The following is a 55,458-nucleotide window of genomic DNA, read 5'->3' as shown; positions in this document are numbered from 1 at the left end:
TGCGGCACCGCGCGTTGCGGGTGCTGCGGTTCCTGCAGGCCAACCAGGCGCAACCCGGCCATCTCCAGCGCGTTCAGCCAACTGCCAAGGGTGCGGAAGTACCATGGCATCGCCCGCCAGTGCCCGGCGAATCCGGCAAACGATTCCTCACGCCAGCCGTCCTGATAGTCGCCCTCTGCGGCGCTCCAGGGGTGGAGGGTCTGGATCACCAGTGCACCACCCCGCACCAGCAACTCACCCATCGCGGCCAGCAACGGGATGATGTCTTGGTGCAGCAAGGCGAAGTTGGCGCAGACCAGGTCATAGTCTTCGCCCACCTGCACCTGTGCAGCAGCCAGCTGCGCATAACTGGCCAGGTGCACCTGCGCGGCGCCTTCAGCCCGCGCAGCCGCCACCAGCGCCGGATCACCATCGACACCCACCGCCTCGATACCCCGGGCATGCAGCGCGCGCAGCAACCAGCCTTCTCCGCAGCCAAGGTCGAGTATGCGGCTGGGCTGGCGGCTTAGTATCGCCAGTACGATGGCGGCGTCAGTCACCTCGCGACGGCTCTCGATGGCGCCGCTGCGTACCGCGTCAATCCAGGCCTGGGCATTGTGCTGCCAGCTGTCGAGCAAAGCGTCTTCAGGGTCGCGCCTGTTCATCTGTGTTCAGCCTGCCGCGGTGCGTTGCCGTTTGACCCGGTACATGTGGCCGTCAGCATGGCGCAGCAGCATGTCGGCATCGGTGCCGTCTTCGGGGAAGCGCGCGATGCCGATGCTGCAGGAAGGTGCCTGGAGCCCGGCCAACTCGGCATCCAGCGGCTCGGCCATGACGGCCAGGATATGCTGCACCTGTGCGGCCACGACCTCGGCTGACGGGCAATCGGGCAACAGCACGGTGAACTCGTCACCGCCCATCCGCGCCACCGTCGCGCTGCCCGCTACGCAACTTTCCAGGCGCCGGGCCAGTGTGCACAGTACCCGGTCGCCCACGCTGTGGCCGTGGTTATCATTGATTTGCTTGAAATCGTTGATATCGAGAAACAGCAATGCCAGCGGGCGGTCATGCCGCCGGGCGCTGGCCAGCGCGGCGTCGAGCCGTTGGTTGAACATGGCCCGGTTGGCCAGCCGGGTCAGCGGGTCGTGATGCGCCAGAAAGCGCAGTTCGGCTTCGGCCTGGTGCTGGGCGGTAATGTCCCGCGCCACGCCGATGCGGGCTTGGGCCTCATCTGACCAACAGGCCGCCCAGAGTATATGTACCACGCCACCGTCCTTGCGGATGTAGCGGTTGTGAAAGTCGTAATGCGGTTGGCCGTTCATGACCCGCAGGATCGAAGCGCGGGTGGTTGCCAGGTCTTCGGGGTGCATGTGGTCGGTAATCGCGGTACCGACCAGCTCGCATGCCCGGTAGCCCAGCAGCGCTTCGCAGGCATCGCTGACAAAGATGATCTGGTTGTCCCGGTCGACCACGAAGACCGTGTCGAGCATCAGGTGGATCAGCCTGGGGTACAACGCGTGCAGGTCTACGGGCATGGTTCACGGCGTCCTCGGCGGGATGCCCGATCATAGCTGAAACAGCGCCGGATGTGACCGGGGGGCAAGCCTTTACTGGACAGTTTGGCCGTGCCTGAGCGCCAGCCAGACGTGGGTGGCCACCGCAGCAGTGCAAGCGCGTTATACTCCGCGCTTTTGCCCGTGCCGGAATTCGCCCATGCGCCAGGTGTTGTTAATCGTCGATGTCCAGTCCACCTTCAGCCCGCCCGAGTGGCTGGTCGATGGGCTGCGTCGGTTGTCAGCCAATATTCCTACCGTAGCCTCGGTCGAATTGCACGACGAGCGGGTCACGCCGTTTGCCCGCCAGCTTGGCTGGCACCCGGCGGCAGAGGACGAAAGCCTGGTGGAGGCTGACCAGGTGTTCGTCAAGCATGGTTACGGGCAAAGCGCCGAAGCGATCGCGTACATCCGGCAAATGGGCGTGGAGCGCGTGCTGGTGTGTGGCCTGCAGACCGAAACCTGTGTGCTGGCCGCCGGCTTTGCCCTGTTCGATGCCGGGCTGATGCCTACCCTGGTCACCGACATGACGGTCGGCTCCTCGCTGGACCGTTCCGGCAAGCTTGGCATCGAGCTATGGCAGCACCACTTCCGCCAGGTCACCACGTCGGCTGAAGTCCTGGCTGAACTGGCGGGCTAGGTCACGCGTTGCACCCCGTCATCATCCCCGCGCGTTTTTCGGCCAGCCCGCCAGCGGCTGAGCAGCCAGCGCGTGCTGGTATTCCACGCAACACTCGCGGCCACGCCCCCGGCGATGGCCAAGGCAACCTCGAACAGCAGGTATGGGGCGATACGGTCCGCCACCGACTGGAACTGGAAGTGCGTCAGGTAGATGAACAAGGTGGCCGAAGCAATCACCGCACCCGCACGTGCCAGCCAGGCCGGTACGGGGACTGCGCGCAGCCAGATCAGCGCCAGCATCGCCGGCAAGGCAATATCGACGTAGTGGGTGACGGCCTGCCAACCAATACCGGCCACCGCCATCAGGTCCAGTTCTGCGACCACCAGCACCGCTACCGCGCTGGCCAACGCTTTGCGTGCGGGGGTATCGGCATGGTGCACGGCCATGCCCAGCACCATCACCGCCAGGAAGTGTTGCGGCACCCGGTGCAGCAGGCCACTGGCGTCGAACACCCAGCGGTCGAGCAACACATCCACCGCTACCAGCGTACAGGCAGCCAGGATCAGCCAGCGGAACGGGGCGGCGTTGACGGCCTGGCGCACCCGCTTGCTCGACAGCACCAGGCCAATGATCACGATCATCTGCACCAGCACTTCGATATACCAGTAGTTGAACAGGCCAACCTCGCCGGTCGCAAACCAGTTGGACACTAACAGCAGCGATTGCCAATGCACCCGGTCGAACACCAGTTGCAGCAGGGCGGTATACAGCACGGTTGGCACCACGATTGCGGCCAGGGACGGCAGCAGTGTGCGTGCATCTCCGCGGGTTTCAATGGCCTTGAGCTGGAAACGCGCCAGGCTGATGCCTGAGACCAGGAACAGTACCGACGTTTCGCCCACGATCGGCCAAGGGCTCATGCCGCTGAGGTGGCCGACCACGATCAGGATGATGGCGAGCATACGCACGAACACCGGCATCTCCATGGCCCGCCAGCCGCCTTCATGCGGTGCGCTGAGCTCGGCCAGCCGGTTGACCGGCAGGCTTTCCCAGCGCTCTGGCAGGTGGCCGATCAACCCCTCGAGTACCCTCGAGGCCTGTACGAATGAAAGCGAGTCACCGCCCAGCTCGACAAAGCTCAAGCGCGGGTCCAGGCGCGGCACCCGCAGTATTCGTGCCCACTCGCGGGACAGCTTCTCGGCCAGCGCTGACGAGGGTTGGCTGGTCGGCTCTTGAACCGGGGCGGGCAGGGCGCGTTTGTCGACCTTGCCGTTCGGGGTCAGCGGTATGGCCTGCACGAAGATGAACAGTGCCGGCACCATGTAGTCCGGCAAGTGGCGGGCGACAGCCAGGCGCAGGTCGTCGGCGCTGCCGGGCTGATGCAGGACGCAGTAGGCAATCAGGCGGGGCAAGGGGTGGTCATGGTTGGCCAGTACTACGCACTGCCGGACAACAGGCAGACGGCTGATGGCGTTTTCTATCTCCGCCAGTTCCACGCGGTGCCCCCGCACTTTCACCTGGCCGTCAGCCCGGCCGAGGAAACAGGCACTGCCATCGGCCAGGTAAGTGCCCAGGTCGCCAGTGCGGTAGCAGCGGTCGCTGGCCAGCCCCGTGAACGGGTTGGTGATGAACCTGGCTTCGGTCAGCGCCGGGTCGCCCCAATAGCCAAGGGACAGGTAGGGGCTGCGGATCAGGATTTCGCCGGTTTCACCTTCGCCCACCAGTTGCCCGGCCGCGTTCACGACCAGCAGTTGAGCATCGGCGATGCCTTTGCCCAGGGGCACCCGGGCCTGTTCCGCGGTCGGGTCGAGCGTGTGGTACGCCATGGCTTGCGGGGTTTCGGTGGTGCCATAGAAATTTACGTTGACGGCATTCGGCGCCACGGCACGCATTTGCTGGTACAGCGCCGGGCTGAGTGCATCGCCGCCCCAGAACAGGTAACGCAGTTGCCTGAACAGCTGGCCCTGCAGCTGCGCGCCGGTCTCGATCAGCTTGCCCAGCGGTGGGGTGAGGTGAATGACACTGACGCGGTGCAACGCAATCCAGCTGGCCAGCTGTGCAGGGTCGGTAATGCTGGCCTGGGCCGGGCAGGCAATGCTGGCGCCCAGCGACAGTGGCGTGAACACATCGCGGTAAACCGGGTCGTGGCCGAGGCCGGACAGTAACGAGAACGTGTCGGCTTGGGTCAACCCGTGCTGTTGCACATGCCAGTCGATGAAGTGCACCAGCGGCGCATGATGGGTAACGATCGCCTTGGGCTCGCCGGTGCTGCCCGAGGTGAAGGTGATGTACGCCGCTTGCTCTGCGCTGACCGCGGGCAGTTGCGCCTTTGGCCGGTGAAAGGCGTGCAGTGCCTCGACCGGGTCCTGCGGCACAGACAGCACACTGGCGTTTGCGGCTTCGACGTGTGCCTGGCCACAGCGCAGGACTACCCGAGGTGCCAAGCTGCTGGCGAGCTGCTGCAGGCGGGCGGCAGGGTAGGCCGCATCGGCCACGCTGAACGCCCGCCCGGCGCGCAGGCAGCCAAGCATGGCGTAGACCAGCGCCGCGCCCCGTTCGGCAACAATCAGCACACGGTCGTCGCTATTGGCGGTATTTTCCAGCAAATGCGCAGCGATGCCTTGGCTGATCTGCGCTAGCTGGGCGTATGTGCAAAGCCTGTCCGCTGTGATGATTGCAGGGGCTTCGGGACAACGCTCAGCCTGTTGCAGGAAGGCTTGGTGAATAGGCTGCTCGGCACGGTACTGCAGGCATAGCGTCGGGTTCGGGCGCAGGTCCGGCATGATGGGTTGGGGCTCCGCATGAACGTTTTGCCTGGCTGGTAGCACTACGCTAGTGCAGGCTGGCCCATGGCGCCAATGCGTGCGAAAAACAGCCGCGGTTCAACGTTCGCGCATGAAGAATCCGGCAACGAACTTGCGGAAGGTTTCCGGGCTTTTGAAATCGGCGTAGCGCTTGAAGTTTTCCGCGTCCGGCTCGGGGCCCAGCGGTTGTTCCAGTAGCGATATCGACAATACCCGGTCCTGATCCGAGGTCATGACCAACTCGTCTGCCACCTCGCCACCAATCACCGGCCGGCGCATCTGCACTTTCACACCCTTGCTGGCCATCCAGTCGACCAACGACACCAACGCCTTGAGCGGCTCACGCTCTTCGTCGCGGTACACGGGGAACAGGTGGGCGCGGGACAGCACGGGCACGCTGGCCACATGGATCAGCTCGTAGTAGTGGCTGCCGGCGCTGGTCGGCGAATAAAGCGTCAGCGCCAGCAGCGGTCCGCCGGTGCGGCTGCCGCCCCAGTACAAGTGATGCCCCTGGAAGTCGAAACCGTCTTCGTTGCGGTTGTTGAACAGCTTGCGCCCCTTGATCTGATCGACGCAGTCAAGCAACAGGCCGTGCCGGCGGTGGTTGCCGAACACCTTGGCTTCACGCAACCGAGCCTTGAGCATCATCATGTGCTTCATGTCCAGGCGGGTTTCCAGGTAGTTGCTGGCCGGCACCCGCTCCAGCAGCGGGTAGCGGCTTGCCACGCTGCGCAGTTCGGCAAACTGCCCGGTCAGGTCCTTCTTCAGGTGCGTGACATACAGGTTCAGGCCACTGGTCTCGATCCAGGTCAGCAACAGCGCCAGCAGGCGCTGCTGTGCGCGTCGCTCGCTGCCTTCGCCACCCTCGCCAGCGCCGCCGGCACGGAAGTCGCCAATCAGGCGCAGGGGCGTATCGGGTGGCAGCCAGGCGGCGGGTGGCGCGGGGTTGTTTTCGCGCTCGGCGGCTTCGCGCTCGTCTTTGCTGAAGGGGCAACCGGGCGCATGCTCGGCGGTACCCGGGTTGTTCTTCAGGAACAACGTGCCGGTGTTGCCATTGAGCGTGACATTGAGCACCGGCAAGGCGTCGTTACGGCAATCGCAGGCCAGCCACTGGTTGGCATTGCGCACCTTCATCAGTAGCTGATTGGCCTGCAGCAGGCGCGGGCCGCCCAGGGTGCCTGTGGCAAAGCCGACCAGCAGCTCTTCTTCGGCAGGGGTCAGGCTGCGCACCTGGGTGGCGGTTTTGTCGATGATTCGCATGAAGCAGCTCCAAGCTACGAGCCTCAAGCTTCAAGCAAAGCGCTGCCGCTTTCAACTCGCCGCTCAGTTACGCCGAACATGTCCCCGGGTGCGGGCGCGGCTTTCGTCGGCGCTCAGTCTTGGGTTGGGCTGCCATGTCGATGCGCCTGGGCAAGGGGCACCGGTGCGGTGCCCTGTTGCCTGGAATCGGTCATGCAGGCGCAAAAGCGAGCGGTCAGAAGATGTAGTCCGTGGTCAGGAAGCTGGACTGGCGATTGCGAATGATGTCGCTGATCAGTTCCTTGTTGGCTTCCTGGAAGCGCGTGGCCACCAACGTACGGATCGAGAATACGCGCAAGGCGTCATGCACCGACAAGGTGCCTTCGGCGCTGTTCTTGCGGCCGTTGAACGGGTAGGTGTCAGGGCCACGCTGGCATTGCGCGTTGATGTTGATGCGCCCGACCTGGTTGGCGAATATATCGACCAGGCTGCCGATGGTCTGCGGGTCGTTGCCGAACAGGCTCAGTTGCTGGCCGTAGTCAGAGTCCAGCACATAGTCGATCACCGTTTGCAGGTCGCGGTAGGGCACCACCGGTACCAGCGGGCCGAACTGCTCTTCGTGGTACACACGCATGCTGTGGTTGACCGGGTACAACAGCGCCGGGTAGAAGAACGAGCCGCGGCTGTGGCCGCCGCCTTCGTTGAGCACCTGGGCACCCTTGGCCCTGGCATCGGCGACCAGGCCATCGAGGTAGTCGACTTTGCCGGGCTCGGGCAGGGGTGTCAGGGCCACGCCAGGTTCCCACGGCATGCCGGGCTTGAGCGCGGCCAGCTTGCGCTGGAACTTGTCGAGGAAGGCCTCGACCACGTCCTCGTGCACAAACAGGATCTTCAGGGCCGTGCAGCGCTGCCCGTTGAATGACAACGCCCCGGTCACCGCTTCTTCGACCGCGTTGTCGAGGTCGACCTGCGGCAGCACGATGCCAGGGTTCTTGGCATCCAGGCCCAGGGCCGCGCGCAAGCGGTGCGGGCGTGGGTGCAGTTTTTTCAAATCGCTGGCAGCCTTGTGCGTGCCGATGAAGGCGAACACGTCGACCTTGCCACTGGCCATCAGTGCGCTGACCGTTTCGCGGCCGCGCCCGTAAATGACGTTGATCACCCCAGGGGGGAAGCTGTCGCGGAACGCTTCGAGCAGCGGGCGGATCAGCAGCACGCCGAACTTGGCCGGTTTGAACACCACGGTGTTACCCATGATCAGCGCCGGGATCAGCGTGGTGAAGGTTTCGTTCAGCGGGTAGTTGTAGGGGCCCATGCACAGCGCCACGCCAAGCGGGGCGCGGCGAATCTGGCCCAGCGTGCCTTGTTCCAGTTCGAAGCGGCTGGAACGGCGGTCGAGGTCTTTGAGGGCATTGATCGTATCGACGATGTAGTCGCAGGTACGGTCGAATTCCTTTTCCGAGTCCTTGAGGTTCTTGCCGATCTCCCACATCAGCAACTTGACCACCGCCTGGCGCTGTTCGCGCATACGGGCGAGGAAGGTCTCGACGTGCTGAATACGCTCGGCCACCCGCATGTTCGGCCAGGCGCCGCGGCCCTTGTCGTAGGCCTGCACGGCGGCATCGAGGGCGGTGAGGGCGGTATCCGCATCGAGCAAGGGGGCGCTGCCCAGTATGACCTGCTGCTCCTCGTCACCCTGCTTGAGCCACACTGGGCTGCGCACCGTGGCCAGCGGGCCGTCCCAGGTTCGCAGTTGCCCGTTGACCAGGTATTCGCGTTGTTCCATTGGGCCCCCCAGGCGCCAGGTTTCCGGGATGCTATCAGCGGTGGGGAAGAGTGAATCGAGCAGACGGTCCATGGTTACTGCACCTCACATTTACAGGGCGGATTTCAAGCCAGGTGAATCGCTTCAGCACTGAGCATGCACCGGCGCCGGGAAAAACACCAGTGTGGTACACCCCTGAGCGCAGCGCCTGGCTGATCGACCAGGCGCCGCTTGTTGCCTAAAGCTGCTGGGTGAACAGTTCGTGCGCCGGGGGTCTCGACCCTGCTTGGTTCAGTTCCGGATCGGCCTCGAGCACGGCCAGCCGTCGCCAGAACTCCACACGTGCTTGCTGCGGTTGCGACAGGAATGGCTCCATGTCCAGCAAAGCTCTGAGGTCACGGCGGTACGGCAGTGGCAGGCGCTGCCACAGCGCCGCTTCGTCGGGGCCAGTCTCCTCAAAGAAATCCAGATAGTCGCTTTCGCTGACCAGCAGGTCGACCTGGTGCGCGGCATTGTAGGCGTCGATCTGAGCGCGCAGGGGCGCGCCCAGCCACTCGCTTTCAAGGCGCAAGGCATCGGCGACGGGCCGGGGGACAGCGAAGTTTGCGGGCAGGTGCTGAAACTGGTTGGAGGCCAGGTCCAGCACGAACGGTTCGCTGATCTGGTCCAGGCCTTGCGGCAGCTCGACGAGGCTGCAACCGGTTAGGAACAGGGTTTTCAGTTGCGCAAGATTACGCAGGTCCGGTGCGCTGATCAGCGGGTTGTCCGACAGGTCCAGCTGCACCAGCCGCGTGTAGCGATCCAGTGTTTGCTGGGCATTGGCATCCCAGGTAATCCGGTTGCTGTCCAGGTCCAGCCAGTGCAGTTGCCACGGCTGGGGCAGGCGCGGTACACGGTCGAAGCGGCAATCCGACAGCATCAGGCGCCTGAGGTTGGGGAAGCGCTGCGTGAACGCTGCCGGCAAGTGGCTCAACTCGTTGTTATAAGTGAGCGAAAGGTGCTCGACATGGGCGAAATCATCCGGCAACGCCAGGCTCGCAAGGTCCTCGTCGTTCAGCCCCAGGCCGGAAAGCTCGAGGCTATACATGCGCCCCGTGGCGGCAAACGGCAGGGTTGAAAGGCGCCGCCAGGCGTTGACCAAAGGGCGTACCGCTGGCTGGCGCTGCGCTGCGCGCGCAGGGTCTGCCTGCACCCAGCGTTGCAGGTCGGCACGCAGGTCCTGCAGGCGCTGGTGCAGATCGCGCAGGCGTTGGGTGGTCGAGCTCAGGTCGTCGGCGAGTGGCTCCTCCTCTCCATGGCCCAGCCAGGCCTGGATTTCGGCATCGCTGGCATTGGGGTAGATCCGCCGATAAGCGCCTTCTACCGAGCCGGTTTGCCGGGGCTGAGGCGCAAGCGGCGCCAGCGGGCGACCGCCGCGCAAGCCAGCCGTTGGCCTGGGCCGCACGGCCCGCGGGCCCCATAGGCGCTGTGGCAGGGTCTGCCGGTGTTCGGCAACCCAGCCCAGCAGGTGCTGGCGTAAGGCATTGCCGTCGGCTGCCGTACCCAGGGATTGCCGGGCATGCGCTGGCAGCGCCTGCGCCACTGCACGGCAAAGGTCCCGATCCCGTTTTGCCGGGGCAGGCCGCTGACCCAGGTCTGCTTCGTAGCCTTCTGCCGACTTGATTACCCGGCTTTGCAGGCTGGCGTGCTCAGTGCCAACCCGTGCCAGCAGCGGCCCTTGAGGGCTTACCGCGCGCAGTTGCAGGCCCAGGTCGCGGGGCCAGCCTGGCAGAGCGTCGAGTGCACTGAACACCAACCGTTCACTGTCGTCGCTGGCAAATGCCGGTTGCACCACACCCTCGAGGGCACGGACCAGCGGCAATTCACTGTCCAGCTGTTGCAGCTGCATGCCAAACCACGCAGGGAGCTTGCCATGCGCTTGCCAGACAGCGGTGTCGGCGGCGTTCAAACGCATCAGCATGCGCCGGGCCAGGGGGGACGTTAGCCTTGGGTAGGTGTCGAGTAGCTGCTGCACCGCTGGCGCTACCGCGCCATTGCCCTCGTACAGTTGCTGGAACAGCCCTGGCGGTGCGCTGTCGCCAAGGGCCTGCACCGCGGCTTGCGCATTCAGGCGTTGCAGGGTGTCGAGCAGCAGCGGGGGCGGTGGCAGCCCTTCGACATGCACCTGGCGCAGCTGCTCGTTGTCGATGCCGCAGATGCGGCCGGCTTGTTCGACCTGCGCTGGGGTGAAGGCGGCGTAGGCCTCGCCCAGGCGGCGTACGCTTGTCTCTAACGACCAGTCGCCGGGTTGCTCGTGCTCACCGCGCCAGGCGCCTTGAGTGTTGTGCTCCAGTGGCGGCTGCCAGGCTTCGGCTGCTTGTGGATGAACGATGCGCCATTGTTGCCGGGCGTCATCGAAGCGTTGTTCGTAGAGGTGGCGGTCCATCCGGATGAACAGGCGCCCCTCATGCAGGTACTGGCCCTGGGCATTGGCATGCACGTCGGCCGGAAGTTGCACGTCACTGCGGTAAGGTGCCAGGTCCTGGTTCCAAAGCCGGTAGCGGCCATCATCGCTGCGCACCTCCTGCAAGTTGTTCATCAAAGGGCTGCCGAACAGTTTGGGCAGCACCTGGCCCGCCGCCACGAAGCCACCGAGCAGGGCCAGGTTAAGGCCGATAGCCTCGAGGTGTCGCAGGGCCAGCTGGCGGTCGCCTGCTTGCCAGTCCTCGTAGCCTTCCACCACTTCCCCCAGCAGCTGGCAGGCGGTCACTGCCAGCATCAAGGTGCCGACACCGGGCACGAAGAATGCGGCGGCATTGAGCGCGTCCCAGCCCAGGTTTTCCCACGCTTCGAGCCGCCTGGCCCTGGCGCTGGCGTCCGCGGCTGCGGTGGGCACCGCAAGCAGGCTGGCTTCATGCTTGAGGCGCAGCAGATACTGGTCATGGCAGTAGCCGAACGGTTCGCGCGTGATCGCCTGGCGGGTCAGGCGCAGGTCAGCCTGCGCTGCGCGTGGCCATGGGCGGTCGAAGGCGGTATTGCCGGCCGCATCCAGGTTCTGCTGCAGCACGTCGAAGAAGTGCGCCTGTTCATCCTGCTGGATATAGGCGGCGAATGCCTGACGTTCAGCGGGTTCCACAAGCAGGGTTGCCAGTGTGGCGTGCACCGCCGCCAGGTCACTGCACAGGTACAGGGCCGGTTCGTGGCCCGGCATATGCAGTACCAGCCCGTGCGCGCCGGCATCGATCAGCATGACCTCGTGCAGGGGGATGCCAAACAGCGCCAGCTGCCAACATTGCACGGGGTGACCTTGTAGCAGCCGCTGCACTTCGTCCCGCGAGGCCCCGTCCAGCTGGTGCCGCAGGTAGGCCAGGTCGGCGGCCAGGCGCAAGCGTGCTTGTTGTAAACGCACAGCCAGTGCCCGGGTTTCGGGCCGGGCCAGGTGCTGGTCCAGGTGGGTCTGGTAGGCGCCGCCCAGGTCCAGCTCCCGGCACAGCGCCGCGAATGCCTGGGGGGCCAGAGGCAGGGGCTTCACCTGGTAGCGCTCGGACCGCAGGGTGAAGTGTGCTGCGGGCGTTTGCATGCCAATCGGTACCGTGCCGGGTACTTCAACTGCAAAAACCTGGATATCACCACTTCTGGCGATGGCACTCTCGGGTGTGAACGTTTCATCATCGGCGAAGTTCTGCAGGGCAGTCTGGAGCAGGTTATCGCGACGATGGCTGGAAAGATGGCACAGCCCAAGCCAATGCCAATCGTGCTCGACCCGCAATAGTTGAGTATCGAGCAAGGGCGTATCCAGCCCGTGTTCTGCCAGGCGGCCGTGTAGCAGCGGTTCGGCAAACTCACTGATCTGCTTGAGCCCATTGAGCGCCTTTGCCAACGCCGCTTGCGCATGCAGCAACTGGTTATGGCTGGCGAAAACCGCCTCGCGCAGGTCGGGTGCGGCATTGTTGAACTCGTCCTGCAACTGCCACGGGTCAAGTTGACTGGCCTGTAGAAAGCCCCATTGCCCAGGGGTGGCACGACGCGCCCAATGCGGCAGTTGTGCCGCGAGCAGGGCGTGGTGGGGATTGTTGCCTATCATGATGATGCACCTCTTTATGCAAAGAAGGCATCAAACGCCAGTTATCGATAGCGAAGTGGTAACAGGTTACCGTGATGTCGGCACGCTTATAGCAATTTATTGCCAATAAACGCAGTGGCGGCAGGAAATTTGGCGCCAGAATAATTCAGACAAATACCAGCCAAGTGCCACTTGCCAAAGTGATTTGGGCCACCTTAAATTGTTACTGAATGTGAAGTTTATTTACGGTGTCACCGTTCAATATCAATGCGTTAAGTGTTTTTCGCTGTTTATCTGTTGTTCCGATACACCCCTGGCACTTCAATGGACGTGGAAGCAGAAATGAAAGCGACCTTGACCGCAGCGGCGCGGAAACTCATATCGCCCTCCACCCGTTACGAAATCAGACAGTTGGGTAGCCAAGTGCGTGAGGTCATGGCGCGCGCCTGTTTGTGGCGCTGGGAAGTTGCCAGGTTTCGGCTGCAACAGGAAAGCCCTTACGAGATCCTTTACATCGGCCGCAAGCACCAACGGGAAATGGCCAAGCTGCTGATTGGCGGCAAGGGGCAGGGCAGTGCAGCGATCGTGGAAAGCGCCAGTGCCAGCGCACCTGCCGACCATGTAGTGCTGATCAGCGAAATGCCCACTACCGGCGCGCTGTCGGTGCCGCACTATCTGAGCGCCGTGGTGCCACTGGGGCGCCCCCTGGAAGACATCACCGCGCGTTACGACAGTGAATTGCGGCGTAGCATTCGCAAGAACCGCCCGCTTTATCAGATGCGTCAGGCACTTGCCGATGACGAGATTGCCATGGCCGACCGTGAGCTGTTGCGGCCGTACGCGACTGCCAGGCAAGGCATTCATGCGGCGCAGTTTCCCACCGACGAAGTGTTCCGCATTGCCCAGAGTGTCGGGCGGCTCGACCTGATCACCTGCGGCGATGAGGTTATCGGCTGCCACCTTGGCTGCGAAGTGGTGCGCGATGGCAAGCGTTACTGGAGCACCTTGCGCTTCGGCTATTGCGAAGCGGTGTTTTCAGATGCCAAGAAGTTGCGCGAAGTGAACTCGATCACCACCTTCATGGCCTTGGAATGGGCACTGGAACACGGCTTCGATTATTACGACATCGGCCTGTGCCTGGCGCGCCCGGACGACGGCTTGCTGAAGTGGAAGCGGCGGCGTGGGGGCGACATCGATTCGTTGGGCAACCATGCTTACCTGTTCGTGCGGCTGCCGAAGACCGGCGCGGCGAAGTTTCTCTGGGACACGCCCATGTTTGCCATGGAAGGCGACAAACTGACCCTGCACCTGGGCCTGCCAGCAGGCCCCAGCGATGAGGAAGTTGCCAGCCGCTACCATGAGATGGTGTTCGGCGGCCTGCACAAGATCTACCTCTACGGCGACAACGCCATTGGCGAACCCTTCGTGCAAGCTCTGCGCAACCGCTACGCCAACCAGCAGTCTCCCCCCATCATGCAGCGCGTAGTGTGCAGTTGAAGGGGCGCAAGGATGCGTTGAGTCATCACTTTGCGCCTTGCGCTGAACCTTCGTCATCAAGGGGGGACGCTTCATGAGAAGCGACATCTCGCAGTTCAATGCTTCGCCGGCCGCTGCGCAACGCAGCTGGACCCTCGCTGCCTACCGCTACATCGCCCGCAAACGGTTGGGCAGAACCCCGCCGATCGACGTCAAAAGCCTTGCCAGCAAAAGTTGGGACATCGCCCCGGGCGAGACCACGGTGGCGCCACCGGCCATTTACCTGCCGGGGCAGTTGGAGCGGGTGACTGGATGGGAAGGCAAGCGGTTCTACCCCTACGTGCACCCGGCGCGCACCATGGAGGGTGGCATCAGTGCGTTGCAAGGGCCGACCCGTGGCTACCTGATCAAGGATGTCTGGCTGGTCGACGGGGCGTTGTACAAAGGTAAGGCCAGCCACTGGTTGTCGCAGAAGCCGAACACTTTCCCGCGCATTGTGGTGGACCATGAAATCGACCGCGCTGCCATCTACTGCACGCAGAATGGCAACTCGTGGTTCGGCACCTGGCTGATGGAGGATTGCCCCACGTATGCGCTGGCCTGCAACGAGGGTGTGCCGGTGACTACGGCACCGTCGGCCAGGTACCCGTTGTTCACCCAGGCGCCGGCCTACGAAGCCTGGTTGGACATGCAGCCGCTGCGCCTGCGCAGCGCGTTTTTCCGGGAGCTGGTGCTGTTCGACGATCAGAGCAACAACCGCAGCCGGCATGCCCGCTACCGTGCCATGGGCGACAAGCTGTTGGCGCATGTCGCCCATGCGCCGCACCCGGGTGTGTTCCTGCTGCGCGGCGGTGATGGTGACCTGCGCCTGCTGCGCAACGAGCTGGCGCTTGCCGAGCACCTGCGGGTTACTCGGGGTTTTCGCATCGTCAACCCGCTCAAGTCGGATGTGCCGAGCATCATCGCCGCCTGCGCCGGGGCCAAGGTGGTGATTGGCGTGGAGGGTAGCCAACTGGTGCATGGCGTTAATGTGCTGCAGCCCGGCGGCTGCCTGCTGACGCTGCAGCCGCCGAACCGCTTCGTCAGCTACTACAAGTACCTGACCGACCGTGATCATCAGCACTTCGGCTTCGTGGTCGGTCTGCCGGAGGGCGACGGGTTCAGGGTCGATATCGGTGAAGTGGAACGCACCCTGGACCTGTTCCCGCAATAACTGTGTAGTATCCAGGCACACGGCAACTGGGGATGGCAATGATCGAGGTATCACGGTTCTGGCGCGACCCTGCGCTACCCTTTGTCGAGGCCCGCAAGGTAGGTGACGGGCGCCAGGTGTGCTACGCCGCGCACTCCCACGAAAGTTTTTCCATTGGGGTGATCACCGGTGGGCGTAGCACTTACCTCAATGGCGATCAGCGCCATGAGGTTGCGGCGGGCACTACCGTCCTGATGAACCCTGGGGTCGTGCATACCTGCAACCCGATTGCAGGGGAGCCGTGGTCCTACCTGATGCTGTTCGTCGACTGGCCGTGGCTGCAAGCGCTGGGGTTCACCTTGCCGGTGCAGCCACTCAGCACCTCTGCCGTGCTGTACCAGCGGCTGTTGCAGGTTTTTGCCGAGCTGTTCGATGCCACTGTACCGGACCGCGAGGCGCGCCTGGTCGCGCTGTTCCGCGAATTGCCCGCCCTGCTGCAGGGCAGTGCGCAGGTCGCCGAAGTGCGTAACCCACGGCTGGAGGCCGCAGCCGCGTTCATCCGTGCCCATCGCTGCGATGCACTGCGGCTTGAGGATATCTGTGCTGCCTGTGGCCTTTCGCGTTCCTACCTGATCCGGGCGTTTGGCCAGCACTTCGGGCTGACCCCCCACGGCTATCTGCTTGACCAGCGCGTGCAACTGGCGCGGGCGCAGCTGCGCCAAGGGCGGGCTATCGCCGAGGTGGCACAAGCAGTCGGTTTCGCCGACCAGGCGCACTTGCAGCGCGCCTTCAAGCAGCACCTGGCGGCAACACCGGGGCATTACCGCAATGCTGGCGCCCGCGCGTGCACGCCTGCATAGGCCAGCGTCTGCCGCCAAAGGCGGGCCGGGCCGGCCTCAGATCACCAGGTAAAGCGCACTGCCGCACAGCAGCACGGCCAACCCTCGGTTGAGCAGGCGCATATGCCGCGGGTTGCCCAGGTACTGGCGGATAACGCTCCCAGCCCAGGCCCAGCACGCTACCGAAACGAAACAGATTGGCCCGTAGATCCAGGTGAACAGCCACAGCAGATGCTGCTCGCCGCTCGTGTAGGCGCCAACCCCGGCCACCGCTGCCAACCAGGCCTTGGGGTTGAGCCACTGCATGGCGGCGCCATGCCAGGCCGACGGTGCCTGCTCGGAGTGTGTGCTGCCCAGCTCGCCGCTGTCACTGGCCAGTTTCCATGCCATGTACAGCAGGAACGCCACACCGCCCCAGTGCAACAGCAGGCCCAGCACCGGCCAGCGCACCAGCAGTTGGTGAAGGCCCAGGCCGACCAGCACCAGCAACACACAGAAGCCCAGCGTGGCGCCGGTCACATGGCCCAGGCTGGCCCGCAGGCCATGGCGGGCACCGCTGCCGAGCGCGACGATATTGACCGGACCGGGGGAGATGGAAGCCGCCAGTGCGAAGGCGGCCATGGAGAGGGACAAGCTCATGAAGGAGATCCATTTTGTTGTGAGGCGGCTATGCTGGCCGGTCGCGGGGTGGGGTGTATTGAACAAAAGTACCCGCACCAGGCGACCCGTCGAAATGTGCGCCCAGCGGCCGGCCTCATTCCGCCCGCCGGCCTGTTACAGGTTTTGTAATAGTTTTACGCTGTCGGACAATCCTGATGTCCTTGTAGCATCATTCTCCCTAATTGTTATCAAGGTCCATATGAGCACCTTCGCGGAGCCCCCCAGTTCGTGGCCGTCCTGGCCAAACCTTCCCCGTCCTCGTGACGCTGCCCTCGTGAGTACCCGCTAATGGAATGGCTAGCCGATCCTACGGCCTGGCTAGGCCTGTTGACGCTTATCGTCCTCGAGCTGGTGCTGGGTATCGACAACCTGGTGTTCATCGCCATCCTGGCGGACAAGCTGCCCCCGCAGCAACGCGACCGTGCCCGGGTCATTGGCTTGAGCCTGGCGCTGATCATGCGTCTGGGCCTGCTGGCCAGCATTTCCTGGATGGTCACCCTCACGGCACCGCTGTTCGAGGTGTTCGGCAAGAGCTTCTCTGGCCGTGACCTGATCATGCTGTTCGGTGGTGTGTTCCTGTTGTTCAAGGCCACCATGGAGTTGCATGAACGCCTTGAAGGGCATGTGACCCAAGCCAGCGGCACACTGCGTCATGCTGCGTTCTGGCCCATCGTTGCGCAAATCGTGGTGCTGGATGCGGTGTTCTCGCTGGACGCCGTGATCACTGCGGTAGGGATGGTCGAGCATCTGTCGGTGATGATGATCGCGGTGATCTTCTCGATCGGCATCATGATCGTTGCCAGTAAGCCGCTGACCCGCTTCGTCAATGCCCACCCCACGGTAATCATGCTGTGCCTGGGCTTCCTGATGATGATCGGTTTCAGCCTGACCGCCGAAGGCCTGGGCTTCCACATACCCAAAGGCTATCTGTACGCGGCCATTGGCTTCTCGATCCTGATCGAACTGTTCAACCAGCTGGCCCGTGCCCGGCGCAAGCGCAGCCTGCAGCAGCATAAGCCGCTACGTGAGCGCACTGCGCATGCCGTGCTGCGCCTGCTGGGCGGCCGTCGCGTCGAAGCTGACGAGGTGGGCGAGGAAATCGCCGACCTGGTCGAGGGTGGCGAAGCACAGGTGCTGTTCGACCGGCGCGAGCGGGTGATGATCAGCGGCGTGCTGAACCTGGCCGAGCGGCCGATTCGCACGGTGATGACCGCGCGTACCGAGGTCGACGTGATTGACCTGGCGCAGCCGCCCGAGGCCATTGCCCAGGCCCTGGCCAACTCGCCGTATTCGCGCCTGCCGCTGATACGCGGCGGCCGAATCGACGAGCCTTTGGGCTTCGTGCACAAGAAAGAGCTGCTCAAGGAGCTGCTGTCGGGTAACCAGCCCGACTTGGAAGGCATGGCCCGGGTACCGCTGAACCTGCTGGAAAGCTTCAGTATCCTCAACGCCCTGGAGCAGATGCGCGACCAGTCCACGCACATTGCCTTCGTGGTCAACGAGTTCGGTGACTTCACTGGCCTGCTGACCATGACCGACATCCTGGAGTCGATTGCTGGCGAACTGCCGGATGCCAGCGAAGTTGACGGCCCTGGCATCGTGCAGGAAGGTGAGGGTTTCGTGGTCAGTGGTGCCTTGAACCTCAGCCAGGTGCAGGCGCGTACCGGCTTCAGCGCCCGGGCCACCGAGGACTATCAGACCCTCGCCGGGCTGGTGATGAGCCTGCTCGACCGCCTGCCAATGGTGGGTGATCAGCTGCGTTGCAATGGCTGGACGCTGACCGTGGAGGCGATCGAAGAACGGCGGGTAAGGCAGGTGCGCCTTACACCGAACGGCGACGTTGACGCAGCAGGTGCTTGAAACCTTCGAGCACCAGCACAAGCACGGCGGCCCAGATCGGCAGGTATGTCAACCACTGGTCTGGGCCGATGGTTTCGCCCAGCAGCAACGCCACGCCCACCAGCAGCACGGGTTCGACGTAGCTGAGCAGGCCGAACAGGCTGAACGGCAGCAAGCGGCTGGCCAGCACGTAGGCGATCAGGGCGCAGGCGCTGATCGCCCCCAGCAGCGGAATCAGTGCGTACAACCCTGGGTGCGCCTGCAGGTCGGCGCTGGAAAGCGGCCCCTGGATCACGAAATACAGCGCCCACGGCAGCAGCAGGCACATGTCGCACCACAGGCCACCGAGGTGGTCGGTGCCGCAGCGCCGGCGCAGTACGAAGTAGACGGGGTAACCGGTCACCACCACCAGGGTTTCCCAGGCGAAACTGCCATGCTGGTAGATTTCGTGGCCCACACCCAGTGCGGCGCTGGCCACGGCCACGGCCTGCAGGCGTGACAGGCGCTCGCCATACACCAGTCGCCCGGTCAGGACCATGGCCAGTGGCAGCAGGAAGTAGCCCATCGACACTTCCAGGCTGCGCCCGTGCAGGGGCGCCCACAGGAACAGCCACAATTGCACCCCCATCAGCCACGAAGTGCCGAGCATGCCGAGCAGTAGCACCGGCGTGCGGCGCACTCGCCCCAGCAATTGGCCGACGCGTTTCCAGTCTTTGGAAACCAGCATGAACAAGGTCAGGCAGGGCAGGGTCAGCAGCGTGCGCCAGCCGAATATCTCTTCGCCATCGAGTGGCCTGAGCAACGAAGTATAGAAGTACATCACGGCGAACATGCAGGACGCCACGACGGATGAAACAATGCCTTTTGACACGAATGCCTCGAATACAGGAGTGGAGCGGTTAGGTCAGCCGCCGATGATCTCAGGGGGCGCGGCTTGCGGCAACCGCGAGGCGCCCGGGCGGGTGGCCAGCGCTTCGAGAAACTGATCTGCAGGCATGGGCCTGGCGAACAGGTAGCCTTGCTGATAGTCCACGCCATGGCGAGCCAGGTAATCGCGCTGCGTTTCGGTTTCCACACCTTCGGCGACAATGCCCAGGCCCAGTTTGGCTGACAGTTCGATGATGGTTTCCAGGATATGCACCGACAGCGCATCGGCACCGATCATGGCCACGAAGCGCTGGTCAATCTTCAGGTAATCGACCTTGAACTGAAGCAGGTAGTTGAGGCTGGACTGGCCGGTACCAAAATCGTCGAGTGCGATCTTCACCCCCATGTCATCGAGCTTCTCGAACAGTTCAAGCGCCACGGGGGTGGGTTCGATGAGCTTGCGCTCGGTCAGCTCCAAGGTCAGTACTACCCGGCCTGGGGGGAAGTGCTGCAGGAACGTCCGGCAGTCCTCCAGCAAGGTCAGGTCGCGGCAGTGGTCGGCCGTGATGTTGATGCCCACGTGGAAGCCGTCCTCCAGCAACGTCGCATAGGGCGCCAGCGCTTGCGCAGTGTGCATCATCAGTGCCCGGGTCATGGCCACGATCTGCCCGCTGTGCTCCGCATAGGGGATGAACAGGTCGGGGCGTACCAGCCCCTCTTGAGGGTGGTTCCAGCGCATCAACACTTCGACGCCGGCCCAGCGGTAATCTCCCTTGCGCACCACCGGCTGGAAGTACGGCAGGAATTCGTCGGCCTCCAGCGCCCGCCTCAGCTCGGCGCGGGGTGAGTTGGCACGGCGCACCTGCCAGTGGCATACCAGGCCGGCGACCACGCCCAGGACCAGCAGCATGCCGAGCAGGGCCGGGTAATGGCTGCGCCACAGCCGGCTTTGCTCGGCGGCGCTGTACCCGCCCTGTACGCTTAGCGGATAACGCGTGGAGGCCAGCAGCACATTGGCGTGGTCAGCGACCGGTGGCTGGCCATGGTGCACGATGCCGTCCTTGCCCATCCAGGCGTCGCCGACGCGAATGTACAACGCTTCGTCGGCGCCTATCAAACGCAGCGCCGTCAGCAGGTGATCGCCGTCGACCGTGCTGATTGCGCCGTGGTCCCCTTGGCTGGCCCTGTACACCAACAGTGGGTGGCCGGGGGTGACCGAGTTGCCATCCATCAGCCACAGTTTGCCATCGACATAGTCAGCGGAGTTGACTGGCTCATCGAATGCGCCGAACAGCGACGTGCAATAAATGCTGTTGTGCCTGAACAGGTTGGTGGAGCGCACGAAGGCGTTGCGCGTGACCTGGGTACGCAGCAGCAACTGGGCTTGCTCGCAGGGAACGTCGGTGTGCGCCAGCAAGCTGTCGGCGGCGCTCGACAGGTTGTCAAGGATATGTTCGATATGGCCGAGCACGTGCCGCGTGGTGGCGTGGCTGCTGGCCTGCATTTCCCGTTCGATCTGCCAGCTCATGATCGCCAGGCCGCTCACTACCGGCACCATGCCGACCACCAGCGGTAGCAGGGTGCGCCAACTGAAGACGCTGCGGTGTTTGGCTGTAAGGGGCATGCTGGGTGGCTACGTTGAAGGGCTACGCTGAAGGGTCAACAGAGCATAGCCGTTAGTCGGGCAGAGGCCTTAACAAAAACGCGACAAAGGGATTTACGCAATGTAGAATCGGTTTACGAATAAAACAATAAGGTCCTTCAGTGCCGAAGGATCAAGCCCGCCGAGAATGGGTCCATATGACATACCATGGGTTCAAGCTGATCATAGGTGACTTCCTCGCCCGTAGCGTGCGAGGGATCCCGTGCTCCCCGCCATTTCTGTTCCGCATCCCACGCAATCATTAATTTTTAGCTGCAGATGAGGACACGAACATGGCAGATATCTTTGAAAATCCAATGGGCCTGATGGGCTTCGAATTCATCGAACTGGCGGCCCCGGCCCCAGGCGTGCTGGAGCCGGTATTCCAGATGCTGGGCTTCACCAAGGTCGCGACTCACCGTTCCAAGAATGTGCACCTGTATCGGCAGGGTGGCATAAACCTGATTCTGAACAACGAACCTAAAAGCATCGCGTCGTATTTTGCCGCGGAACATGGCCCATCGGTATGTGGCATGGCCTTCCGTGTGCGCAATGCCCATGAGGCTTATGCCCGTGCGCTGGAACTGGGCGCGCAGCCGGTAGAAATCGAAACCGGCCCGATGGAACTGCGCCTGCCGGCGATCAAGGGCATTGGCGGTGCGCCACTGTACTTGATCGACCGTTTCGAGGAAGGTAGCTCGATCTACGACATCGACTTCAACTTCATCGAGGGTGTCGACCGCCACCCGGTCGGTGCCGGCCTCAAGATCATCGACCACCTCACCCACAACGTCTACCGTGGGCGCATGGCCTACTGGGCGGGCTTCTACGAGAAGCTGTTCAACTTCCGTGAAATTCGCTACTTCGACATCAAGGGTGAGTACACCGGCCTGACCTCCAAGGCGATGACCGCCCCGGATGGCATGATCCGCATTCCGCTCAACGAAGAGTCGTCCAAGGGCGCCGGGCAGATCGAGGAGTTCCTGATGCAGTTCAACGGTGAGGGCATCCAGCATGTTGCCTTCCTGACCGATGACCTGCTCAAGACCTGGGACGCGCTGAAGGGGTTCGGCATGCGCTTCATGACGGCGCCGCCACAAACCTATTACGAAATGCTCGAAGAGCGCCTGCCCGGCCATGGCGAGCCGGTTGATCAGTTGCAGGCGCGGGGTATCCTGCTCGACGGCGCCTCGCAGCCGGAAGACAAGCGCCTGCTGCTACAGATCTTCTCGGAAACCCTGCTCGGGCCGGTGTTCTTCGAGTTCATCCAGCGTAAAGGCGACGACGGCTTTGGTGAAGGTAACTTCAAGGCCCTGTTCGAATCCATCGAGCGTGATCAGGTGCGTCGCGGCGTGCTGAGCACCGACTGATACGCTGGTGGTAGCGCCGCCGTCATGTCCCTTCGGCGGCGCGGCCACGCCTGTTGGCGCGCCCTTTCATCAGCGCCAGGAAAACCACCGAGGCGGTCAGAACCCCCACCAGCATCAGGGAGGGCAGGGTCTGGCGCATCGACTGGCGAATCTCCCGCGCGGTGAAGCCTTCGGCATAGCCGCCTACGACCCGGTATCCATATTTCTGCGAAAGCATGCTGGTCGAAAACTCGTCCTGCGAGGGGCGGGCGCCGGCGCGGCTGTCGCCGCCACTCCACAGGTAGCGGTCGTCGAATTCCAGCAGCAGCGTCAACCCGTCCTGGAAAGCGTCCAGCTCGCTGCGAAGCTGCGAGGCATATGCCGTGACGATGACCCCCTGGTTATTGTCGGCCGTATACAGGTTTACCAGCAGTTTGCGGCGGGTGTCGGCGAGCCCATAGGAAATCTCGACCTGGCGGCCAGATGTGGCAAATGCGGTCAAATCCTCCAGCGGGTCCGGCGTAGTACTGCAATAGGCCTGCTCGTCCTTTACCAGCGTGAGTGACCTGAGCATGGACAGGCTGGTGACTTGATCCTGCAAAGTGTTCATGGCGCTCGCACAAGGCTGCCCGGCCAGCGGTAGTGAACGCAACGCAGTTTCCTGCATGCGGTTGAATGCCTGATCGACACTGTAAACCGCTTCCTTCACGGAAATAGTCGCGTTTTCCGCAAGTTTCGTTTGCAGTTGCAGGATCATCACCAGCAACCCGGAAACCACGGGCACCAGCCCCACCACGATGAGCAACAGCAACTCCAGCATGCTACGCCCGGCGTTGACGATGTACGACATAGACCTATTGCGCTCCGCTGCAACGCTGTTCCAGTTGAACAGCCGAGCCCAAAGCCTAGGTTTTCAACGCTCGTACGGCTGTAGGCCGAAGAAAGCGTGCGTGACAGTAATTGCGCAAACCTGCGTAAGCGTTATCTGCCTGCCAGCTGGGCCAGCACCTTGTCGGCCAGCAACGCTGTTGAGGCTGGGTTCTGCCCGGTGATCAGCCGGTCATCGGCCACCACGAAAGGTTGCCAAGGATCGTCATGTTTGCTGTAACGACCGCCACGGGCGCGCAGCTCGTTCTCCGTCAGGAACGGTACTACCTTGTCCAGCTCGACCAGTTTCTCTTCCGTGTTGGAAAAACCCGTCACCTGACGGTCTTTCAAAAGCAGGCTGTTGTCGCTCAGCTTGACGTTGAGCAAGCCGACCACGCCATGGCACACCGCCGCCACCACGCCGCCGTTCTCGTATATTTGGCGCGCCAGCGCCTGGAGCGGCTGGTTGTCGGGAAAGTCGTACATTACGCCATGCCCGCCGGTGTAATAGATGGCGCTGTACTCGCCGACGACTACTTGCCCAGGGCTCAGCGTGCGGCCCAGGCGTGTCATGAAAGACTTGTTGTCATACCACTGCCAGTCCAGGTCCGGTGCCATCTGCAGACTATGTGGGTCAACCGGGACATAACCGCCCAGAGGGCTGACATAATCGAGGCTATAGCCGGCATCTTCGGCCTTGGCGGCAAAGTGCACGGCTTCACCCAGCCATAGCCCTGTCGCCCGCTTCAGAGCCGGGTACTTGGCGGTGTTGGTTAGCACTACCAGCATTTTTTTGCTCATGACCATACTCCCGTGGGCAGCCAGGGTGGGCCGACGCTCCCTGGCCCGAGGGAAAACCTAATGAGCATAGCTGCCACCTTGAAGTCCGCCATGGTGGGCAGTACGTGCTGTGCTAACTTCAATAGCATTACCCAGAGCCCCTTGGCTATGCTGGAGCCATGACATTGGTCGCCAAAAAATCATCACTTGGCCTTGAGCCACAGATCAGCCTTCATCCGCCTGCTGCCGCAGCCCGCAGGCCGATGGACGACCGGATCGTGCAACTGGACTGGAGCCGCACCTCGCTAGGGCCGCTGCCGCGCTGGCCGGCTTCGTTGCGCATTGCTGTCGATATGATGCACCTGTCGCCGTTCCCCTGTGCCGTGGTCTGGGGGCCAGACCTGACGGTGGTGCACAATGATGCCTACCGTGCATTGCGCGGCGGCGCTGCCGATGGGCTCGGCCAGGCGTTCGATACGCTGTGGCGCGAAGCCTGGCCGGCAGTCGGCCCTTGGGTTTTCAAGGCCTTGGAAGGGCAGTCGAGCTTTGTCGAGGACCCTCCCTTGCGCATCGGCAGTGACGCGCGCGGCGAGCCCCTCTGGTGCGCGTTCGGTTACGCGCCCCTGCACGATGAGCAAGGCGAGGTCGCGGGCTTTCTGCATACGGTGATCGAAACCACTGCCAGCGTCGAGGCCCACCGGCATTGGCGCGAGCAGGCGCAAGACTTCGAGCGGCAGGTCGAGCGCCATGTGCTGGAGCGCGAGCAGATCTGGCAGATGTCTCGGGATGCGATGATGATGGTTACCCCGGAGCTGAAGGTGCACGCCGCCAACCCCGCCTGGCACCGGGTGCTGGGTTGGGACGAGCAACAGGTCCAGGGGTTGTCGGTACTGGAGCTGGTGCACCCGGCAGACCGGACCGAGGTGCAGGTGGTTGTGTCCGCGCTATTGCAAGCCAGCAGCGTCGATCAGATCGAGACCCGCTTGCGGCACCGCGAGGGGCATTACCAGACCTTTCGCTGGAGCGCGCGCTTCGATGGGCGCTTGCTGACTGTCGTTGGCCAGGATATCAGCGAGGACCGCGAAGAGGCCGCGCGCCAGTCTGAAGCGCTGATGCGCAACACTGAACGCATGGAAGTCGTGGGGCAACTGGCCGGGGGCATGGGCCATGAGTTGAATAACCTGCTTTCTGGTATCGGCGGCAGCCTTGAGCTGCTCCAGCGCCGCCTTCAGGAGGGGCGCCCGGAGCGGATCGGTACTTATGTGGATGTTGCGCGCGATTCGGTGATGCGGGCCATGGAGCTGACCCACCGTTTGCTGGCCTTTTCCCGCCATCAACCCTTGGCGCCAAAGCCGCTGGATTTCAACCGGCAGCTGCGCCTGTGCGAGCCGCTTTTGCGCAGGACCCTGGGTGCAGAATTGTGTCTGCACTGGCAACTGGACGTCGCCCCGTGGGTGGTCAACCTGGATGTCGCCCAGCTCGAGAATGCATTGATCAACCTGTGTGCTAACGCCCGCGAGGCGTGCCTGGAACGTGGCAATGTCACGATCCGCAGCGTCAACGAACGCTTGACCGCCGCTTTCCCGGACGAAAACGGGCTGCCACCAGGCGACTATGTGGCCTTGCATGTGGAGGACGACGGCCACGGCATGTCGGCTGCGGAAATCGCCAAGGCGTTCGAGCCGTTTTTCACCACCAAGCCCATCGGCCGTGGCTCCGGCCTGGGGCTGTCGATGGTCTACGGCTTTGTCGGCCAGTCGGGGGGCTATGCGTGGATCGAGTCGGCGCCGAACCAGGGGACCAAGGTGTCGATGCTGTTCCCCAGAACGTTCGAACCGCTTCCTGATGAGTGCAAACCGGTGCAAAGGCCGCAACGCATGGCCCAGGGCGAGCGGCTGCTGCTGGTGGATGACGAGCTCAATTTGCGCGCGGTCATGCGCGAATACCTGGTTGAGCGCGGTTTCCAGGTGGTTGACGCAAGCGACGCCAACACCGCATTGGAGCGGTTTCGCCATGACGGTCCGTTCGACCTGGTGATCACCGATATCGGTTTGCCGGGCGGCTTCAGCGGGCGCCAGGTGGCCAAGGCCATGCGCATGCAACTGCCACAGCAGAACATCCTGTTCATCACGGGCTATGCGGGGCAACCGGTGGAGCCCCAGTTGCTCGAACAGCCTGGCACAGCGTTGATGAACAAGCCGTTTTCGCTGGCAGACCTGGCAGACCAGGCGTTGCGCATGCTCGAACAGTGAGCCCCTCAGGGTTGGCCAAGGATCATGGCCACCTGTTCCTGCAGCTGTCGCAGTTCGAATGGCTTGCAGATCAGGTGCATATCGCACCCCAGAAAGCCCTCGCGCGCCATCGCGGTTTCCGCATAGCCGGTAATGAACAGCACCGGTAACCGGGGGCGCAAGCTACGTGCAATCTCCGCCAGTTGCCGACCGTTCATGCCGGGTAAACCTACGTCGCTGATCAGCAGGTCGATGGGTTGCGAGGCGCGTAGCACCTCAAGCCCCTCCTCGGCGTTGGCCGCACTCAGGCACGTGAAGCCATTGTCACGCAGGGCCTGGCACAGCAGTTCGCGAACATGCAGGTCGTCCTCGACCAACAGCACCCGGTGGCCGTGTGTGGCTTGCGCAGGTACCAACGGTTGGGCGGGCGAGGGTGCCTGGTCGATGTGACGCGGCAGGTACAGGTCTACCCGCGTGCCCTTGCCAATTTGGCTGTGCAGGGTGACATGGCCATGGGATTGCTTGCTGAACCCGTACACCATCGACAAGCCCAGGCCGATGCCTTGGCTGGTCGCTTTGGTGCTGAAGAAGGGTTCGAATGCGTGCTCCAGTGTGCTTGGCGCCATGCCCTGGCCGTTATCGATCACGCTCAGGCGCAGGTAATCGCCGGCGGTCAGGGGGCCGTCGGCCATGGGGCTGCTGTAGACATGCTGGTTGGTTGCCTCGATCCGCAGCAGGCCACCGCTGGGCATGGCTTCACAGGCATTGAGGATCAGATTGTCGAGGGCCTCGCGCAATTGCCGGTCGTCAGCTTCCGCGTTCCACAGGCCTTTGGCGATGCTCACCTGCAGCTTTATCCCAGGCTTGAGTTGAGCCTTCAGCTGCTTGGTCTGCAACAGGGTGTGCAGGTTGACGCATCGGCTGTGCAACGACTGCCTGCATGAGAAGGCCAGTAGACGGTGGGTCAGGCGGGCGGCGCGTGACACCGCTTCGCGGCCCAGGCGCAACACACTGTCCAGGCCGTCGGCGCGGCCTTGCTTGAGGCGCCGGTCGATCAGCTCGAGACTGCCGCCAATACTGGTGAGCAGGTTGTTGAAATCGTGGGCCACGCCGCCAGCGAGTTGGCCGATAGCTTCCATCTTGCGCGCCTGGAAGCGGGCCTGGGCGTAGCGCTCCGTCGGCTCATCAGGCTGGGCGAGCCCGTTATCCAGCCGCTGCTGCAGGTTTTTAAGCTGGTCGCGGGTCAGGTATTGCCGACGCCTGTGGCGCAGCGCGGACTGGGTCATGTGCAGCAGTTGGTCGTCGCCGAAAGGGGGCACCAGCAGGGTAAGGTTGCCGACCGGGTGATTGTGCACGCGGCTGGCCGACCATGCACCCTGGGTCACCAGCACGATGGGCAGATCCGACCAGTGCGGTTGCTGGTCGATAAAGGCCTGCAGCAGGGCACTAGGGCCTGCGTTGAACACCTGCTCGGCGATGATCGCCAGGCCGGCGCCTTCTGCCAGGCGCGCATGCAGGTGCCCCAGGTCGGTGGCACACAGGCAATCGATGCCGGCCGCCGACAGCAGGTGTGAGGTTTGCGCCGCCAACGGCGGTGGGGCGAGGATCAACGCACGTTCATCCAGCGCCAACGAACTGGCCAAGGCAATTCTCCTGCAGAGTGGCCTGATAACCACTGGACCCTGGGCACAGGCTCAGGGTTCAACAGGTTTCAGGCAGGCCTAGAGGCCTTGCTGCAGGGCGGGGTCATCCGGGTTTTGCTGCTCCAGCTCGGCCAGCAGCACCTGCACGTTCTGAAGTTGGCCGGATTCTTTCCAGTACTGGATCAGCAACACCCGCGCGCGACGGTTGGCCGGTTGCTGGCTGAGCACGGTTTCCAGCTGCTTCTGCGCCGCATCAACTTGCTCCAGCGCATGCAGGGTCACCGCCAGGGTATAGCGGTAATCGACGTTGTCCGGGTCCAGTTCAACCGCGCGGGACAGTGCCAGCAAGGCGTACTCACGTTGCTGGTGGCGGATCAGCCAGCGCCCCAGCTGGTATTGCAGGAAGGCCGAGTCCGGGCTGAGGGCCAATGCCTTGCCGAGCACCTGGCGTGAGGCATCGTGCTGGCCTTGACGTTCCAGCAGGCGCACCTGGGTGGCTAGCGCGTCGAGGTTGCCTGGGGCGACGGTCAATGCACGTTGCAGGGCTACCGCAGCTTGGGTGTAGTCATTTTCGTGCATGTACAAGCGCGCCAGGTGCACTTGCGCGTCTGCTTCCTCGGGTTGTTGCGCCAGCGCTTGCTGGTATTGCTCCAGGGCCGCCTGCAGCGGGCCGAAATACAGGCCTATGTCATCCGGGGAAAGGCCAAGCAAGGCGTCCACGGCAGCGAAGCGCACGCTTTGGTCGTCATCGTCCAGCAGCGGGCCAAGCACCAGGCTGCGCTGCGCGGCAGGCAGCAGCCGGCGGATACCTGCGATGGCGGCACGGCGCACCAGTGGCTCGGCGTGTTCCAGGTCTTGCCGGGCGATTTTCAAGGCCAGTGGCGAAGGGTAGTTGGGCAGCTCGGCGTACAGGGCTGCGCGCCGGATGGCGGGCAAGTCGGTGCGTTGCAACTGCTGGTAAAGCACCCTGGCAGCGCCGGGCCGACCGTCGTGCGCCTGGCGCAGGGCCTTGGCATAGCTATGCGCCGGCAAGGCCGGCTGGGCTGGCGGGGTATCGCGCCACAGGTACCCGAACAGCGCCGATACCAGGATCAACAGCAGCACGGCGATCAGGTAGCGGTTGCGTCTGGGCATCGTGGGGTCCATGGCGGCAAGAAGGGCTGAGCTTGGGCCAGGCGATAGATAAAAGCAACGGCTTGGCTATCGCCCCTTCGGTTTCCCGGCGTTTGTTCAGCCAGCTTCAGATTCCCTTCAGATTCGTCACTGATACTTCGCTCAACCCATTCATTAGGGGGGAGTCCCATGACCCATACCCTGTGGAGCAGCCTGCTCCCACTGCCGATAGGCACCCATGCAGCGCATCACGGCTGTTTGTCCCTGCACCTGCCGGGCGACCCTGACCGGGAAGAACTCGAGCACTTCATTCATCGCTGTTTCGCTGAAGTTCACCACGCTGATGTGCACCACTACTTGCCCGAATTGTTGGCATTGCGGGATAGCCATGGGCACTTGATTGCGGCGGCGGGTCTGCGCCCGGCCAGCAGTGGGCCGTTGTTTCTCGAGCATTACCTGGACGTCCCCCTGGAAACGGCGATTTCGCGACTGACCAGCCTGCCCGTTGCGCGCGAGTGCATGGTCGAGGTCGGCAACCTGGCGTCGCTGAGCGCCGGCAGCGCACGCATCATGATCACCGCCGTGACCTGGCTGCTTGCCACCCGCGGGCTGAAGTGGGTGGCGTTCACCGGTGCCTCCACCTTGATCAACAGTTTCCAGCGCCTGGGCCTGGCACCTACAGTGCTGGCGCAGGCCGACCCGGCACGCCTGGACGAGCCCGTTGCGCAATGGGGCAGCTATTACGCCCAGCATCCGCAGGTGTACGCGGGCGAAATCGGCCAAGGCTTCGACTTGCTGCGTAGCGCTGGTGTGTTTCGCCGCCTGGGCTTTCCGGTGCTGGACGAGGAGACCGGCCATGCCGCTTGAACTTGAACGTTTCTGGCAGGCATTGCTGGCCCATGGTGATGCGCCCGCGCTGGAAGGGGCCAGTGCACGCTACACCTACAAGCAGTTGCTTGCCGAGGTGCTACAGCGTGCCGAGGCCCTGCGCCAGCGTCAGGCCGGTGTGCTGGTGCTGGGGCTGGATAACGGTCCCGAACTGCTGTTGTGGGACCTGGCCGCGCTGGTCTCGGGGCGCGCCTGCGTGACGGTGCCCACCTTCTTCAGCCCAACCCAGTTGGAGCATTGCCTGCAACAGAGCGGCGCCAGCCTGGTGCTCGGCCCGCCCGCCTGGGAGAGCTTGCTCGGGCGGCTGGGTTTCGTCGACCAGCACGGCTTCTGGTCGCGGCCAGCGCTGCCTGCGGTGGCCCTGCCTGAAGGCACCGCCAAGGTCACCTACACCTCTGGCAGTACCGGCAACCCCAAAGGCGTGTGCCTGAGCGCGCAGGCCATGTTGCGGGTCGCACACGAACTGGAACAGGCCAGCCGGCCTACGCAGCCTCGGCGCTACCTCGCTGTGCTTCCGCTGGGCGTGTTGCTGGAGAACCTGGGCGTTTACGCCGCCTTGCTGGCAGGGGCCAGTGTCATGCTGTACCCACAGGCCCAGTTGGGCATGGGGGGGGCAAGCCAGGTCGATTTCAAGCGGCTGCTCGGGGCCATCGCCTTGAGCGGCGCACAAAGCCTGATTCTGGTTCCTCAACTGCTGCTGGGGCTGGTCACTGCAATCGAGCGCGGGCTGATGGGGGTTGGCATGCTGCGTTTCGTTGCGGTGGGTGGCGCCCGTGTGGCGCCCAGCCTGCTGGCGCGGGCCGAGGCCGTAGGCTTGCCGGTATTCGAGGGCTACGGGCTGTCGGAATGTGCCTCTGTGGTGGCGCTGAACCGCCCCGGTGCGGTGCGCCCGGGCAGTGTCGGCCGGCCATTGCCGCATGTGCAGGTGCGTATCGCCGAAGACGGTGAGGTGCTGGTTGCCGGGACCCTGCTGCTTGGCTATCTGGGCGACACGCCCAGCCAAACCGCGTGGTGGGCCACCGGCGACCTGGGCTTTTTCGATGATGAAGGCTACCTGCACCTGAACGGGCGCAAGAAACACCAGTTCATCACCAGCTTCGGGCGCAACGTCAACCCTGAATGGGTAGAAGCCGAGCTGACCCAGAGCGGGGTGATCGCCCAGGCGTTCGTTCATGGCGAGGGCATGCCGCGCAACGTGGCCTTGCTCTGGCCGCTCGCCCCGGGCACCACGGACGCGGCTATCGAGCAGGCCGTGCAGCACAGTAATGCCAGTTTGCCCGACTACGCCAGGGTGCATGCCTGGCGGCGTTTGCCAGCGCCATTCTCGGTCGCCGAGCACACCCTGACCGCCAATGGCCGCCCACGCCGTGAGGCGATCCTGCAGCGTTATCAATCCTTGTTGTCCGACATTCCGTCATGAGGTCTACCATGTCATTTTTCGACACCCTGCAGCTGCAAACCAGCCACGAACGTCAGGCTTTGTTCGCGGTGCCGGTCATTCGCGAGGCGCTGGCCGGCCAGGTCAGCCGGGCCAGCTACATCGCCTTCCTCACCCAGGCCTATTACCACGTTCGCCATACCGTACCGCTGATGATGGCGTGCGGCGCGCGGCTGCCGGCGCGGCTGGAGTGGTTGCGCGGCGCGGTGTGCGAGTACATCCAGGAGGAGTACGGCCACGAGCAGTGGATCCTCAACGATATCAAGGCCTGTGGCGGGGACTGGGAGGCGGTACGCGACGGCCGGCCTGCCTTGCCTATCGAGTTGATGGTTGCCTATCTGTACGACCTTATCGCACGGGGCAACCCGGTGGGGTTGTTCGGCATGGTCAACGTGCTGGAGGGCACCAGCATCGCCCTGGCCACCCATGCTGCCGGGGCGATCCAGAGCACCCTCGGGTTGCCCAACCAGGCCTTCAGCTACCTCAGTTCCCACGGCGCGCTGGACCAGGACCACATGGTCACCTACAAAAGCCTGATGGACCGGCTGGACGACGTGGCCGACCAGCAGGCGGTGCTGCACGCCGCCAAGGTGGTGTACCAGCTGTATACCGCCATGTTCGAAGGTTTGCCACGCACTGAGCATGCCGAGGTGCAGCATGCGCTTGCATGAGTCGGTGGTGGTGCTGACCGGGGCCAGTGGCGGCATCGGCCTGGAACTGGCCGAGCAATTGTGTGCAGCCGGTGCCCAGGTCCTGGCGGTAAGCCGGCACATGGGCAAGCTGGCGGGTCTGATGAACCGCTACCCTGAGCGCCTGCGTTGGCAAACGGCCGACCTGCGTACGCCGACCGGGCGTGAACAGGTGGTCAGCCGCGCCCGTGAAATGGGCGGGGTCAATGTGCTGATCAATGCCGCCGGTGTAAACCGTTTTGCCTTGCTGGACCAGTTGGACGAGTACGCGCTGGATGAATTGCTCGACATCAACATCAAGGCGCCCCTGCAGCTGACCCGTGCCTGCCTGCCCCTGCTGCGCGAGCAACCCAAGGCGCTGGTGGTGAATGTCGGTTCCACTTACGGCTCGATCGGCTACCCCGGCTACGCCACCTACTGTGCCAGCAAGTTCGCCCTGCGCGGTTTCTCCGAGGCGTTGCGCCGTGAGTTGGCCGATACCACGGTGAATGTGCTGTATGCCGCCCCGCGGGCCACCCGCACCACCATGAACAGCAGCGCCGCGACCGCGCTCAACCAGGCGCTGAAGGTTGGCATGGACGACCCGGCTGATGTCGCCCGCGCCGTGCTCGTGGCCGTCCAGTCGGAACGCAGCGAGCTGTATCTGGGGTGGCCGGAAAAGCTCTTCGTACGCATCAACGGCATGTTGCCTGGGGTGGTCGACCGTGCCCTGCGCAAGCAATTGCCTGTCATTCGCCGCTACATTGGCGGCCATATCAAGGAGTCGAGCAAATGAAGCGACTGGCCTTCATCAGCCTGCTGGCGTTCACCCCGTTCACCTGGGCACTGGACCCAGCCGGCAACCAGCAACTCAGCGCGCTGCAACAGCGTTGGGCACAAATCCAGTACCAGACCCCCAAGGCCCAACGTGCCGATGCCTTCGAGCAGTTGTCCGGTGATGCGGCGGCATTCGTCAGGCAGCACCCCGGCACCCCCGAGCCGCTGATCTGGGAAGGCATCATCAACAGCAGCTGGGCTGGCGCCGTGGGCGGGCTCGGTGCGCTGGGCAAGGTCAAGTCAGCCAAGGCGAGCCTGGAGCAGGCCATGAAGCTGGACCCTGATGCGCTGCAGGGCTCGGCCTATACCAGCCTTGGCACGCTCTACGATCAGGTGCCGGGCTGGCCGATAGGCTTCGGTGACAGCGACAAGGCGGACCAGCTGTTGCGCGAAGCCCTCAAGATCAACCCCAACGGCATCGACAGCAACTATTTCTGGGCCGACCACTTGTACCGGCAAAAGCGCTACGCTGAAGCCACTGCTGCCTTGCACAAGGCTATGCAGGCGCCGCCGCGGCCGGGCCGTGAACTGGCGGACCAAGGCCGGCGGGCGGATATCGCGGCTTTACTCAAGGCAATCAAGGACAAACAGGACTGAACATGCGGCTACTGCTGGTTGAGGACGATACCGCACTGGGGGAGGGGATCTGCGATGGCTTGCGCCAGGAGGGTTATACGCTCGACTGGTTGCGCGACGGGCAGAATGGCATGCACGCGTTGCTGCATGAAACATTCGACCTGGCCATCCTGGACCTGGGCTTGCCGCGCCTGGATGGCATCGAGGTACTGCGGCGCGTGAGAGGCGCTGGCAATAGCTTGCCGGTACTGATCCTCACCGCGCGGGACGCTCTGGATGATCGCATCGCCGGGCTGGATGCCGGCGCTGACGACTACCTGGTCAAGCCGTTCGACCTCAACGAGCTGAAGGCCCGCTTGCGGGCTTTGCTCAGGCGCAGCGCCGGGCGTGCCAAGGTATTGATCGAGCATGCGGGGGTCATGCTCGACCCCGCTACCCAGCAGGTGCATTACAAAGGGCTGGAAGTGATATTGACCCCCAAGGAGTACCGCTTGCTGCATGAATTGCTGGCCCAGCCGGGCAAGGTGTTCACCCGCGAACGCCTGACACAGCTGCTGTATGGCTGGGATGAAGAGCCTGAGAGCAATACCCTGGAAGTGCACATCTACCACCTGCGCAAAAAGCTCTACAACGGCCTGATCCGCACGGTGCGGGGCATTGGCTACCTGGTCGAGGGCAAGGCATGACCTCGTTGCGGCGAAGGACGTTGTGGCGGGTCATGCTGCTGTTGCTGCTGGGCACAGGCCTGCTGACGCTGTACAACTACCATGACAGTCGCCATGAAATCAACGAAGTGTACGACGCCCACCTGGCGCAGAATGCCCGCCTGCTACAGGGGGTCATGAGCCTGCCGGTCCAGGGCGGCTCGCGCCAGGCCATGTACCAGGCTTTCAACGACGCCTTGGCCCAGGCCGGCCACCACCGGGTTGGCCACCCCTACGAGAGCAAGCTGGCATTCCAGGTATGGGGTGAGGGGGGCGTGTTGCTGGTGCATACACCCAGTGCCCCGCAGCTGTCGCTGCCGCCATCCGAACCCGGGTTCTACGACTTTTCCAGTGGTGACCGACAATGGCGCGGCTTCGTGTTACCGGTGCCCGAAAAGCACTGGGTCATCTGGGTGGGTGAACGCGATGATGTGCGCTACGACCTGATCGACCGGATCGTGCGCCATACCTTGTTCCCCTTCCTGCTCGGCAGCCTGGCCCTGGTGTTGCTGGTATGGGTAGCGATCGGCTGGGGGCTGCGCCCCTTGCAGAACATGGCCACGGTCATTCGCGCGCGCCACGCCGATTCACTCGAACCCTTGCGCCTGGCGCCATTGCCCTCGGAGCTGGAACCCATGCAAGCGGCCATCAACCGCCTGCTGGCGCAGATCGAAGACATGTTGCGGCGCGAGCACCGCTTCATTGCCGACGCCGCCCATGAAATGCGCACGCCGCTGGCGGTATTGCGCCTGCATGCCCAGAACGCACTCGAGGCCGCGAGCGAGGCCGAACGGCACAAGGCGCTGGGCTTTCTGATTGGCGGTGTGGACCGGCTGACCCGGGTGGTCAACCAGTTGCTGACCCTGGCCCGTGTCGAACCGCGCCTGGGCCAGCACGCCGCGGTCAAGGTCGACCTGGGTGAAGTGGTCACCGACACGATGGCCGAGCTGACCCCCTGGATACTCGACCGCGGCCTGGAGCCATCGCTGGATATCGGTGAGGGTGATCACCACCTAGGCATCGACGCCGGTGCGTTGACCATCGCGTTCCAGAACCTGGTTTCCAACGCCGTCGAGCACTCGCCCCCGGGAGGGCGCATCAGCGTACTGCTCAGGCGCCTGGAAAACCGTTTCGAGCTGATCGTGGAGGACGATGGCCCAGGTATCGAACCGGCCGACATCGCGCGCGTATTCGAGCGCTTCTACAGCCGTAACAGCCCCAACGGTGCCGGGCTGGGGCTGTCCATTGTCGCCACCATCATTGACCGCCTGGGCGGTCATGTTCACCTTGAGAACCGACCGAGCGGGGGCTTGGCGGCAACCCTGCGGCTGCCTTTGAAGTGATGCAAAAAACTGTACGTTCTGGGTGACAAACCTGTACAAGCTGCTATGTTTGTACAATATTAGTCACGGCAGCCGAGGCCAGCATGGCAGTCCCAGCCCGATTCGCATCCCTGTGTCTGTTGCTGACCGCCCTGGCCACGGCGGCTGTGGCGGACTGGCGCGTGGATGTGCCGGCCGCACAACGGCTGGGTGAAGGCGATTTCAGCTGGTGGGGCCTGCGTTTGTACAGTGCGCGGCTGTGGGCAGCTGGCCCCGTGCAGCGCTGGGATGAGCCGTTCGCGCTGGAGCTGCGATACCACCGCTCGCTGTCCAGAGACACCTTGGTCGAAGCCAGCCTTGCAGAAATGCGCAGGCTCGACGGGGGCAGCATGACGGCACAACGCAGCGCGCAATTGACCGGGCTATTGCAACAGGCATTCGTCGACGTGCACCCCGGCATGCGCATCACGGGTGTTTACCTGCCGGGCCAAGGCTGCCGGTTTTACGTTGACGGCAAACTCAGCCGCGCAATCACCGACCCTGTCTTCGCACGGGCATTCTTCGCCATCTGGCTTGGCCCGAATGCCAGGGACCCACAATTACGGCAGCGCTTGCTTGGGCTGGCCGGCACCGATGGAGAGCCGTGACATGAACGTTGGCAAAGCGCTGTTACTGGTTGGCTGCCTGCTGTTGGGCAGTTGCGGCAACGTGGGGGTCGAGCATTATGCCGGTGAGCAACCCAAGTTCGACCTGGCTGCGTTCTTCTCCCGACCGGTTCAGGCCTGGGGCATGTTCCAGAAGCGTTCCGGCGAGGTGGTCAAGCGGTTTCATGTGCGCATCGACAGCCGCCGGGAAGGTGAGCGGCTGATTCTCGACGAGCACTTCGTGTACAGCGACGGTACGCGCCAACAGCGCACTTGGACCTTGGTGCCGGATGGGCCTGGGCGCTGGCGGGGCACGGCCGGCGACGTGATCGGCGAGGCCCGCGGCGAAGTGGCGGGCAATGCGCTGCGCTGGCGCTACCGGCTGGACTTGCCGGTGGACGGCAAGCACTGGGAGGTGGACCTGGACGACTGGATGTACCTGATGGATGACGACACGCTGATCAACCGCTCGAGCATGAGCAAACTAGGTGTGGAGATCGGCCAGATCACGCTGTTCTTCCGCCGTCTGCCGGAGGCTACGCCATGAACCTGAATGCATTGGCCCAGCACGTGGATGCGGGCGAGATCGAAGAGCTTGAAGTGCTGTCGCTGGAAGGTGGCTTCTACGTTCTGCGTGCCATTACCGCAACCGGCCCGGTTACCTTGAGCGATGCGCAAGGGCAGCCTGTGCGGGTGCGCTCCACCACCGAACTGCGCGATTTGCTGGCCGACATGGCAGAGGTGCCATGCGTGCTGGTGCAGCAGTTGGTGCATGATGAAATGTGCGGGCAACGTGACGGCCCCATCGCGCCATTGCGCGTGCCGATTACCTTGGCCAGCCAGTGGTAGGCCGCCCCATGCGCCTGGGCCTGGTCCTGGGCGACCAATTATCGCTGGAGCTGCCAAGCCTTAGGGCACTGGACCCTGCTCAGGACGCTATCCTGATGGCAGAGGTGGAGGGCGAAGCGCGCTATGTGCCCCACCATCCGCAAAAGATCGTGCTCATCTTCAGCGCCATGCGCCATTTTGCCCAGGCGCTGCGCGAGCGCGGCTGGCAAGTGCACTACGTGCCGATTGATGACAGCGAAAACAGCGGCAGCATCGTTGGCGAATTGCGACGCTGGCAACAACAGCTTGGCGCGGCACAGATCGACCTGACCGAATGTGGCGAGTGGCGGCTCGAGCACGCGTTGCGCGATTCCGGGCTGCCCTTGACGTGGCACCGCGACACCCGCTTCCTGTGCTCGCGTGAGGCCTTCGCGCGCTGGGCCGACGGTCGCCGGCAGTTGCGCATGGAGCATTTCTATCGCGGTATGCGCAAGCGGTGCGGCCTGTTGCTGGAGCCCGATGGCAGCCCTGCCGGGGGGGCTTGGAACTTCGACAGCGAAAACCGCAAGCCACTGCCTCGCAACCTGGGCGCTCCGTTCGCGGCGCGCTTCACGCCCGATGCCATTACCCTGGCGGTCATGGCGCTGGTACGCCAGCGCTTCGGCGACCATTATGGCGAGATAGACGGGTTCGAGTACCCCGTCACCCAGCAGCAGGCGGGTGAGCTGTGGCAGCATTTTCTCGACTTCGGTCTGGCCGCATTCGGTGACTATCAGGACGCCATGGCCGAAGGTGAACCTTATCTTTTCCATTCACGCATCAGCGCGGCCCTGAACATAGGCTTGCTCGATGTGCGGCAGTTGTGCGAAGACGTGCAACAGGCCTGGCGCGACGGCAGGGTGCCGCTCAACGCGGCCGAAGGTTTCATCCGCCAACTGATCGGTTGGCGTGAGTATGTGCGCGGCGTGTATTGGCTGCGCATGCCGGACTACGCCGCACTGAACCACTTCGGCAACACCCGTGCCTTGCCCGAGTTCTACTGGACCGGCAACACCCGCATGCGCTGCATGGCGCAAGCGATAGGGCAAACGCTGCGGCTTGGGTATGCGCACCACGTGCAGCGGCTGATGGTGACCGGCAACTTCGCCCTGCTGGCAGGCATCGCGCCTGCCGCCATCTGTGAATGGTACCTGGCGGTCTACATCGACGCGTTCGATTGGGTCGAACTGCCCAACACGCTTGGCATGGTGATGCATGCCGACGGTGGCTACCTGGGTTCCAAACCGTATTGCGCCAGTGGGCGTTACATCCAGCGGATGTCCGACCACTGCAAGGCCTGCAGCTATCGGGTAGACAAAGTGGTGGAAGCCGATGCCTGCCCGTTCAATGCGCTGTACTGGCATTTTCTTATGCGCCACCGTCAACGCCTGTCGGCCAACCCGCGCCTGGCAATGGTCTACCGTAACCTCGACCGCATGGCTGCCGCGCGCCGTGATGGCGTGTGGCAGCGTGGCGAGCAATTGCTCGCTGAACTGGATGCAGGCAGGCCGCTGTGAAGAAGCAAAACCTGCCAAGCAAGGTGTGCGTGGTGTGTGGCCGGCCATTCACCTGGCGCAAGCGCTGGGCGCGTTGCTGGGACGAGGTGCATTATTGTTCCGAGCGCTGTCGCCGCTCAGCGCCACGCAGCCAGGCGCACCAGCAAGGGCAGGGCCAAGGCCCAGATCGGCACTAGAACCAGGGTGGTTGCCAAAGGCCCCAGGGGCAGCGCGACATCGGCCAGCCTGGCGCCGCCCAGATACGCCAGGGGGCCGGCAACCGCGCCGACCACGGCGCCGCGCAAAAACGGCCGACCAGCCCAAGCCAGGCTATGGCGCAAACCGCTGGCCAGCACCAACCACATCGATGCCAGCCACAAGGGTAACGGCCAGGCATGAAAATCAAATACACCAAGGCTGCCTAGCAGGCTGTCCAGCAGGCACCCAGCCATGGTCACGCGTAACAGCGCCCAAGCTTCTGCCCGCGGTTGTGTGCATGTCCATAGGTGCAGCGCCAGCCCCAAAGGCACCAGCATCAGCACCCAAGGTGTGCTGGCACCCCATACGCACAACCACCAGCCCAATTGCAGCCACAGCCCATTGGCAACCTGGCCGCGGGTAACCATCACGCCGGTACAGGCAGCGGCGCGCGACGCGCGTTCGGCGCCGCCCACAGCAGCTGCGCCACGCCAATGGCACGCTCCTCGAAACCGCCCTGGCAGTAGCACAGATAAAACTCCCACAGGCGCTGGAACGTCTCGTCATAACCCAACGCCGCGAGCGAGGCGCGCGACTGCTTCAGGTTGTCGTGCCAGTGCCGCAGCGTCAGGGCGTAGTCGACACCGAAATCCTCCAGGTGAACCAGGTTCAGCGCTGTCTGGCGGCTGGCCGTATCGACTAGCACGCTGAGCGAGGGCAGGGCGCCGCCGGGGAAAATATAGCGCTGGATGAAGTCCACCGAGCGCCGTGCCTGGGCATAGCGCTGATCGCGAATGGTGATCGCCTGGATCAGCATCAGGCCATCGGGCTTGAGCAGCGCCCCACACTGACGGAAGTACGTGGGTAGGTAGCGGTGGCCTACAGCCTCGATCATCTCGATCGACACCAGTTTATCGAATGTGCCGCGCAGGTCGCGGTAGTCCTCCTGCAGCACGGTGATCTGCCGCTCCAGCCCCAAGTCTTTGACCCGTTGCAGGGTATGGCTGTACTGGGCCTGTGACAGGGTCGTGGTAGTGACCCGGCAACCATGATGGCTGGCGGCATGGATGGCAAGGCTGCCCCAGCCAGTGCCGATTTCCAGCAGGTGGTCTTCCGGGCCCAGTTCAAGCTTCTCGCAGATGCGTTGCAGCTTGCGAAGCTGGGCTTGTTCAAGGGGTTGGTCGGGGTGCTCGAACTGGGCAGCCGAGTACATCATGGTCGGGTCCAGCAGTTGTTCGAACAATGCGTTGCCCAAGTCATAGTGGGCCAGTATGTTGCGTCGCGCACCGCGCCTGCTGTTACGGTTGAGCCGGTGCAGCAGGCGCAGGGCGGGCCGGCCCAACCGCGCCAGGCCCCCTTCGAGGGCGTCGAGCACCTCGAGGTTGGCGACAAACAGACGGGTGACCAGGGCCAGGTCGGGGCTGCGCCAGTAACCATGGATATAGCCCTCACCGGCACCGATCGAACCATTGCTCGCCAGCAGGTTCCAGGCAGCATCATCGAGAATTTCCACCTCCGCCTGCAGGGCACTGGCGGCATCACCGAAGGCCCATTGTTGCCCATGGCACAGCACACGAAGGTGGCCATGGCGCAGCTTGCCCAGTTGTGCCAGTACAGCGTTGCGCGCCAGCGCGCCCAACCAAGGGGCGATGCCTGCTGACTTGCTAACGCTCAGGGTGGGATTTGACATGATCGGAGTCCTCGCAAGGTTGGCCAAGGGCCAGGTCAGCCTGGCTGGCGGTGTGGTCGTGAATAGGCGTGCGCTTGCAGAAAAGGCGCAGGGCTTGCCAGTAGATACCCGTCAGGGTGCGCAGGCTCATCCAGGGGAAGGCCAGGATGTAGCGGTGCAAGGCGGGGCGGTCCAAGGGTTGGCGCCGTAATGCCAGGTCGGCTTCGAAGACCTTGAGACCGCTTTGCCAGTTTTCCATGTGGATGCGTACCCGGCTCTCGTCGAGGTGGAAGCGCAAGCGGTAGTCCATGTCCAGCGGCATGAACGGCGACACGTGAAAGGCCTTGTTCACCGCGAACGGCTGGGCCAGCCCGCCCTGTACGGGCAGCACATAGTGGAAGCGCTCTTGCCAAGGGGTGTTGCGTACTTCCAGCAGGATTGCCGCCAGGTGCCCATCGCGGTCGTGGCAAAAGTAGAAGCTCACCGGGTTGAAGGCCAGTCCCCAGCAACGCAGCTGGGTCAGCAGACGTACCGGCCCTTCGGGCACCTGGCCCGTGGCCCGGCCCACCAACCGCCGCGCGGCACCGGCCAGCGATTGCCCTTGGCCGGTAAAGGCCGGCAGGTAATCGGTTTCTCGGAAGCTCAGCGGCGCCAGGCGCGAGCGCCGTAACCAGCGCGACAGGGTCATCAGCCAGGCTTGCTCGTCCAGGTCCAGGTAGAACATGCCGACCCGGTAGCGGAATGCGTGCGGCCGCGGGCTCAGGCGCCGGTGGCTGAGCCAGCCCAGGCACAGACCGCTGTTCATAGCTGTTCCCCGAAGTGGCTGGCCACCTGCAGCGCGCTGTTGACGCCGTCTTCGTGAAAGCCATTGCCCCAGTAGGCCCCGCAGAAATAGCTGTGCAGACCGCCTTGCAGCTGCGCATGCCGCGCCTGTGCCGCCAGCGCCGCCAGGCTGTATTGCGGATGGGCGTAGCTGAAGCGGGCGATGATCTGGGTGGGGTCGATCAGGGCGGTCTGGTTCAGGCTCACGCAGAACGTTACCGGCGCCTGCAGGCCTTGCAGGATATTCATGTTGTAGGTCAGCGCGGCCGGTGCCTGACCGTCGCCGGCCAGGCGGTAGTTCCAACTGGCCCAGGCTTTGCGCCGGCGGGGCAGCAGGCGGGTGTCGGTGTGCAGCACCACATCATTGTCGGCGTAGCCGATGGCACCCAGTACTGCCTGCTCCTGTGTGCTCGGTGCTTGCAGCAGGGCAAGCGCCTGGTCACTGTGACAGGCGAACACCACCTTGTCGAAGCGCTCGGTGCCGGCAGCGCTGTGCAGGGTCACCCCATCCTGATCTCGGTCGACGCGGTGAACCTTGCAGTCGAGCCGCACCTGTTCGGCGAACCGCCGGCTCAGCGGGCCGATATAGCTGCGCGAACCACCTTCTACTACCCGCCATTGCGGCCGCTGATTGACCGACAGCAGGCCATGGTTGCGGCAAAAGCGCACGAAGAACTGCAACGGAAAAGCCAGCATGTCGGCCCGGGACATCGACCAGATCGCCGAGCCCATGGGCACCACGTAGTGATCGACAAAACGTTGCCCGTAGCCTTGTGCCTGAAGATAGCTGCCCAGTGTGGTGTGATCGGCTATGCGCCCTGCATCCAGATCAGCGATGGCTTGCCGGTTGAAGCGCAGGATTTCGCGCAGCATTCCCCAGAAACCCGGTGACAGCAGATTGCTGCGTTGGGCGAACAGGGTGTTCAGGCTGTGACCGTTGTATTCCAGGCCGCTGAGTGGGTCGTTTACGGAGAAGCTCATCTGCGTGGGTTGTGAGCCCACATTCAGTTGGCCCAGCAAACGAATGAAGTTCGGGTAGGTCCAGTCGTTGAACACGATGAAGCCAGTATCGATGGCATAGCGCTCGCCTGCCCAGTCCACGTCCACGGTGTGGGTGTGGCCGCCGACCCAGCTGGCGGCTTCGAACACCGTGACCGCGTGGCGACGGGAGAGCAGGTAGGCACAGGTGAGGCCGGCAATGCCGCTTCCAATAATGGCGATGCGCATGGGTCAGTCCTGTTCGTGGCGGGCCAGGCGCAGGCCCAGGGCCAGGCGCAGACGCGGGGGCAGGGCCCCGAGCACGCGCAAGCCCCAGGTGAAAAGGCCCGGGAAGTTGATTTCGAGGGGGCGCCGGGGCAAGCGCTTGGCAATATGTTGTGCCGCGCGCTCGGCAGACCACATTTGCGGCATGGGGAAGTCGTTGCGACGGGTCAACGGCGTGTCGATAAAGCCCGGGCTGACCAACGTCACGTCGATACCCTCGCGTGCCAGATCGATCCGCTGCGACTCCACCAAGTACCGCACGGCTGCCTTGGACGCCCCGTAGGCCCCGGCACGGGGCAATGCCAGCCAGGTTACCGAACTGCCGACCACCACCAGGTGCGGGCGCTTGCCTGCCCGCAGCAAGGGCAGGGCGGCGGCTAGGCAGTTGCTCACGCCCATCAGGTTGGTGCGCACCACGCGCTCGACAAGCGCTGGGTCGAAGTGGCCGGGCTCCAGGTATTCACAAGTGCCTGCATTGAACACCGCCATGTCCAGCCCCCCCCAGGCTTGCTCGATGCGGGCGGCGATCTGTGCCACTTGTGCAGGATCGGCAATGTCGCCTTCGGCCAACAGTACCTGCCCCGGGTAACGTTCGGCCAACGGCAGCAGTGCCTGGCTGCGACGACCGCCCAACGCGACTTGGTGGCCTTGTTCCAGCAGCGTTTGCGCAAGGGCTGCGCCAAGCCCGCTGCTAGCACCTGTCAACCAGCAGCGGCTCATGCCAGCCTGCCTTTGAGCCAGCGAATGGCCCCGCCCACCAGTGGAACGTGCTCATACAACAGCGCGCCGGCGTCGAAGAAATCCTGGTGAAAATGGACGCGTTCGCGCCACTGTAGAAAACTGCAGCCTTGCACCGTTATCGGTGCGCCCCGTGCCAGCCGTGGGTGACGAAACTCAAGGGTCCAGCGCAGGTATCCCTGGCCGGGTAGAACCTCGTCCGCCGCGGCAAAGGCATAGCGGATATCGCGGGCATTGGCGTACAACTGGGCGAAATAGGCCTGCAGGGCATCCAGCCCGTGAATCTGATGCAGGGGGTCGCGGAAGACAACATCTTCGCTGTACAGGGTGTTCAGTGAACCAAGGCTGTTCACGTCAAGGTGGGCAAAGCGTTCAGCGAACTGCTGCAGGTAAGCGGACATGCTCGGCTCCGGATAATCCTGTACAACACCAGATTGTTGTACAGGTATACTCGAAGCCTACGACAAAAATTGTACAAGTCAAAGTTTTTGTATAGCTATTTTCAGCTTTCGCGTTGCGCCAACTGCCGCCGCAGTTCAGCAACCTCGGCTTCCAGGGCCTTGATCCGCGCCTCGGCCTCTACCTGCCGGGAAACATCGTGTTGGATACCGATATAGTAGGTCAGTTGATCCGCCCAGTTGAATACTGGGCTGATGGACAATTCGTTCCAGAACGGGCTGCCATCCTTGCGGTAGTTGCGCAGGACTTCCCGGCAGGGCTCGCCCTTGCGAATCGCCTCGCGGATGCGGTCTACCGCTTCCTGGTCATGGTCGGCGCCCTGCAAAAAGCGGCAGTCCTGGTACAGGATGTCCCTGGCCTGGTAGCCCGTCAGCTGCTCGAAGGCTGTGTTGGCATAGATGAGGATGCTGTCTTCGCCTTCCTGCTCGGCTACGACGATGCCGTCGTTGGATTGCTCGACCATCAGTTGCAGGAGTTTTGCAGTGATCATGTAGCGCTACCTACGCAAATGTCATGTTCAGTAAGCGCAGCGTAGCCCTGTGCAGGGCTTCGCGCGCAGTTTGCTGCATGATGACCCAGTTCGGCACTGCGCAGAAGGTGTGTATCGGTTTAGAATGGGGCACTTCCCGGACGACCCGTGCAATGACTGACAATACTCAAGCTGACCTGCTGCCCATGCGCGATGTGGTCACCCTGACGGGCATCAACCCGGTGACCCTGCGCGCCTGGGAGCGGCGCCATGGCTTGCTCCGCCCGCAGCGCACCGACGGTGGTCACCGGCTGTACACGACGGAGGACGTGCAGCGTATTCGCGACATTCTGCACTGGACCAACCACGGGCTGCCGATCAGCAAGGTCGGTGAGCGCCTCGCCGCCCAGCCCAAAGCCGCCGTGCAGTCGGATTCGGCCTTCGCCGATTGGCGGGCTGCGCTGCTGCGTGCTACCCAGGCGTTCGATGCCCAAACGCTGGATGCGCTGCACGGCCAGTTGTTCACGTTGTTGCCCAAGGCTACGGTGCTGCGCGAAGTGCTGATGCCGGTCTGGCAGCAACTGGCCGCCGGGCGAGCCTTCGGCCAACGCAGCCAATGGGTGTTCTTCGATAATTTCTTGCGTGCGCGCTTACTGATGCGCCTGCAGATGAACCAGGCCAATGCGCCGCGCGTGATAATGGCGGGCACTGAAGGGCATGCTGAAGCGCAGTTGCTGTGCACCGGTCTGTTGCTGAGCAGTGAGCAACAGCGCATTGATGTGCTTGGCTGTGATCAGCCACTGGAAGAGCTGGCGCTGGTCTGCGCCGCCGTGCAGCCTGCGGCGCTGGTGATTGCCCTAAAGGGCCCGGTGAGCGCAACACTGGCCCGCCAGCTGCGCGCCTTGCAGATGGACATCGCGTGCCCGCTGGCATTGGTCGGTGCGGGGCTTCCCGCTTCAGAATCGGTCTTGCAAGGCATACCGCTGCGGCTGCTGGATGAACAGGGGGATGACCTTGCGGGGGTGTTGAGTGCCTTGCTGGCAGGCCGGTTGGAGCTTTGAGCACCCGCTGCATGATCGGGTGCGCAAAGCTCACAGCATCAACGCGACCTCGGCCTGCGTTGGCTGACGCGGTTCATTCGCTCAGTGCTTTGATCAACTGATCGTTGAAGGCCGGGATATCGTCCGGCTTGCGGCTACTGATCAGGTGGCCGTCTACCACCACCTTCTCATCCACCCACTCACCCCCGGCATTGCGGATATCGTCCTCCAAGGTCTGGTAGCTGGTCATCCGCTTGCCCTTCACCAGGCCCGCCGATATCAGCAGCCAGGCCCCGTGGCAGATCACTGCCAGTGGCTTGTTTGCCGCAGCGTGGCTTTTCACCAGCGCTTGCGCGCCCTTGATCAGGCGAATGGTATCGGAGTTCTGCACCCCGCCCGGCAACACAATGGCGTCGTACAGATCCACCTGCGCGCTGTCGAATGTCGCATCCACCGTAAACTCATCAGCCGGTTTGTCATGGTTCCAGCCGCGTACCGTGCCTTCTTTTTCACTGAGGACATCGACCACAGCGCCGCTTTTTTCCAAGGCTTCACGCGGGCCGGTCAACTCGACCTGTTCAAAACCGTCAGTCACCAGGAATGCTACGCGCTTGCCGTTGAGTTTGTTGTTCATCGTGATTCTCCGTTTTCGATAGGCCTTAGAAGGAGGCCATCGCCCCACCATGAAGTTCCAACGCGATTCACCAGCGGTGCTGGTTGATGACAACGCATCCATGCCCCGGTAATAAAACTGAACGCTGCAGTGCGGTCGCCAGTCGTACCGCTAACTTTCATGAAAAAGGATGGTGGCGATGAAGATGATGACTCGATTGTTCACTGGCCTGGCACTGGCGGCCGCGCTGGGCAGTACGGCGGCATGGGCGGACCAGCCTGGTGCTGACTGGAAGGTGAGCAAAGACCAGGCGCAAGCGACGCTGAAGGGTGCTGGCTACACGCAAATCACCAAGATCGAAGCCGATGACGGCCATTGGGAAGGTGAGGGCATCAAAGCGGATGGCAAGCACTACGAGTTCAAGGTCGATCCGCGCGACGGCAAGATCGTCAAGGACGAACTGGATAACTGATCCAGAGCGGGTGTTGCTCACTGAGCGGCCCGTGCTTGAAGCACGGGTTTTTTTGCCGATTCATGCTCCGTTCTGCTGTGCAGTGGCCGGCCACTTTCTACCGCCGATGCACCCCGAATGAACATCGTATGACGAACGGGCTCTCATATTTAATGATTGAGCGAGGGCAGCGCCATGAGTATCGAACGCAGCATTCCCGAACTGGAAGCGTGGTACGCGCAGTACGATGACGTCAGTTACCGCAGCGAGTCGCCAGACGCCTACCATCATGAACTACTGCGCACCGCCGAGGCCCTGCGCGACGATGGCAGCCTCGACTGGGACGACTGGCTGGCGCTCAAGGCACTGGCCGACGAGGCTCATGTGCGAGCGCTGCAAGACGCAGTTCAGGCCCACGTGAATGACCCTGACGCATGAAAAAACTCCGGATCGCCACCTTCAACATCAATGGTATCGGCAGCCGCTTGCCCGCATTGCTGGAGTGGTTGAAGCGCGAACGGCCCGACATCGCCTGCCTGCAGGAATTGAAGGCCGCGGATCACAAGTTTCCGCGCCAGGAGATCGAGGCAGCGGGTTACGGCTGTGTTTACCAGGGTCAGCCCGCCTGGAACGGCGTGGCCATTCTGGCGCGTGGCAGCGACCCGCTGGAAGTGCGCCGTGGCCTGCCAGGCATGGAGGACGACACCCAGAGCCGTTATTTGGAAGCCGCGGCGCATGGGGTGCTGGTCGGGTGCTTGTACCTGCCCAACGGTAATCCGCAGCCTGGGCCGAAATTCGATTACAAGTTGCGCTGGTTCGAATGCCTGATCCAGCATGCGCAAACGCTGTATGCCAATGGGCACCCAGCGCTCCTGGCGGGTGATTTCAACGTGGTGCCCACGGACCTGGACATCTACGACACACGTTCCTGGCTCAAGGATGCCCTGTTGCAGCCAGAGTCCCGTGCCTGTTTCGAGCAACTGCTGACGCAAGGTTGGACGGATGCCGTTCGCCACCTGTACCCCGACGAGCGCGTGTACACCTTCTGGGATTACTTTCGCAATCACTGGGCGCGCAACGCCGGGCTGCGCATCGACCACCTGCTGCTCAACCGCCAGCTCGCCCCTTACCTGAAAGGGGCGGGAGTAGATGCCTGGGTGCGCAATGAGGCCAAGGCCAGCGATCACGCCCCTGTGTGGGTGGAATTGGGCGGCCGCCGCCGCAGCTGAGGCAACGGGCAAAGCGCTCTGCCTGGTGGCTACCGGAACAGGCGAGGCCCATGCCGGTAGCGCAGTCACGTAGTGCGTTACTTCTTGCCCGGCAGCACCGAGCTGAGCACCTGTTTGGCGGCCTGCACGATGACCCCAGCCTGGTCAGGGTCGCCCTTGAGCAGGCTGCTGGCGAAGTTCTTGGCCTGCTCCAACTTGATGTGCGGGGGCAGGGGAGGAACGTTCGGGTCGGTCTTGAACTCGATCAGTACTGGCCGGTCAGCCGCCAGCGCCCGCTCCCACGCGTCGGCGATATCCTCCTCTCGCTCCACGTAGATACCCTGCAGGCCGATGGAGATGGCGAACAGGTGGTAAGGCACATCAGGAATTGACTGTGAAGCCTCGAACTTCGGGTCGCCTTCCATGACCCGTTGCTCCCAGGTGACCTGGTTGAGGTCTTCGTTGTTGAACACGGCGCAGATCCACTGCGGGTTGTCCCATTGCTGCCAGTACTTGGCAACGGTAATCAGCTCGGCCAAGTTGCTCATCTGCATCGCGCCGTCACCTACCAGCGCGACCACGCCACGCTGCGGGTGGGCGAACTTGGCGGCGATGGCATAAGGTACCGCCGCGCCCATGCTCGCCAGGCCCCCTGACAACGAACACTGCATGCCTTGGCGCACCATGAGGTCGCGGGCATACCAATTGGCGCAGGAACCCGAATCGCTGGTGACAATGGCATGGGCGGGCAGGCGCGGGGAAAGTTCGTGCACGACCCGCTGCGGGTTGATAGGGTCTGCCTTGGCCATGGCCCGCTTGGCCAAGGTCTTGTCCCACTTGCCGCGCCAGCCTTCGACCTTGTGCCGCCAGCGCCGGTCGGCCTTGTGCTCCAGTAGCGGCAGCAGGGCCTGCAGTGTTTCGCTGGCATCTCCCACCAGGTTGACTTCCATCGGGTAGCGCAAGCTGAGCATGTCCGGCTGCAGGTCGATCTGCACGCCACGGGCCTGGCCTTCCTTGGGCATGAACTCGGCGTAGGGAAAGCCAGAGCCGATCATCAGCAAAGTGTCGCACTCGTTCATAAGCTGCGCACTGGGCTCGGTGCCTAGCAGGCCTATCGCCCCGGTGACCCACGGCAAATCGTCGGGCAATACCGCCTTGCCCAGCAGCGCCTTGGCCACGCCAGCACCCAGTGCTTCAGCCACCGCCATCACCTGTTCGCTGGCCTGCAGCGCGCCGGCGCCCACCAGTATCGCCACCTTGCGCCCCGCGTTCAGAACCTCGGCGGCGCGTTGCAGGTCGGCTGCGAAGGGCACCACCTTGGGCTTGCTGTAGCCAACGCCGGAGTGCACGGTGCCGTGGGCCCGCGGTGGGTCCTCATAAGGCAGGTCCTGCAAGTCGTTGGGGAGAATGACAGCGGTGACCCGGCGCTCGCCGACGGCCGTGCGCACCGCGCGGTCAAGCAGGTGCCGTACTTGCGCTGGGGTCGACGCCTGCTGCACGAAGGCCCCGGCAACGTCCTTGAACATCGACACCAGGTCCAGCTCCTGCTGATAGTGCCCGCCGAGCGCGGCGCGCGCCTGCTGGCCGACAATCGCCAGAACCGGCTGGTGATCCATGCGCGCGTCATACAAGCCCGTCAGCAGGTGCGAAGCGCCTGGGCCGGAAGTCGCGATGCACACGCCCAGTTCACCGGTGAACTTGGCGTGTGCACTGGCCATGAATGCGGCCATCTCCTCATGCCGTGCCTGCACGAACTGGATCTTGCCCTCAGCTCGCCGCAAGGCACCGAACACCCCGTTGATACCGACCCCGGGGTAGCCAAAGATACGCCGCACACCCCATTGGTACAGACGCTCCACCAGAAAGTCACCTACTGTGCTGCTCATCATGTTCTCCCTAGGCGTGATCGATAGGGGTCTGGACTGAGCAGCAGGCGGTAAAGTTTCAAGTGAGTGCGCGCGGGCCACCCGAGTGGGCGCATACCGCGCTACCGCCGGCTGGCTCAACCACCGGCGCCGCTGCCACCTGTGCCAGATCCGCCACCCTGGCCTGTTCCGGTGCCGTTCCCCGTCCCCCCACTACCCGAGCCGTGGGTGGTGCCATCTCCGCCTGTTTTATCCGTGTCGTTGCTGTCGGTACCGCCGGAGCCGGTGCCCATGCCATCGCTGGGTGTGCCGGACCCGGTCGCGCCGCCGTTGCCGTTCATGTGGCCGCTGTCATCCGTATGGGTAGCAGGGGCACGCTGGTCATTCATGTCCGTGGCGGCCAGGGCCAGCGGCGCACTGGCTCCAAGGCATAGCGCCAACAACAGCGTGTGGGGCTTGTAAGTTTTCATGGTGAGTCTCCATCGAGGTTGATCACCATTATTTGGTCCTGGTCAGCGCACCTTCCGTGCGTTGCTGCCGACGGATGGCGCAACGCTGGGTTCAACCATCGGACTGTTCCTCAGGCGGAACCTGGCCTTCCGGCCAATCGGGCGCCTGCTTCGGTGGCTTGGGTTCGGGTACCGGCTCGCCGGGGTTGTGGGGTATCTCGTCAACATAGGGGTCGGGATGAGAAGGGTCGATCATGCTGGTTCTCCGCTGGGTGAGTGAGCAAGGCGTTAGGCGGTGTCGCCACGTCGACCGTTCCATCCAATCTGCCCAAGGGTACAGAAACTGACGATTTGACGACGCTGTCGCTACGCCAGTGGGGCAATGCAAATCAAACTTTTACCAGCCTGCATGCTCTTCTGAATACACCTGACGCAGCTGAGGAGAAACTCATGAAACACACCGATGGCAAGACTGGCGACAAGGTTCCACGCCCCATTTCCTCGGACGAGGCACAACGTGGCGAGCAGGTGCCTGGCCATGTTTTGGAGAAACCCGACCCCAAGACCGAAACGGTAGACAAGGTGATTACGCCTACGTCCATCAAAGAGCAGGAAGCAGAGACCGAGGCCATCAAGCGGCAGTTGGCGCAGGTCGATGAAAAGGTGGGCAAAAGTTGAGCTGTTGATCGACTGAAGGTTGACGGCCGTGAGCCAGGGTTGCGCGGCAGCCCTGGCTGAACGCAAACAGCCTATGGCTGCAGATGCGTAAGGGCTCAGCCCGCTTCCATGGCTGTGTTTTTCTTCCAGCCGCGCAAGTTCATGCCGCACAGGCATACCTGCAGAATGATCAGTGCCCAGGCTTGTGCCTGCCAGCCCCATATCGCCCACAGCACATTGCTGCCAATGAAGCAACAGAACCCAAGCTTACGCCTGCCGGGCCGGCGTGAGCCAATACACCAGGCGGCCAACACTGTCAGGATCATGGCAGGCCATTCAAGCCAGTCGATCAAGTCGGTCATCAAAGCTACCCAAACACATGCATTTGATGGTGGGACCGCATTCTTTCTGGCGTGGTTCACAATACCTGACGGCCCGGGGCAGGCAGATTTATGGAACCTCTCAACCTGTGGGCTTGCCCATTTCCATGACTCAAGTGCTCAACCATCCTGATGAAAAGGAGCAGTTCAATGCCCACCGCAGCAGGCAAGATCCGCTATGGCGTAGTGGCCGGTGGTTCGATTTCCCAAGGTGCGTTCATGCCCGGCATCGGCCAGACCGACAACTCGGTAATCACTGCACTGGTCACCGGCGATGCGCAGAAGGCTACTCACCTGGCCGCCCACTATGGGCTCAAAGCCTATGCCTACGAGGAGTACACGACGCTGCTAAGCGCCGGTGAGGTGGACGCGGTATATGTCGCCACGCCTAATTTTCGCCATCGCGAGTTTGTGATCCCCGCACTGGAGGCCGGTATCCATGTGCTGCTGGAGAAGCCGATGGGCACCAGCGAGGCTGATTGCCAAGCGATGATCGAGGCGGCGCACCGCTCGGGGGCAAAGCTGATGATCGCCTACCGCTTGCACTGCGAGCCTGGCACGCTGGACATGATCGAGCGTGTGCATGCAGGCCATTTCGGCGACCCGCGGTTGTTTACCTCGACCTTCACCCAACGTGTCAAACCCGGCAACCACCGAGCCCATAACGGTTTTGCTGCCGGGCCGGTGCCTGATATGGGCCCTTATCCGCTGAACATGGCCCGCCAGTTGTTCAATGCCGAGCCGATCGAGGTCAGCGCAGTGGGGGTCCACTCGCCGGGCAGCACCCTGCACACCTGGGACACGGTCACTGTCAGCCTGCGCTTTCCCGAGGAGCGGCTGGCGCAGTTCACCATCAGCTACACGTTGCCAGACACGGAGCGCTTCCAGCTGTTGGGTACGGAAGGCGAGATCGAAGCTTCGCCTTGCTTCGGCTACGGGGAAGGGGTCGCTATCAGTTACCGTGCCACGATCGGTGGCGAAACGCGTGTGCACGTCAACCCGATTGTCGACCAGTTTGCCGGGGAGACCGCTTACTTCTCCGATTGCATTTTGCGCAATGAAATGCCGGAACCTGACGGTGAAGAAGGCTGGCGCGACGTGCGGGTGGTGGCGGCAATCGAGCGCGCCTTGCTGAGCGGCCAGCCGCAACGCCTGGAACCGTTGCCTGCGCGCCCGTTCGCCCGGCGGCGTGAGCAGCGTCGGGCGTTTTCGCTGGCAGATGCAGTGCCGATGATCAACACCGAAAACCCTACGGAATAAAGCCGGTGGCTGCGCGCCCTGGGAGGGCGCGCAGGCCAAGGTCATGCCGCTCGCTGTTCTTCCTTGAGCAGTTTCTTCTGCGCCTCCATGGCCAGCCCCATTTCCTCCAGCTCCTGCTTGCCCAAGAGCTTACGGGCAGTCGGGAACAGTTCGCTTTCCTCCTCCTCGATATGGTGCTCGAGCAGCTCCTTCATCACTTTGACCCGGCCGGCGAACTCCACGGTGCCGGTTTCGGTATGCAGCAAATCCGGAATGACCAGCGAGTCGACAGTGCGGTGTTCCTCTTTGGCCTCGTAATACATCTTGGCCTCTTCCTTGCCGCCGGCCTGCTTGATCGCCGGGTACAGGATCTCTTCTTCCAAGGCCGTGTGGATGTCGACCTCCTGCTTGATCCGGGCAAGCAGCTCTGCACGCTTCTTGACCGCGCGCTCGGTGGTCGAGGACAGTTCTTCGAGCAGTTTCTTCACCAGTTGGTGGTCCTGGATCAACAGTTCGATTGCGTTCATGGGGTACCCCTCATAGGCGGGAAAAAGTTCACGGTTGCGAAGTGTTGAGCCAGTGGCAAGCGGCAAGGTTCAATGCGGTTGATCAGCGAACCGGCGTGCTGAGCAGGGCAATGACCAAGTGGTCAAAAATTTCTGAATTTTCTCGCGTCGGTTTACTCCATTAGCCTGAATCGATGGAGGAGAGTCCAATGGCAGGGCAGCAGTTGTATGTGATCGAGTATGAGCTTCACGGTGAATTCCGCACCTTCATCATCCGCCTGGAGCGTATGGACAACGCCGAAGCCTGGCACTGGGCGAGCTGTGACGCAGGGGTGGGGATTATCCCCCGCTTTGGCCAGCACACGATCAAGAAGGTCAGCCGCCCCATGGCTGAGCGCTATGGCATCGGAAACGTGCGCTGGCGCGCCTCGGGCGATGGCCCTGAGTTCGTTGCGCAGCCCATTGATGTGAAGAAGTTCTCGAACGGCGGGCCGGGCAAAAGCTGATACCTGCCTGCACGCCGCCTGCCGTTGGTCCAGCTTCAGCAAGACCCGCTGAACTTCGTGGCGCGCTAAAGCTTCAGCTGATTAAGAGGCCGTTGTTCAAACCGGCCCTTTACCAGGAGAGCTGAGATGAATGAGCCGGTGACATATTTCTGGATCGCTGTGATGGTGATCATCCTGCTGGTCGATCTTTGGGCAATTGTCAGTGTCTTTCGTAGCGACAAGGCCGATGCAACCAAGGCGATGTGGGCCTTGCTACTGCTCGCGCTGCCAATTGTCGGCCTGGCCGTCTGGGGTATCTGGGGGCCACGGGGCATCAAGCGCGGTACCGGCCCCTCATCACCAGAACACAGTAAAGGATAAGCACCATGAGACCTTCCGAAAAAGACAAAACTGTCAAACAGGCCAAAACCACCGGCGAACAGGAGCGCGACAACGATGCCCAGCGGCCGGATGGCTCCGGGGGCACTTCGCATGACTCCACCGCCCAGAAGGAAGCGCGCGAGAAGGGTGTGCATAGCGCCTGAGGCGTGGGCTGTTTTGCAACCAATAACTCACCCCCTTCAGGAGCCGACCTGTGCCGCGCATAATCACCCCCACTACGCCGGAGCATGAGATCAGCGCGGACAACGCTCGTATGTTCGGCTCACCCAAGGAGCGGCTGGATTTCTATCGCGGTGAAATCCAGTATGAGACCAGTATTCTTGCCAACCGCACCGACGCCTACCTGGCCGCACAGTCATTTCTGGTGATCGCGTTCGTGTCATCGATGGGCAACCTCAACCAGAGCTGGGGCGAAATGTTCACCCTGGTGGTGCCGCCGTTTCTGGCCCTGCTTGGCATACTCAGCTCGCTAAATGCTTGGCCCGGTATCCGCGCGGCCTATCGGATCATCGAGCACTGGCAACTCAAACAAAGCCATTTGCTACGCAGCGAGCCGTTGATGGGCTTGGCCTATGACGAGTCGCCCCTGTTCAGTGAGACGGAAACATCACAGGCCGGGCACCGCAAGTCCCTGCTGTTCTCGCTGCGTACACCCTGGATATTCCTGGTGTTCTGGCTAATCCTGGGTGCCTACGCATTATTCATTCAGCTGGCCTGAGCAACGCCGACGCTAGCAACCCTCGGCTTAACGATGACCTGGTCCCCCTGTGCCAACGTCAGCGGCCAGGCCACTTGGCGCAGCACCTGGAACCAGTATGACCTTACGGCAGTTGTCACTTTTCTGATCGAACATCTTGTAGGCCGCGGCCGCCTCTTCCAGTGCCATGCGATGGGTCACGATCAGTTCGGGTTGCAGGCGCCCGTTCTCGATGTAGGTGAGCAGTTCGGGCAGGAACTTCTGCACATGTGTCTGGCCCATCTTGAAGGTCAGGCCTTTGTCGAAGGCATCGCCGAACATGAACCCGTGAACGTACCCGGCGTACACCCCTGGCACACTGACAATCCCCCCGCGGCGTACGGCGGCAATGCTCTGGCGCAGCGCCTTACCGTTACTGCCTTCGATCTTCAATGCGGTCAACACCGCTTCGGCGGTACTGCCCTTGGCTTCGAAACCCACTGCGTCAATCACTGCATCTACCCCGCGCATACCCGGGGTGTGGCGGATGATGCTGTCGGCCGGGTCGTCGTTTTCCTCGATGTTGATCGGCACGACGCCATAGGCGTCGCGGGCGAACGCCAGGCGGTGTTTGTTGGCATCGACCATGAAGATGGTTTCGGCGCCCAGCATGCGCGCGCACGCGGCACTCAGCAGCCCGACCGGCCCAGCACCGTAGATCGCCAGCGTCGAACCCTGACCCACCTGGGCGTTGGTCACCGCTTGCCAGGCGGTGGGCAGGATATCGGAAAGGAACAATACCTTGTCGTCGGGCAGCGACGTCGGCACCTTGAACGGGCCTACATTAGCCTTCGGCACGCGCACATACTCGGCTTGGCCGCCCGGCACGCCACCGTACAGGTGGCTGTAACCGAAAAGGGCGGCGCCGGGTGGTATGCCTTTTTTGTTGAGGGTGGCGCCGTGGCCGCGGTTGGTGGTCTCGCAGGCGGCGAATTGGTCGAGCTGGCAGAAGAAGCAGCTACCACACGCGATCACGAACGGGATCACCACGCGGTCACCGGCCTGCAGGTGGGTCACTCCGGGCCCGGTTTCTTCGACGATACCCATGAATTCGTGGCCGAAAATGTCGCCAGGTTCGGTCTGCGGGATCCTGCCGTGGTACAGGTGCAAGTCAGAGCCGCAAATGGCCGTGGCGGTGACTCGCAAGATGACGTCGTCCTCGTGCTTGAGGACAGGATCCGGAACATTGTCGACACGAACGTCCTGTGACCCGTGGTAAGTCAGTGCTCTCATGGATACGACTCCTGCGGTGGCTGCTTTCAAGATGGTCCATGCCAGGGAACTCGGCAAGTCGGCAATGTTCAGAAACGGCGATTTATTGGCAAATTCGGTGGGCCTCATGCGCCGGTAGCGCAGGCCCGGCAACGCTGCTGTCTGCATTGAGCAATCTGCCCGCTGTCGTTGTCCAGATTGGACCTGCATCGGTAATGATCGAGGAGTTTTCCGTGAGCAGTAAAAAGGCCCGCGTCAGTAACCAGGCTTCAGGGGATATTTCCGAGCTGCCCCACGACATGTTCTTCGCGGCCGTGGAAACTACGCGGATGCCCATGATCGTCACCGACCCCAACCGTGACGATAACCCCATCATTTTCGCCAACCGGGCGTTCCTCGACATGACCGGCTATGAGCTGGCAGAGATCCACGGGCGCAATTGCCGGTTCCTGCAAGGCCCGGAAACCGATACCGAGGTGGTGGCAACCTTGCGAGATAGCATCGAGCGGCGTGTGGATATCGCCACGGAAATTCTCAATTACCGCAAGGATGGCTCCAGCTTCTGGAACGCGCTGTTCATCTCGCCGATCTTCAACGAGCGCGGCGACCTGATCTATCACTTTGCCTCGCAGCTGGACGTCAGCCGCCGTCGCGATGC

General features: G+C 63.0%; 57 protein-coding genes (2 of these 57 running past the window's edge). 30 read left to right on the top strand and 27 right to left on the bottom strand.

The features are described 5' to 3' along the window. Together GEV39_RS13395 and GEV39_RS13390 are read right to left on the bottom strand one after the other, a co-directional pair. Positions 1-644, bottom strand: the 5' portion of a protein-coding gene (locus GEV39_RS13395) for a class I SAM-dependent methyltransferase (protein WP_173889638.1). 31 nt of this gene lie to the left of the window's left edge; only the first 644 of its 675 coding nucleotides appear in the window; the start codon lies at positions 642-644; its stop codon lies off the left edge, out of view. Positions 645-650: 6 nt separating this feature from the next. Beyond that, positions 651-1,514, bottom strand: a complete 864-nt coding sequence (locus GEV39_RS13390) for a sensor domain-containing diguanylate cyclase (protein WP_173889636.1) — start codon at positions 1,512-1,514, stop codon at positions 651-653. A 178-nt stretch (positions 1,515-1,692) separates the two neighbouring features. Here GEV39_RS13390 and GEV39_RS13385 point away from each other — a divergent pair, with 178 nt between their 5' ends. After that, a complete protein-coding gene (locus GEV39_RS13385; protein WP_009685570.1) occupies positions 1,693-2,172 on the top strand; it encodes an isochorismatase family protein in 480 nt (159 codons plus the stop codon). Here GEV39_RS13385 and GEV39_RS13380 read toward each other — a convergent pair. From GEV39_RS13380 to GEV39_RS13365, 4 genes are all read right to left on the bottom strand, one after another. Further along, positions 2,169-4,937 carry an amino acid adenylation domain-containing protein gene (locus GEV39_RS13380; protein ID WP_173889634.1) on the bottom strand — a complete coding sequence of 923 codons (2,769 nt, stop codon included), beginning with the start codon at positions 4,935-4,937 and terminating at the stop codon, positions 2,169-2,171. The two genes, GEV39_RS13385 and GEV39_RS13380, sit on opposite strands and share 4 nt — an antisense overlap. Positions 4,938-5,036: 99 nt before the next feature. Beyond that, on the bottom strand, positions 5,037-6,218 hold the full coding sequence (locus tag GEV39_RS13375) for a DUF8534 domain-containing protein (protein ID WP_173889632.1): 1,182 nt from the start codon (positions 6,216-6,218) through the stop codon (positions 5,037-5,039). 214 nt (positions 6,219-6,432) lie between these two features. Continuing rightward, positions 6,433-8,052 carry an NADP-dependent glyceraldehyde-3-phosphate dehydrogenase gene (locus GEV39_RS13370; protein WP_173889630.1) on the bottom strand — a complete coding sequence of 540 codons (1,620 nt, stop codon included), beginning with the start codon at positions 8,050-8,052 and terminating at the stop codon, positions 6,433-6,435. Positions 8,053-8,197: 145 nt separating this feature from the next. Next, a complete protein-coding gene (locus GEV39_RS13365; RefSeq protein ID WP_173889628.1) occupies positions 8,198-12,022 on the bottom strand; it encodes a dermonecrotic toxin domain-containing protein in 3,825 nt (1,274 codons plus the stop codon). A gap of 321 nt (positions 12,023-12,343) precedes the next feature. On the opposite strand from GEV39_RS13365, the gene GEV39_RS13360 reads away from it, so the two are divergent. The 3 genes from GEV39_RS13360 (at position 12,344) to GEV39_RS13350 (ending at position 15,529) form a co-directional block, all read left to right on the top strand. Further along, on the top strand, positions 12,344-13,498 hold the full coding sequence (locus tag GEV39_RS13360) for a GNAT family N-acetyltransferase (RefSeq protein ID WP_173889626.1): 1,155 nt from the start codon (positions 12,344-12,346) through the stop codon (positions 13,496-13,498). A gap of 73 nt (positions 13,499-13,571) precedes the next feature. Beyond that, complete coding sequence (locus GEV39_RS13355) at positions 13,572-14,690, top strand: glycosyltransferase 61 family protein (RefSeq protein ID WP_173889624.1); 1,119 nt, start codon at positions 13,572-13,574, stop codon at positions 14,688-14,690. 38 nt (positions 14,691-14,728) lie between these two features. Next, positions 14,729-15,529: a helix-turn-helix transcriptional regulator gene (locus tag GEV39_RS13350; RefSeq protein ID WP_173889622.1), complete on the top strand. Its 801-nt coding sequence runs from the start codon at positions 14,729-14,731 to the stop codon at positions 15,527-15,529. 36 nt (positions 15,530-15,565) lie between these two features. On the opposite strand, the gene GEV39_RS13345 is transcribed toward GEV39_RS13350, so the two are convergent. Next, positions 15,566-16,147, bottom strand: coding sequence for a LysE family translocator (locus GEV39_RS13345; protein ID WP_173889620.1), 582 nt, complete (start codon positions 16,145-16,147; stop codon positions 15,566-15,568). Positions 16,148-16,456: 309 nt separating this feature from the next. Here GEV39_RS13345 and GEV39_RS13340 point away from each other — a divergent pair, with 309 nt between their 5' ends. Then, positions 16,457-18,028, top strand: a complete 1,572-nt coding sequence (locus GEV39_RS13340) for a TerC family protein (RefSeq protein ID WP_173889618.1) — start codon at positions 16,457-16,459, stop codon at positions 18,026-18,028. Here GEV39_RS13340 and rarD read toward each other — a convergent pair. Beyond that, positions 17,991-18,878: an EamA family transporter RarD gene (gene rarD / locus GEV39_RS13335; RefSeq protein ID WP_173889616.1), complete on the bottom strand. Its 888-nt coding sequence runs from the start codon at positions 18,876-18,878 to the stop codon at positions 17,991-17,993. The genes GEV39_RS13340 and rarD overlap by 38 nt on opposite strands. A 33-nt stretch (positions 18,879-18,911) precedes the next feature. Continuing rightward, positions 18,912-20,498 carry an EAL domain-containing protein gene (locus GEV39_RS13330; RefSeq protein ID WP_173889614.1) on the bottom strand — a complete coding sequence of 529 codons (1,587 nt, stop codon included), beginning with the start codon at positions 20,496-20,498 and terminating at the stop codon, positions 18,912-18,914. Between the two features lie 311 nt (positions 20,499-20,809). Between GEV39_RS13330 and hppD the strand changes: the two genes are divergently transcribed. After that, positions 20,810-21,886, top strand: a complete 1,077-nt coding sequence (gene hppD / locus GEV39_RS13325) for a 4-hydroxyphenylpyruvate dioxygenase (RefSeq protein ID WP_173889612.1) — start codon at positions 20,810-20,812, stop codon at positions 21,884-21,886. 22 nt (positions 21,887-21,908) lie between these two features. Here the strand turns inward: hppD and GEV39_RS13320 are convergent, their stop codons facing one another. Further along, positions 21,909-22,715, bottom strand: a complete 807-nt coding sequence (locus GEV39_RS13320; RefSeq protein ID WP_173889610.1) for a CSS-motif domain-containing protein — start codon at positions 22,713-22,715, stop codon at positions 21,909-21,911. A gap of 131 nt (positions 22,716-22,846) precedes the next feature. Beyond that, a complete protein-coding gene (locus GEV39_RS13315) occupies positions 22,847-23,533 on the bottom strand; it encodes a type 1 glutamine amidotransferase domain-containing protein (protein WP_173889608.1) in 687 nt (228 codons plus the stop codon). 242 nt (positions 23,534-23,775) lie between these two features. Here GEV39_RS13315 and GEV39_RS13310 point away from each other — a divergent pair, with 242 nt between their 5' ends. Continuing rightward, the gene (locus GEV39_RS13310) at positions 23,776-25,764 is read left to right on the top strand and encodes an ATP-binding protein (RefSeq protein WP_249414274.1); all 1,989 of its coding nucleotides are present in this window, start codon (positions 23,776-23,778) and stop codon (positions 25,762-25,764) included. Positions 25,765-25,769: 5 nt separating this feature from the next. On the opposite strand, the gene GEV39_RS13305 is transcribed toward GEV39_RS13310, so the two are convergent. Together GEV39_RS13305 and GEV39_RS13300 are read right to left on the bottom strand one after the other, a co-directional pair. Further along, on the bottom strand, positions 25,770-27,386 hold the full coding sequence (locus tag GEV39_RS13305) for an ATP-binding protein (RefSeq protein WP_173889603.1): 1,617 nt from the start codon (positions 27,384-27,386) through the stop codon (positions 25,770-25,772). Positions 27,387-27,464: 78 nt separating this feature from the next. After that, a complete protein-coding gene (locus tag GEV39_RS13300) occupies positions 27,465-28,520 on the bottom strand; it encodes a HEAT repeat domain-containing protein (RefSeq protein WP_144188517.1) in 1,056 nt (351 codons plus the stop codon). 168 nt (positions 28,521-28,688) lie between these two features. On the opposite strand from GEV39_RS13300, the gene GEV39_RS13295 reads away from it, so the two are divergent. The 12 genes from GEV39_RS13295 to GEV39_RS13240 all read left to right on the top strand — a co-directional run bounded on the left by GEV39_RS13295 (position 28,689) and on the right by GEV39_RS13240 (position 38,136). Beyond that, the gene (locus GEV39_RS13295) at positions 28,689-29,366 is read left to right on the top strand and encodes a thermostable hemolysin (protein ID WP_125854253.1); all 678 of its coding nucleotides are present in this window, start codon (positions 28,689-28,691) and stop codon (positions 29,364-29,366) included. Then, positions 29,356-30,807, top strand: a complete 1,452-nt coding sequence (locus GEV39_RS13290) for an AMP-binding protein (protein ID WP_173889601.1) — start codon at positions 29,356-29,358, stop codon at positions 30,805-30,807. Before GEV39_RS13295 ends, GEV39_RS13290 begins: the two co-directional genes overlap by 11 nt. Positions 30,808-30,815: 8 nt before the next feature. Then, the gene (locus GEV39_RS13285) at positions 30,816-31,496 is read left to right on the top strand and encodes an iron-containing redox enzyme family protein (protein WP_029887138.1); all 681 of its coding nucleotides are present in this window, start codon (positions 30,816-30,818) and stop codon (positions 31,494-31,496) included. Beyond that, on the top strand, positions 31,483-32,289 hold the full coding sequence (locus GEV39_RS13280) for an SDR family oxidoreductase (RefSeq protein ID WP_173889599.1): 807 nt from the start codon (positions 31,483-31,485) through the stop codon (positions 32,287-32,289). Before GEV39_RS13285 ends, GEV39_RS13280 begins: the two co-directional genes overlap by 14 nt. After that, positions 32,286-32,927 (top strand): tetratricopeptide repeat protein, encoded by a 642-nt coding sequence (locus GEV39_RS13275; protein WP_173889597.1) that lies wholly within the window; start codon positions 32,286-32,288, stop codon positions 32,925-32,927. Before GEV39_RS13280 ends, GEV39_RS13275 begins: the two co-directional genes overlap by 4 nt. A 2-nt stretch (positions 32,928-32,929) precedes the next feature. Further along, positions 32,930-33,592, top strand: coding sequence for a response regulator (locus GEV39_RS13270; protein ID WP_173889595.1), 663 nt, complete (start codon positions 32,930-32,932; stop codon positions 33,590-33,592). Beyond that, positions 33,589-34,953, top strand: coding sequence for a sensor histidine kinase (locus tag GEV39_RS13265; protein ID WP_173889593.1), 1,365 nt, complete (start codon positions 33,589-33,591; stop codon positions 34,951-34,953). The genes GEV39_RS13270 and GEV39_RS13265 overlap by 4 nt, the downstream gene beginning before the upstream one ends. A gap of 83 nt (positions 34,954-35,036) precedes the next feature. Next, the gene (locus GEV39_RS13260) at positions 35,037-35,579 is read left to right on the top strand and encodes a chalcone isomerase family protein (RefSeq protein WP_173889592.1); all 543 of its coding nucleotides are present in this window, start codon (positions 35,037-35,039) and stop codon (positions 35,577-35,579) included. A 1-nt stretch (position 35,580) separates the two neighbouring features. After that, entirely contained in the window at positions 35,581-36,123 is a 543-nt protein-coding gene (locus tag GEV39_RS13255; RefSeq protein WP_173889591.1) for a DUF3833 domain-containing protein, read from the top strand. After that, on the top strand, positions 36,120-36,425 hold the full coding sequence (locus tag GEV39_RS13250; protein WP_173889589.1) for a DUF6482 family protein: 306 nt from the start codon (positions 36,120-36,122) through the stop codon (positions 36,423-36,425). The genes GEV39_RS13255 and GEV39_RS13250 overlap by 4 nt, the downstream gene beginning before the upstream one ends. Before the next feature lie 8 nt (positions 36,426-36,433). After that, the gene (locus tag GEV39_RS13245) at positions 36,434-37,960 is read left to right on the top strand and encodes a cryptochrome/photolyase family protein (protein WP_173889588.1); all 1,527 of its coding nucleotides are present in this window, start codon (positions 36,434-36,436) and stop codon (positions 37,958-37,960) included. Continuing rightward, complete coding sequence (locus tag GEV39_RS13240) at positions 37,957-38,136, top strand: DUF2256 domain-containing protein (protein WP_173889586.1); 180 nt, start codon at positions 37,957-37,959, stop codon at positions 38,134-38,136. Before GEV39_RS13245 ends, GEV39_RS13240 begins: the two co-directional genes overlap by 4 nt. Here the strand turns inward: GEV39_RS13240 and GEV39_RS13235 are convergent. From GEV39_RS13235 to GEV39_RS13205, 7 genes are all read right to left on the bottom strand, one after another. Next, the gene (locus GEV39_RS13235; protein WP_173891707.1) at positions 38,077-38,565 is read right to left on the bottom strand and encodes a DUF2878 domain-containing protein; all 489 of its coding nucleotides are present in this window, start codon (positions 38,563-38,565) and stop codon (positions 38,077-38,079) included. The two genes, GEV39_RS13240 and GEV39_RS13235, sit on opposite strands and share 60 nt — an antisense overlap. Further along, the gene (locus tag GEV39_RS13230) at positions 38,565-39,827 is read right to left on the bottom strand and encodes an SAM-dependent methyltransferase (protein WP_173889584.1); all 1,263 of its coding nucleotides are present in this window, start codon (positions 39,825-39,827) and stop codon (positions 38,565-38,567) included. The genes GEV39_RS13235 and GEV39_RS13230 overlap by 1 nt, the downstream gene beginning before the upstream one ends. Beyond that, positions 39,802-40,611 carry a DUF1365 domain-containing protein gene (locus tag GEV39_RS13225; protein WP_173889582.1) on the bottom strand — a complete coding sequence of 270 codons (810 nt, stop codon included), beginning with the start codon at positions 40,609-40,611 and terminating at the stop codon, positions 39,802-39,804. Before GEV39_RS13225 ends, GEV39_RS13230 begins: the two co-directional genes overlap by 26 nt. After that, entirely contained in the window at positions 40,608-41,855 is a 1,248-nt protein-coding gene (locus GEV39_RS13220) for an NAD(P)/FAD-dependent oxidoreductase (protein WP_173889580.1), read from the bottom strand. The genes GEV39_RS13225 and GEV39_RS13220 overlap by 4 nt, the downstream gene beginning before the upstream one ends. A gap of 3 nt (positions 41,856-41,858) precedes the next feature. Beyond that, on the bottom strand, positions 41,859-42,611 hold the full coding sequence (locus tag GEV39_RS13215; RefSeq protein WP_173889578.1) for an SDR family NAD(P)-dependent oxidoreductase: 753 nt from the start codon (positions 42,609-42,611) through the stop codon (positions 41,859-41,861). Continuing rightward, positions 42,608-43,030 carry a nuclear transport factor 2 family protein gene (locus GEV39_RS13210; protein ID WP_173889576.1) on the bottom strand — a complete coding sequence of 141 codons (423 nt, stop codon included), beginning with the start codon at positions 43,028-43,030 and terminating at the stop codon, positions 42,608-42,610. Before GEV39_RS13210 ends, GEV39_RS13215 begins: the two co-directional genes overlap by 4 nt. 101 nt (positions 43,031-43,131) lie before the next feature. After that, positions 43,132-43,578: a PAS domain-containing protein gene (locus GEV39_RS13205; protein WP_173889574.1), complete on the bottom strand. Its 447-nt coding sequence runs from the start codon at positions 43,576-43,578 to the stop codon at positions 43,132-43,134. A 152-nt stretch (positions 43,579-43,730) separates the two neighbouring features. On the opposite strand from GEV39_RS13205, the gene GEV39_RS13200 reads away from it, so the two are divergent. After that, the gene (locus GEV39_RS13200) at positions 43,731-44,618 is read left to right on the top strand and encodes a MerR family transcriptional regulator (RefSeq protein ID WP_173889572.1); all 888 of its coding nucleotides are present in this window, start codon (positions 43,731-43,733) and stop codon (positions 44,616-44,618) included. Positions 44,619-44,691: 73 nt separating this feature from the next. Here the strand turns inward: GEV39_RS13200 and GEV39_RS13195 are convergent, their stop codons facing one another. Then, complete coding sequence (locus tag GEV39_RS13195; RefSeq protein ID WP_173889570.1) at positions 44,692-45,231, bottom strand: type 1 glutamine amidotransferase domain-containing protein; 540 nt, start codon at positions 45,229-45,231, stop codon at positions 44,692-44,694. Between the two features lie 178 nt (positions 45,232-45,409). Between GEV39_RS13195 and GEV39_RS13190 the strand changes: the two genes are divergently transcribed. The 3 genes from GEV39_RS13190 (at position 45,410) to xth (ending at position 46,890) form a co-directional block, all read left to right on the top strand. Further along, complete coding sequence (locus GEV39_RS13190) at positions 45,410-45,682, top strand: PepSY domain-containing protein (RefSeq protein WP_173889568.1); 273 nt, start codon at positions 45,410-45,412, stop codon at positions 45,680-45,682. Positions 45,683-45,856: 174 nt separating this feature from the next. Beyond that, positions 45,857-46,099: a hypothetical protein gene (locus GEV39_RS13185; RefSeq protein WP_173889567.1), complete on the top strand. Its 243-nt coding sequence runs from the start codon at positions 45,857-45,859 to the stop codon at positions 46,097-46,099. After that, positions 46,096-46,890, top strand: a complete 795-nt coding sequence (gene xth / locus GEV39_RS13180) for an exodeoxyribonuclease III (protein WP_173889565.1) — start codon at positions 46,096-46,098, stop codon at positions 46,888-46,890. Before GEV39_RS13185 ends, xth begins: the two co-directional genes overlap by 4 nt. Positions 46,891-46,967: 77 nt before the next feature. Here xth and GEV39_RS13175 read toward each other — a convergent pair whose 3' ends face one another. From GEV39_RS13175 to GEV39_RS13165, 3 genes are all read right to left on the bottom strand, one after another. After that, a complete protein-coding gene (locus GEV39_RS13175; RefSeq protein WP_173889563.1) occupies positions 46,968-48,755 on the bottom strand; it encodes a thiamine pyrophosphate-requiring protein in 1,788 nt (595 codons plus the stop codon). Between the two features lie 116 nt (positions 48,756-48,871). Further along, on the bottom strand, positions 48,872-49,204 hold the full coding sequence (locus tag GEV39_RS13170) for a hypothetical protein (protein WP_173889561.1): 333 nt from the start codon (positions 49,202-49,204) through the stop codon (positions 48,872-48,874). Between the two features lie 91 nt (positions 49,205-49,295). Beyond that, positions 49,296-49,439, bottom strand: coding sequence for a hypothetical protein (locus GEV39_RS13165; protein WP_173889559.1), 144 nt, complete (start codon positions 49,437-49,439; stop codon positions 49,296-49,298). A 194-nt stretch (positions 49,440-49,633) separates the two neighbouring features. Between GEV39_RS13165 and GEV39_RS13160 the strand changes: the two genes are divergently transcribed. Then, the gene (locus tag GEV39_RS13160; RefSeq protein WP_173889557.1) at positions 49,634-49,861 is read left to right on the top strand and encodes a hypothetical protein; all 228 of its coding nucleotides are present in this window, start codon (positions 49,634-49,636) and stop codon (positions 49,859-49,861) included. 95 nt (positions 49,862-49,956) lie between these two features. Here GEV39_RS13160 and GEV39_RS13155 read toward each other — a convergent pair whose 3' ends face one another. Then, positions 49,957-50,202, bottom strand: a complete 246-nt coding sequence (locus tag GEV39_RS13155; protein ID WP_173889556.1) for a hypothetical protein — start codon at positions 50,200-50,202, stop codon at positions 49,957-49,959. Between the two features lie 168 nt (positions 50,203-50,370). On the opposite strand from GEV39_RS13155, the gene GEV39_RS13150 reads away from it, so the two are divergent. Next, positions 50,371-51,480, top strand: coding sequence for a Gfo/Idh/MocA family protein (locus GEV39_RS13150; protein ID WP_173889554.1), 1,110 nt, complete (start codon positions 50,371-50,373; stop codon positions 51,478-51,480). A 41-nt stretch (positions 51,481-51,521) separates the two neighbouring features. On the opposite strand, the gene GEV39_RS13145 is transcribed toward GEV39_RS13150, so the two are convergent. Continuing rightward, entirely contained in the window at positions 51,522-51,986 is a 465-nt protein-coding gene (locus GEV39_RS13145) for a PA2171 family ribosome-binding persister protein (protein ID WP_009685522.1), read from the bottom strand. Between the two features lie 188 nt (positions 51,987-52,174). Here GEV39_RS13145 and GEV39_RS13140 point away from each other — a divergent pair, with 188 nt between their 5' ends. The 4 genes from GEV39_RS13140 (at position 52,175) to GEV39_RS13125 (ending at position 53,570) form a co-directional block, all read left to right on the top strand. Next, entirely contained in the window at positions 52,175-52,471 is a 297-nt protein-coding gene (locus tag GEV39_RS13140; RefSeq protein ID WP_173889552.1) for a DUF6555 family protein, read from the top strand. 126 nt (positions 52,472-52,597) lie between these two features. Further along, a complete protein-coding gene (locus GEV39_RS13135; protein ID WP_173889550.1) occupies positions 52,598-52,831 on the top strand; it encodes a PLDc N-terminal domain-containing protein in 234 nt (77 codons plus the stop codon). A 5-nt stretch (positions 52,832-52,836) separates the two neighbouring features. Next, the gene (locus tag GEV39_RS13130) at positions 52,837-52,995 is read left to right on the top strand and encodes a hypothetical protein (RefSeq protein WP_173889548.1); all 159 of its coding nucleotides are present in this window, start codon (positions 52,837-52,839) and stop codon (positions 52,993-52,995) included. A 50-nt stretch (positions 52,996-53,045) separates the two neighbouring features. Then, a complete protein-coding gene (locus GEV39_RS13125; RefSeq protein ID WP_173889547.1) occupies positions 53,046-53,570 on the top strand; it encodes a hypothetical protein in 525 nt (174 codons plus the stop codon). Between the two features lie 27 nt (positions 53,571-53,597). On the opposite strand, the gene GEV39_RS13120 is transcribed toward GEV39_RS13125, so the two are convergent. Further along, complete coding sequence (locus tag GEV39_RS13120; RefSeq protein WP_173889545.1) at positions 53,598-54,821, bottom strand: zinc-dependent alcohol dehydrogenase; 1,224 nt, start codon at positions 54,819-54,821, stop codon at positions 53,598-53,600. A gap of 212 nt (positions 54,822-55,033) precedes the next feature. Here GEV39_RS13120 and GEV39_RS13115 point away from each other — a divergent pair, with 212 nt between their 5' ends. Next, positions 55,034-55,458: the beginning of a histidine kinase famiy protein gene (locus GEV39_RS13115; RefSeq protein ID WP_173889543.1), read on the top strand. 1,174 nt of this gene lie beyond the right edge of the window; the window shows 425 of its 1,599 coding nt (coding positions 1-425); it begins with the start codon at positions 55,034-55,036; its stop codon lies off the right edge, out of view.

Source organism: Pseudomonas sp. NY5710 (assembly GCF_013305665.1).
GTDB lineage: Bacteria > Pseudomonadota > Gammaproteobacteria > Pseudomonadales > Pseudomonadaceae > Aquipseudomonas > Aquipseudomonas juntendi.
This window is presented reverse-complemented; position numbering and strand designations above follow the sequence as displayed.

Coding starts and splice junctions, on each gene's coding strand:
- GEV39_RS13380 (WP_173889634.1), bottom strand. CDS start 4,937: ATGCCGGACCTGCGCCCGAACCCGACGCTATGCCTGCAGTACCGTGCC.
- GEV39_RS13295 (WP_125854253.1), top strand. CDS start 28,689: ATGACCCATACCCTGTGGAGCAGCCTGCTCCCACTGCCGATAGGCACC.
- GEV39_RS13245 (WP_173889588.1), top strand. CDS start 36,434: ATGCGCCTGGGCCTGGTCCTGGGCGACCAATTATCGCTGGAGCTGCCA.
- hppD (WP_173889612.1), top strand. CDS start 20,810: ATGGCAGATATCTTTGAAAATCCAATGGGCCTGATGGGCTTCGAATTC.
- GEV39_RS13145 (WP_009685522.1), bottom strand. CDS start 51,986: ATGAACGCAATCGAACTGTTGATCCAGGACCACCAACTGGTGAAGAAA.
- xth (WP_173889565.1), top strand. CDS start 46,096: ATGAAAAAACTCCGGATCGCCACCTTCAACATCAATGGTATCGGCAGC.
- GEV39_RS13285 (WP_029887138.1), top strand. CDS start 30,816: ATGTCATTTTTCGACACCCTGCAGCTGCAAACCAGCCACGAACGTCAG.
- GEV39_RS13220 (WP_173889580.1), bottom strand. CDS start 41,855: ATGCGCATCGCCATTATTGGAAGCGGCATTGCCGGCCTCACCTGTGCC.
- GEV39_RS13385 (WP_009685570.1), top strand. CDS start 1,693: ATGCGCCAGGTGTTGTTAATCGTCGATGTCCAGTCCACCTTCAGCCCG.
- GEV39_RS13175 (WP_173889563.1), bottom strand. CDS start 48,755: ATGAGCAGCACAGTAGGTGACTTTCTGGTGGAGCGTCTGTACCAATGG.
- GEV39_RS13355 (WP_173889624.1), top strand. CDS start 13,572: ATGAGAAGCGACATCTCGCAGTTCAATGCTTCGCCGGCCGCTGCGCAA.
- GEV39_RS13185 (WP_173889567.1), top strand. CDS start 45,857: ATGAGTATCGAACGCAGCATTCCCGAACTGGAAGCGTGGTACGCGCAG.
- GEV39_RS13280 (WP_173889599.1), top strand. CDS start 31,483: ATGCGCTTGCATGAGTCGGTGGTGGTGCTGACCGGGGCCAGTGGCGGC.
- GEV39_RS13330 (WP_173889614.1), bottom strand. CDS start 20,498: ATGCCCCTTACAGCCAAACACCGCAGCGTCTTCAGTTGGCGCACCCTG.
- GEV39_RS13275 (WP_173889597.1), top strand. CDS start 32,286: ATGAAGCGACTGGCCTTCATCAGCCTGCTGGCGTTCACCCCGTTCACC.
- GEV39_RS13370 (WP_173889630.1), bottom strand. CDS start 8,052: ATGGACCGTCTGCTCGATTCACTCTTCCCCACCGCTGATAGCATCCCG.
- GEV39_RS13225 (WP_173889582.1), bottom strand. CDS start 40,611: ATGAACAGCGGTCTGTGCCTGGGCTGGCTCAGCCACCGGCGCCTGAGC.
- GEV39_RS13360 (WP_173889626.1), top strand. CDS start 12,344: ATGAAAGCGACCTTGACCGCAGCGGCGCGGAAACTCATATCGCCCTCC.
- GEV39_RS13320 (WP_173889610.1), bottom strand. CDS start 22,715: ATGTCGTACATCGTCAACGCCGGGCGTAGCATGCTGGAGTTGCTGTTG.
- GEV39_RS13215 (WP_173889578.1), bottom strand. CDS start 42,611: ATGAGCCGCTGCTGGTTGACAGGTGCTAGCAGCGGGCTTGGCGCAGCC.
- GEV39_RS13140 (WP_173889552.1), top strand. CDS start 52,175: ATGGCAGGGCAGCAGTTGTATGTGATCGAGTATGAGCTTCACGGTGAA.
- GEV39_RS13120 (WP_173889545.1), bottom strand. CDS start 54,821: ATGAGAGCACTGACTTACCACGGGTCACAGGACGTTCGTGTCGACAAT.
- GEV39_RS13310 (WP_249414274.1), top strand. CDS start 23,776: ATGGACGACCGGATCGTGCAACTGGACTGGAGCCGCACCTCGCTAGGG.
- GEV39_RS13260 (WP_173889592.1), top strand. CDS start 35,037: ATGGCAGTCCCAGCCCGATTCGCATCCCTGTGTCTGTTGCTGACCGCC.
- GEV39_RS13210 (WP_173889576.1), bottom strand. CDS start 43,030: ATGTCCGCTTACCTGCAGCAGTTCGCTGAACGCTTTGCCCACCTTGAC.
- GEV39_RS13315 (WP_173889608.1), bottom strand. CDS start 23,533: ATGAGCAAAAAAATGCTGGTAGTGCTAACCAACACCGCCAAGTACCCG.
- GEV39_RS13150 (WP_173889554.1), top strand. CDS start 50,371: ATGCCCACCGCAGCAGGCAAGATCCGCTATGGCGTAGTGGCCGGTGGT.
- GEV39_RS13230 (WP_173889584.1), bottom strand. CDS start 39,827: ATGTCAAATCCCACCCTGAGCGTTAGCAAGTCAGCAGGCATCGCCCCT.
- GEV39_RS13155 (WP_173889556.1), bottom strand. CDS start 50,202: ATGACCGACTTGATCGACTGGCTTGAATGGCCTGCCATGATCCTGACA.
- GEV39_RS13345 (WP_173889620.1), bottom strand. CDS start 16,147: ATGAGCTTGTCCCTCTCCATGGCCGCCTTCGCACTGGCGGCTTCCATC.
- GEV39_RS13300 (WP_144188517.1), bottom strand. CDS start 28,520: ATGCCCAGACGCAACCGCTACCTGATCGCCGTGCTGCTGTTGATCCTG.
- GEV39_RS13250 (WP_173889589.1), top strand. CDS start 36,120: ATGAACCTGAATGCATTGGCCCAGCACGTGGATGCGGGCGAGATCGAA.
- GEV39_RS13135 (WP_173889550.1), top strand. CDS start 52,598: ATGAATGAGCCGGTGACATATTTCTGGATCGCTGTGATGGTGATCATC.
- GEV39_RS13255 (WP_173889591.1), top strand. CDS start 35,581: ATGAACGTTGGCAAAGCGCTGTTACTGGTTGGCTGCCTGCTGTTGGGC.
- GEV39_RS13130 (WP_173889548.1), top strand. CDS start 52,837: ATGAGACCTTCCGAAAAAGACAAAACTGTCAAACAGGCCAAAACCACC.
- GEV39_RS13340 (WP_173889618.1), top strand. CDS start 16,457: ATGGAATGGCTAGCCGATCCTACGGCCTGGCTAGGCCTGTTGACGCTT.
- GEV39_RS13375 (WP_173889632.1), bottom strand. CDS start 6,218: ATGCGAATCATCGACAAAACCGCCACCCAGGTGCGCAGCCTGACCCCT.
- GEV39_RS13365 (WP_173889628.1), bottom strand. CDS start 12,022: ATGATAGGCAACAATCCCCACCACGCCCTGCTCGCGGCACAACTGCCG.
- GEV39_RS13165 (WP_173889559.1), bottom strand. CDS start 49,439: ATGATCGACCCTTCTCATCCCGACCCCTATGTTGACGAGATACCCCAC.
- GEV39_RS13270 (WP_173889595.1), top strand. CDS start 32,930: ATGCGGCTACTGCTGGTTGAGGACGATACCGCACTGGGGGAGGGGATC.
- GEV39_RS13265 (WP_173889593.1), top strand. CDS start 33,589: ATGACCTCGTTGCGGCGAAGGACGTTGTGGCGGGTCATGCTGCTGTTG.
- GEV39_RS13170 (WP_173889561.1), bottom strand. CDS start 49,204: ATGAAAACTTACAAGCCCCACACGCTGTTGTTGGCGCTATGCCTTGGA.
- GEV39_RS13350 (WP_173889622.1), top strand. CDS start 14,729: ATGATCGAGGTATCACGGTTCTGGCGCGACCCTGCGCTACCCTTTGTC.
- GEV39_RS13190 (WP_173889568.1), top strand. CDS start 45,410: ATGAAGATGATGACTCGATTGTTCACTGGCCTGGCACTGGCGGCCGCG.
- GEV39_RS13235 (WP_173891707.1), bottom strand. CDS start 38,565: ATGGTTACCCGCGGCCAGGTTGCCAATGGGCTGTGGCTGCAATTGGGC.
- GEV39_RS13195 (WP_173889570.1), bottom strand. CDS start 45,231: ATGAACAACAAACTCAACGGCAAGCGCGTAGCATTCCTGGTGACTGAC.
- GEV39_RS13200 (WP_173889572.1), top strand. CDS start 43,731: ATGACTGACAATACTCAAGCTGACCTGCTGCCCATGCGCGATGTGGTC.
- GEV39_RS13160 (WP_173889557.1), top strand. CDS start 49,634: ATGAAACACACCGATGGCAAGACTGGCGACAAGGTTCCACGCCCCATT.
- GEV39_RS13205 (WP_173889574.1), bottom strand. CDS start 43,578: ATGATCACTGCAAAACTCCTGCAACTGATGGTCGAGCAATCCAACGAC.
- GEV39_RS13290 (WP_173889601.1), top strand. CDS start 29,356: ATGCCGCTTGAACTTGAACGTTTCTGGCAGGCATTGCTGGCCCATGGT.
- GEV39_RS13390 (WP_173889636.1), bottom strand. CDS start 1,514: ATGCCCGTAGACCTGCACGCGTTGTACCCCAGGCTGATCCACCTGATG.